The sequence below is a fragment of the Sphingomonas trueperi genome (assembly GCF_040545965.1).
Taxonomy (GTDB): domain Bacteria; phylum Pseudomonadota; class Alphaproteobacteria; order Sphingomonadales; family Sphingomonadaceae; genus Sphingomonas; species Sphingomonas trueperi_C.
Genome location: NZ_JBEPMV010000005.1, coordinates 57,047 through 110,014 on the forward strand (window position 1 = coordinate 57,047; position 52,968 = coordinate 110,014).

At 67.5% G+C, this 52,968-nt stretch carries 61 protein-coding genes (2 of these 61 only partly in view); 34 read left to right on the plus strand and 27 right to left on the minus strand.

What is annotated here, in order from left to right; all coding sequences use genetic code 11:
• On the minus strand, positions 1-806 hold the 5' end (the start) of the coding sequence (locus ABIC35_RS15195; protein WP_183049299.1) for a M13 family metallopeptidase. It extends 1,225 nt beyond the left edge of the window; the window shows 806 of its 2,031 coding nt (coding positions 1-806); its start codon is at positions 804-806; its stop codon lies off the left edge, out of view.
• A 137-nt stretch (positions 807-943) separates the two neighbouring features.
• Positions 944-2,881 carry an acetate--CoA ligase gene (gene acs, locus ABIC35_RS15200; protein ID WP_121079102.1) on the minus strand — a complete coding sequence of 646 codons (1,938 nt, stop codon included), beginning with the start codon at positions 2,879-2,881 and terminating at the stop codon, positions 944-946.
• 135 nt (positions 2,882-3,016) lie between these two features.
• On the opposite strand from acs, the gene ABIC35_RS15205 reads away from it, so the two are divergent.
• From ABIC35_RS15205 to ABIC35_RS15220, 4 genes are read left to right on the plus strand one after another with little or no spacing between them, the layout of a single operon-like run.
• Positions 3,017-4,498 carry an efflux transporter outer membrane subunit gene (locus tag ABIC35_RS15205; RefSeq protein ID WP_121073658.1) on the plus strand — a complete coding sequence of 494 codons (1,482 nt, stop codon included), beginning with the start codon at positions 3,017-3,019 and terminating at the stop codon, positions 4,496-4,498.
• Positions 4,488-5,813 carry an efflux RND transporter periplasmic adaptor subunit gene (locus tag ABIC35_RS15210; RefSeq protein ID WP_121073655.1) on the plus strand — a complete coding sequence of 442 codons (1,326 nt, stop codon included), beginning with the start codon at positions 4,488-4,490 and terminating at the stop codon, positions 5,811-5,813. Before ABIC35_RS15205 ends, ABIC35_RS15210 begins: the two co-directional genes overlap by 11 nt.
• Position 5,814: 1 nt before the next feature.
• Complete coding sequence (locus ABIC35_RS15215; protein ID WP_121073652.1) at positions 5,815-6,519, plus strand: ABC transporter ATP-binding protein; 705 nt, start codon at positions 5,815-5,817, stop codon at positions 6,517-6,519.
• A gap of 4 nt (positions 6,520-6,523) precedes the next feature.
• On the plus strand, positions 6,524-7,720 hold the full coding sequence (locus ABIC35_RS15220; protein WP_121073649.1) for an ABC transporter permease: 1,197 nt from the start codon (positions 6,524-6,526) through the stop codon (positions 7,718-7,720).
• Here the strand turns inward: ABIC35_RS15220 and ABIC35_RS15225 are convergent.
• Together ABIC35_RS15225 and ABIC35_RS15230 are read right to left on the minus strand one after the other, a co-directional pair.
• Complete coding sequence (locus ABIC35_RS15225; RefSeq protein WP_121073646.1) at positions 7,689-8,303, minus strand: nucleotidyltransferase family protein; 615 nt, start codon at positions 8,301-8,303, stop codon at positions 7,689-7,691. The two genes, ABIC35_RS15220 and ABIC35_RS15225, sit on opposite strands and share 32 nt — an antisense overlap.
• The gene (locus ABIC35_RS15230; RefSeq protein WP_121073643.1) at positions 8,290-9,201 is read right to left on the minus strand and encodes an XdhC family protein; all 912 of its coding nucleotides are present in this window, start codon (positions 9,199-9,201) and stop codon (positions 8,290-8,292) included. The genes ABIC35_RS15225 and ABIC35_RS15230 overlap by 14 nt, the downstream gene beginning before the upstream one ends.
• A gap of 78 nt (positions 9,202-9,279) precedes the next feature.
• On the opposite strand from ABIC35_RS15230, the gene ABIC35_RS15235 reads away from it, so the two are divergent.
• Both ABIC35_RS15235 and ABIC35_RS15240 read left to right on the plus strand, forming a co-directional pair.
• Positions 9,280-10,326 carry a glycerophosphodiester phosphodiesterase gene (locus ABIC35_RS15235; protein ID WP_183049470.1) on the plus strand — a complete coding sequence of 349 codons (1,047 nt, stop codon included), beginning with the start codon at positions 9,280-9,282 and terminating at the stop codon, positions 10,324-10,326.
• Between the two features lie 10 nt (positions 10,327-10,336).
• Positions 10,337-10,561 (plus strand): hypothetical protein, encoded by a 225-nt coding sequence (locus ABIC35_RS15240; RefSeq protein WP_121073637.1) that lies wholly within the window; start codon positions 10,337-10,339, stop codon positions 10,559-10,561.
• 30 nt (positions 10,562-10,591) lie between these two features.
• Here ABIC35_RS15240 and ABIC35_RS15245 read toward each other — a convergent pair whose 3' ends face one another.
• From ABIC35_RS15245 to ABIC35_RS15260, 4 genes are all read right to left on the minus strand, one after another.
• Positions 10,592-11,539, minus strand: coding sequence for an alpha/beta fold hydrolase (locus tag ABIC35_RS15245; protein ID WP_354278505.1), 948 nt, complete (start codon positions 11,537-11,539; stop codon positions 10,592-10,594).
• Positions 11,536-11,745, minus strand: a complete 210-nt coding sequence (locus tag ABIC35_RS15250) for a helix-turn-helix transcriptional regulator (RefSeq protein ID WP_121073634.1) — start codon at positions 11,743-11,745, stop codon at positions 11,536-11,538. The genes ABIC35_RS15245 and ABIC35_RS15250 overlap by 4 nt, the downstream gene beginning before the upstream one ends.
• Complete coding sequence (locus ABIC35_RS15255; protein ID WP_121073631.1) at positions 11,742-12,158, minus strand: hypothetical protein; 417 nt, start codon at positions 12,156-12,158, stop codon at positions 11,742-11,744. Before ABIC35_RS15255 ends, ABIC35_RS15250 begins: the two co-directional genes overlap by 4 nt.
• Positions 12,159-12,236: 78 nt before the next feature.
• Positions 12,237-13,631, minus strand: a complete 1,395-nt coding sequence (locus tag ABIC35_RS15260; RefSeq protein WP_121073626.1) for a glutamate ligase domain-containing protein — start codon at positions 13,629-13,631, stop codon at positions 12,237-12,239.
• A 39-nt stretch (positions 13,632-13,670) separates the two neighbouring features.
• Here ABIC35_RS15260 and ABIC35_RS15265 point away from each other — a divergent pair, with 39 nt between their 5' ends.
• From ABIC35_RS15265 to ABIC35_RS15275, 3 genes are read left to right on the plus strand one after another with little or no spacing between them, the layout of a single operon-like run.
• A complete protein-coding gene (locus tag ABIC35_RS15265; protein WP_121073623.1) occupies positions 13,671-14,489 on the plus strand; it encodes an LD-carboxypeptidase in 819 nt (272 codons plus the stop codon).
• On the plus strand, positions 14,486-15,526 hold the full coding sequence (locus ABIC35_RS15270; RefSeq protein ID WP_121073620.1) for a D-cysteine desulfhydrase family protein: 1,041 nt from the start codon (positions 14,486-14,488) through the stop codon (positions 15,524-15,526). The genes ABIC35_RS15265 and ABIC35_RS15270 overlap by 4 nt, the downstream gene beginning before the upstream one ends.
• A 23-nt stretch (positions 15,527-15,549) precedes the next feature.
• The gene (locus tag ABIC35_RS15275; RefSeq protein ID WP_121073617.1) at positions 15,550-16,092 is read left to right on the plus strand and encodes an MAPEG family protein; all 543 of its coding nucleotides are present in this window, start codon (positions 15,550-15,552) and stop codon (positions 16,090-16,092) included.
• A gap of 106 nt (positions 16,093-16,198) precedes the next feature.
• Here ABIC35_RS15275 and ABIC35_RS15280 read toward each other — a convergent pair whose 3' ends face one another.
• Positions 16,199-16,477 (minus strand): hypothetical protein, encoded by a 279-nt coding sequence (locus ABIC35_RS15280; protein ID WP_121079098.1) that lies wholly within the window; start codon positions 16,475-16,477, stop codon positions 16,199-16,201.
• 73 nt (positions 16,478-16,550) lie between these two features.
• Positions 16,551-16,907 (minus strand): VOC family protein, encoded by a 357-nt coding sequence (locus ABIC35_RS15285; protein ID WP_121073614.1) that lies wholly within the window; start codon positions 16,905-16,907, stop codon positions 16,551-16,553.
• Between the two features lie 287 nt (positions 16,908-17,194).
• On the opposite strand from ABIC35_RS15285, the gene thrS reads away from it, so the two are divergent.
• Both thrS and ABIC35_RS15295 read left to right on the plus strand, forming a co-directional pair.
• Positions 17,195-19,186 carry a threonine--tRNA ligase gene (gene thrS / locus ABIC35_RS15290; RefSeq protein ID WP_183049469.1) on the plus strand — a complete coding sequence of 664 codons (1,992 nt, stop codon included), beginning with the start codon at positions 17,195-17,197 and terminating at the stop codon, positions 19,184-19,186.
• A gap of 39 nt (positions 19,187-19,225) precedes the next feature.
• A complete protein-coding gene (locus tag ABIC35_RS15295; RefSeq protein WP_220667328.1) occupies positions 19,226-19,840 on the plus strand; it encodes a Uma2 family endonuclease in 615 nt (204 codons plus the stop codon).
• Positions 19,841-19,874: 34 nt separating this feature from the next.
• On the opposite strand, the gene ABIC35_RS15300 is transcribed toward ABIC35_RS15295, so the two are convergent.
• On the minus strand, positions 19,875-20,570 hold the full coding sequence (locus tag ABIC35_RS15300; protein WP_121073606.1) for a hypothetical protein: 696 nt from the start codon (positions 20,568-20,570) through the stop codon (positions 19,875-19,877).
• A 225-nt stretch (positions 20,571-20,795) separates the two neighbouring features.
• Between ABIC35_RS15300 and infC the strand changes: the two genes are divergently transcribed.
• The gene (infC, locus tag ABIC35_RS15305; RefSeq protein ID WP_029623153.1) at positions 20,796-21,332 is read left to right on the plus strand and encodes a translation initiation factor IF-3; all 537 of its coding nucleotides are present in this window, start codon (positions 20,796-20,798) and stop codon (positions 21,330-21,332) included.
• Positions 21,332-22,222: a glycoside hydrolase family 16 protein gene (locus tag ABIC35_RS15310; RefSeq protein WP_121073604.1), complete on the plus strand. Its 891-nt coding sequence runs from the start codon at positions 21,332-21,334 to the stop codon at positions 22,220-22,222. The genes infC and ABIC35_RS15310 overlap by 1 nt, the downstream gene beginning before the upstream one ends.
• A gap of 21 nt (positions 22,223-22,243) precedes the next feature.
• Here ABIC35_RS15310 and ABIC35_RS15315 read toward each other — a convergent pair whose 3' ends face one another.
• Complete coding sequence (locus ABIC35_RS15315) at positions 22,244-22,561, minus strand: 2Fe-2S iron-sulfur cluster-binding protein (protein ID WP_064311720.1); 318 nt, start codon at positions 22,559-22,561, stop codon at positions 22,244-22,246.
• 63 nt (positions 22,562-22,624) lie between these two features.
• Between ABIC35_RS15315 and ABIC35_RS15320 the strand changes: the two genes are divergently transcribed.
• From ABIC35_RS15320 to ABIC35_RS15330, 3 genes are all read left to right on the plus strand, one after another.
• Positions 22,625-23,248, plus strand: a complete 624-nt coding sequence (locus ABIC35_RS15320; protein WP_121073602.1) for a DNA-3-methyladenine glycosylase family protein — start codon at positions 22,625-22,627, stop codon at positions 23,246-23,248.
• 166 nt (positions 23,249-23,414) lie between these two features.
• Complete coding sequence (locus ABIC35_RS15325) at positions 23,415-24,092, plus strand: hypothetical protein (protein WP_147425820.1); 678 nt, start codon at positions 23,415-23,417, stop codon at positions 24,090-24,092.
• 73 nt (positions 24,093-24,165) lie between these two features.
• Complete coding sequence (locus tag ABIC35_RS15330) at positions 24,166-24,366, plus strand: hypothetical protein (protein WP_147425819.1); 201 nt, start codon at positions 24,166-24,168, stop codon at positions 24,364-24,366.
• Between the two features lie 7 nt (positions 24,367-24,373).
• On the opposite strand, the gene ABIC35_RS15335 is transcribed toward ABIC35_RS15330, so the two are convergent.
• The 3 genes from ABIC35_RS15335 to ABIC35_RS15345 form a co-directional block, all read right to left on the minus strand.
• Positions 24,374-24,673, minus strand: coding sequence for a DUF3297 family protein (locus tag ABIC35_RS15335; RefSeq protein ID WP_121073593.1), 300 nt, complete (start codon positions 24,671-24,673; stop codon positions 24,374-24,376).
• A gap of 15 nt (positions 24,674-24,688) precedes the next feature.
• Positions 24,689-26,332 carry an FAD-dependent oxidoreductase gene (locus ABIC35_RS15340; protein WP_121073590.1) on the minus strand — a complete coding sequence of 548 codons (1,644 nt, stop codon included), beginning with the start codon at positions 26,330-26,332 and terminating at the stop codon, positions 24,689-24,691.
• 68 nt (positions 26,333-26,400) lie between these two features.
• Positions 26,401-26,766 (minus strand): hypothetical protein, encoded by a 366-nt coding sequence (locus ABIC35_RS15345; RefSeq protein ID WP_121073587.1) that lies wholly within the window; start codon positions 26,764-26,766, stop codon positions 26,401-26,403.
• Positions 26,767-26,892: 126 nt separating this feature from the next.
• Between ABIC35_RS15345 and ABIC35_RS15350 the strand changes: the two genes are divergently transcribed.
• Positions 26,893-27,306, plus strand: coding sequence for an EVE domain-containing protein (locus ABIC35_RS15350; RefSeq protein ID WP_121073583.1), 414 nt, complete (start codon positions 26,893-26,895; stop codon positions 27,304-27,306).
• Here ABIC35_RS15350 and ABIC35_RS15355 read toward each other — a convergent pair.
• Positions 27,200-27,817, minus strand: a complete 618-nt coding sequence (locus ABIC35_RS15355) for a hypothetical protein (RefSeq protein WP_183049297.1) — start codon at positions 27,815-27,817, stop codon at positions 27,200-27,202. The genes ABIC35_RS15350 and ABIC35_RS15355 overlap by 107 nt on opposite strands.
• A 116-nt stretch (positions 27,818-27,933) precedes the next feature.
• On the opposite strand from ABIC35_RS15355, the gene ABIC35_RS15360 reads away from it, so the two are divergent.
• The gene (locus ABIC35_RS15360) at positions 27,934-28,584 is read left to right on the plus strand and encodes a glutathione S-transferase family protein (protein ID WP_121073580.1); all 651 of its coding nucleotides are present in this window, start codon (positions 27,934-27,936) and stop codon (positions 28,582-28,584) included.
• 232 nt (positions 28,585-28,816) lie between these two features.
• Here ABIC35_RS15360 and typA read toward each other — a convergent pair whose 3' ends face one another.
• The gene (typA, locus tag ABIC35_RS15365) at positions 28,817-30,658 is read right to left on the minus strand and encodes a translational GTPase TypA (RefSeq protein ID WP_121073577.1); all 1,842 of its coding nucleotides are present in this window, start codon (positions 30,656-30,658) and stop codon (positions 28,817-28,819) included.
• A gap of 188 nt (positions 30,659-30,846) precedes the next feature.
• On the opposite strand from typA, the gene ABIC35_RS15370 reads away from it, so the two are divergent.
• Positions 30,847-32,055, plus strand: coding sequence for a toxic anion resistance protein (locus tag ABIC35_RS15370; protein WP_121073574.1), 1,209 nt, complete (start codon positions 30,847-30,849; stop codon positions 32,053-32,055).
• Positions 32,056-32,061: 6 nt separating this feature from the next.
• Positions 32,062-32,772 (plus strand): hypothetical protein, encoded by a 711-nt coding sequence (locus tag ABIC35_RS15375; RefSeq protein ID WP_121073571.1) that lies wholly within the window; start codon positions 32,062-32,064, stop codon positions 32,770-32,772.
• 4 nt (positions 32,773-32,776) lie between these two features.
• On the opposite strand, the gene ABIC35_RS15380 is transcribed toward ABIC35_RS15375, so the two are convergent.
• Entirely contained in the window at positions 32,777-32,962 is a 186-nt protein-coding gene (locus ABIC35_RS15380; RefSeq protein ID WP_093297141.1) for a hypothetical protein, read from the minus strand.
• A gap of 144 nt (positions 32,963-33,106) precedes the next feature.
• Between ABIC35_RS15380 and ABIC35_RS15385 the strand changes: the two genes are divergently transcribed.
• Complete coding sequence (locus tag ABIC35_RS15385) at positions 33,107-33,505, plus strand: response regulator (protein ID WP_183049296.1); 399 nt, start codon at positions 33,107-33,109, stop codon at positions 33,503-33,505.
• 94 nt (positions 33,506-33,599) lie between these two features.
• A complete protein-coding gene (locus tag ABIC35_RS15390; RefSeq protein ID WP_220667327.1) occupies positions 33,600-35,345 on the plus strand; it encodes a transferrin-binding protein-like solute binding protein in 1,746 nt (581 codons plus the stop codon).
• Between the two features lie 35 nt (positions 35,346-35,380).
• Here ABIC35_RS15390 and ABIC35_RS15395 read toward each other — a convergent pair whose 3' ends face one another.
• The 3 genes from ABIC35_RS15395 to ABIC35_RS15405 form a co-directional block, all read right to left on the minus strand.
• The gene (locus ABIC35_RS15395) at positions 35,381-36,328 is read right to left on the minus strand and encodes a cation diffusion facilitator family transporter (RefSeq protein ID WP_121073565.1); all 948 of its coding nucleotides are present in this window, start codon (positions 36,326-36,328) and stop codon (positions 35,381-35,383) included.
• An 11-nt stretch (positions 36,329-36,339) separates the two neighbouring features.
• Complete coding sequence (locus ABIC35_RS15400; protein ID WP_121073562.1) at positions 36,340-36,702, minus strand: hypothetical protein; 363 nt, start codon at positions 36,700-36,702, stop codon at positions 36,340-36,342.
• A gap of 133 nt (positions 36,703-36,835) precedes the next feature.
• Complete coding sequence (locus ABIC35_RS15405) at positions 36,836-37,603, minus strand: Bax inhibitor-1/YccA family protein (RefSeq protein ID WP_121073560.1); 768 nt, start codon at positions 37,601-37,603, stop codon at positions 36,836-36,838.
• Between the two features lie 161 nt (positions 37,604-37,764).
• Here ABIC35_RS15405 and thpR point away from each other — a divergent pair, with 161 nt between their 5' ends.
• The gene (gene thpR, locus ABIC35_RS15410) at positions 37,765-38,301 is read left to right on the plus strand and encodes an RNA 2',3'-cyclic phosphodiesterase (RefSeq protein WP_121073557.1); all 537 of its coding nucleotides are present in this window, start codon (positions 37,765-37,767) and stop codon (positions 38,299-38,301) included.
• On the opposite strand, the gene ABIC35_RS15415 is transcribed toward thpR, so the two are convergent.
• Positions 38,283-38,840: a TetR/AcrR family transcriptional regulator gene (locus ABIC35_RS15415; protein ID WP_121079094.1), complete on the minus strand. Its 558-nt coding sequence runs from the start codon at positions 38,838-38,840 to the stop codon at positions 38,283-38,285. The two genes, thpR and ABIC35_RS15415, sit on opposite strands and share 19 nt — an antisense overlap.
• Positions 38,841-38,896: 56 nt before the next feature.
• On the opposite strand from ABIC35_RS15415, the gene ABIC35_RS15420 reads away from it, so the two are divergent.
• Entirely contained in the window at positions 38,897-39,367 is a 471-nt protein-coding gene (locus ABIC35_RS15420; protein ID WP_121073552.1) for a monooxygenase family protein, read from the plus strand.
• 15 nt (positions 39,368-39,382) lie between these two features.
• On the opposite strand, the gene ABIC35_RS15425 is transcribed toward ABIC35_RS15420, so the two are convergent.
• From ABIC35_RS15425 to ABIC35_RS15435, 3 genes are all read right to left on the minus strand, one after another.
• Positions 39,383-40,693, minus strand: coding sequence for a methyl-accepting chemotaxis protein (locus ABIC35_RS15425; protein WP_354278506.1), 1,311 nt, complete (start codon positions 40,691-40,693; stop codon positions 39,383-39,385).
• A 232-nt stretch (positions 40,694-40,925) separates the two neighbouring features.
• Entirely contained in the window at positions 40,926-42,041 is a 1,116-nt protein-coding gene (locus ABIC35_RS15430; RefSeq protein WP_121073544.1) for a zinc-binding dehydrogenase, read from the minus strand.
• A gap of 22 nt (positions 42,042-42,063) precedes the next feature.
• Positions 42,064-42,534, minus strand: coding sequence for a low molecular weight protein-tyrosine-phosphatase (locus ABIC35_RS15435; RefSeq protein WP_121079092.1), 471 nt, complete (start codon positions 42,532-42,534; stop codon positions 42,064-42,066).
• A gap of 81 nt (positions 42,535-42,615) precedes the next feature.
• Between ABIC35_RS15435 and ABIC35_RS15440 the strand changes: the two genes are divergently transcribed.
• Positions 42,616-44,184 (plus strand): MFS transporter, encoded by a 1,569-nt coding sequence (locus tag ABIC35_RS15440; RefSeq protein WP_121073541.1) that lies wholly within the window; start codon positions 42,616-42,618, stop codon positions 44,182-44,184.
• Positions 44,185-44,187: 3 nt separating this feature from the next.
• Here the strand turns inward: ABIC35_RS15440 and ABIC35_RS15445 are convergent, their stop codons facing one another.
• A complete protein-coding gene (locus ABIC35_RS15445; RefSeq protein ID WP_121073538.1) occupies positions 44,188-44,724 on the minus strand; it encodes a superoxide dismutase family protein in 537 nt (178 codons plus the stop codon).
• A gap of 253 nt (positions 44,725-44,977) precedes the next feature.
• On the opposite strand from ABIC35_RS15445, the gene ABIC35_RS15450 reads away from it, so the two are divergent.
• The 4 genes from ABIC35_RS15450 (at position 44,978) to ABIC35_RS15465 (ending at position 47,321) form a co-directional block, all read left to right on the plus strand.
• Entirely contained in the window at positions 44,978-45,643 is a 666-nt protein-coding gene (locus ABIC35_RS15450; protein ID WP_121073535.1) for a DUF4893 domain-containing protein, read from the plus strand.
• Between the two features lie 204 nt (positions 45,644-45,847).
• Positions 45,848-46,516, plus strand: a complete 669-nt coding sequence (locus ABIC35_RS15455) for an opacity protein (RefSeq protein WP_121073532.1) — start codon at positions 45,848-45,850, stop codon at positions 46,514-46,516.
• Positions 46,517-46,605: 89 nt separating this feature from the next.
• Complete coding sequence (locus ABIC35_RS15460) at positions 46,606-47,034, plus strand: group II truncated hemoglobin (RefSeq protein WP_121073529.1); 429 nt, start codon at positions 46,606-46,608, stop codon at positions 47,032-47,034.
• A 59-nt stretch (positions 47,035-47,093) separates the two neighbouring features.
• Positions 47,094-47,321, plus strand: coding sequence for a hypothetical protein (locus ABIC35_RS15465; protein ID WP_121073526.1), 228 nt, complete (start codon positions 47,094-47,096; stop codon positions 47,319-47,321).
• 236 nt (positions 47,322-47,557) lie between these two features.
• On the opposite strand, the gene ABIC35_RS15470 is transcribed toward ABIC35_RS15465, so the two are convergent.
• Positions 47,558-47,956 carry a VOC family protein gene (locus ABIC35_RS15470; RefSeq protein ID WP_121073523.1) on the minus strand — a complete coding sequence of 133 codons (399 nt, stop codon included), beginning with the start codon at positions 47,954-47,956 and terminating at the stop codon, positions 47,558-47,560.
• Between the two features lie 86 nt (positions 47,957-48,042).
• Here ABIC35_RS15470 and ABIC35_RS15475 point away from each other — a divergent pair, with 86 nt between their 5' ends.
• The 5 genes from ABIC35_RS15475 to metK all read left to right on the plus strand — a co-directional run.
• Positions 48,043-48,741 (plus strand): helix-turn-helix transcriptional regulator, encoded by a 699-nt coding sequence (locus tag ABIC35_RS15475; protein ID WP_121073520.1) that lies wholly within the window; start codon positions 48,043-48,045, stop codon positions 48,739-48,741.
• A 211-nt stretch (positions 48,742-48,952) separates the two neighbouring features.
• On the plus strand, positions 48,953-49,522 hold the full coding sequence (locus ABIC35_RS15480) for a pseudouridine synthase (protein ID WP_121073517.1): 570 nt from the start codon (positions 48,953-48,955) through the stop codon (positions 49,520-49,522).
• A gap of 223 nt (positions 49,523-49,745) precedes the next feature.
• Positions 49,746-50,576: a 23S rRNA (adenine(2030)-N(6))-methyltransferase RlmJ gene (locus ABIC35_RS15485; RefSeq protein ID WP_121073514.1), complete on the plus strand. Its 831-nt coding sequence runs from the start codon at positions 49,746-49,748 to the stop codon at positions 50,574-50,576.
• A 90-nt stretch (positions 50,577-50,666) separates the two neighbouring features.
• Positions 50,667-52,226 (plus strand): apolipoprotein N-acyltransferase, encoded by a 1,560-nt coding sequence (gene lnt, locus ABIC35_RS15490; RefSeq protein WP_121073511.1) that lies wholly within the window; start codon positions 50,667-50,669, stop codon positions 52,224-52,226.
• Between the two features lie 73 nt (positions 52,227-52,299).
• Positions 52,300-52,968 carry the 5' portion of a methionine adenosyltransferase gene (gene metK, locus ABIC35_RS15495; RefSeq protein ID WP_066724303.1) on the plus strand. It continues 543 nt past the right edge of the window, so 669 of the gene's 1,212 nt are visible here — the first part of the coding sequence; its start codon is at positions 52,300-52,302; its stop codon lies beyond the right edge, outside the window.

Below are 52,968 nucleotides of genomic sequence, written 5' to 3' on the forward strand. Positions count from 1 at the left end.
TTGAGCATCAGTGCCCAGTCGAATTCGGGCGCCTTGGCGGTGAGCCCCGCAATGGTCTGCGGATCGTTGAGCTTGGCGATGTCGCGGCTCTGCTCGGGCGACCACTGGACCTTGGCCATCGCGGTTTCGAGCGCGACGATCGCGTCGGCTTTGGCGCTGGCATCGGGGATGCCAGCCAGTTCCTGGATCTTCTGGACATAGGCGCGATAAGCGGTGCGCGCCGTGTCGAACTTCGGCCCCTGGTTCAGATAATAGTCGCGCGGCATGCCCAGACCGCCCTGGCCCACCGCGGCGGTATATTTGGTCGGATCTGCGAACCCGGGCGTGATCTCCACCTCGACCGGTGTGGCATAGCCGTTGCTGGCGAACAGCACCTGCAGCGCGCCCTTGTCCTGCACGGCCGCGATGCGGCCGAGATAGGGCTTGAGCGGCGCGGTACCGCGCGCCTCGATGCCCGCCTCGTCCATCCAGCTGGCGTAGAAATCGCCGATCTGCTTGCCGCTCGCGCCATAGGCGGCGGGGTTCTTCGCCATATCGTCGAGCAGCGTGCGAACATTGGTTTCGGCGGCGAGCGCCAGATCGACGAACGGGCCGGCCGAGGTGCGGTCGGCGGCGATCTCGGTGCGCGCTGCCCAGCCGCCATTGGCGAAGGTCCAGAAATCGTCGCCGGGCTTCACGCCCGCCTGTTCGGCGGTGAGGTCCACGCCGAAGCTGCCATATTTGGGTTTGCCCGTCTGGGCGAGCGCAGGCGCTGCGACGAGCAGCGCGACGGCACTGGTCAGCAACAAGGAACGACGTAGTTTCATGATGTTAGGCTTCCCCACCACGGTGTGTGTTAGCAAAGTGTAACGGCGGGTGCCGGGCGCCGCAATGGTATTTTGTTACAACCGATACTGCCCGAGGGGACATCCCTCCTCCCGCCGCTGGCGGGAGGAGGGTCGGATCACCCGACCCGGTTCGCCACCAGATCGTCGACCACCGCCGGATCGGCCAGCGTCGAGGTGTCGCCCAGGCTGCTCACATCGCCCTCGGCGATCTTGCGCAGGATGCGGCGCATGATCTTGCCCGAGCGGGTCTTGGGGAGGCCGGGCGCGAACTGGATCGCGTCGGGCGTGGCGATCGGGCCGATCTCGCCGCGCACCCAGTCGCGCAGTTCCTTGCGCAGCGCCTCGCTGGCTTCCTCGCCGGCGTTGAGCGTCACATAGGCATAGATGCCCTGCCCCTTGATGTCGTGCGGCATGCCGACGACGGCCGCTTCGGCCACCTTGTCGTGGAGCACCAGCGCGCTTTCCACCTCGGCGGTGCCCATGCGGTGGCCCGAGACGTTGATCACGTCGTCCACCCGCCCGGTGATCCAGTAATAGCCGTCGCCATCGCGACGGCAGCCGTCGCCGGTGAAATACTTGCCGCGATAGGTGGTGAAATAGGTCTGGAAGAAGCGCTCGTGGTCACCCCAGACGGTGCGCATCTGCCCCGGCCAGCTGCGTGCGATGACGAGATTGCCCTCGGTCGCCCCTTCCAGCAGCGCGCCGTCGCCGTCGACCAGCTGCGGCTCGATCCCGAAGAAGGGCATCGAGGCCGACCCCGGCTTGAGCGCGGTGGCGCCCGGCACCGGGGTGATCATGTGGCCACCGGTCTCGGTCTGCCACCAGGTGTCGACGATCGGGCAGCGCCCCTCGCCCACCACGTCATGATACCAGCGCCATGCCTCCGGATTGATCGGCTCGCCGACCGAGCCGAGCAGCTTCAGGGACTTGCGGCTGGTCGACGTGACATAGCCGTCGCCTTCCTTCATCAGCGCGCGCAGCGCCGTGGGGGCGGTGTAGAGGATCTCGACCTGGTGGCGATCGACCACCTGCCACATCCGGCCGGCATCGGGCCAGGTCGGTACGCCCTCGAACATCAGCGTGACGCCACCGTTCGCCAGCGGGCCATAGACGATATAGCTGTGCCCGGTGACCCAGCCGATATCGGCGGCGCACCAATAGACCTGCCCCGGGCGGTAATCGAACACCACCTCGTGGGTATAGGCGGCCCAGAGCAGATAGCCGCCGCTCGAATGGAGTACGCCCTTGGGCTTGCCGGTCGAGCCGGAGGTGTAGAGGATGAACAGCGGGTCCTCGGCGTCCATCGGCTCGGCCGGGCAGTCGGCGGAGACCTTGGCGGCGGCTTCGTGATACCAGAGGTCGCGGCCGGGCTGCATCACGACCTCGCCGCCGGTCGCCTGCACAACGATTACCTTCTCGAGCACGGGCGCGTGCTTCTGCGCCGCGTCGACATTGGCCTTGAGCGGCACGCGCTTGCCGCCGCGCCGGCCCTCGTCCGCAGTGATGACGATGCGGCTGTCGCAATCGACGATGCGGCCGGCGAGCGCCTCGGGCGAAAAGCCGCCGAACACCACCGAATGGATTGCGCCGATCCGCGCGCAGGCGAGCAGCGCCACGGCCGCCTCGGGGATCATCGGCATGTAGACGGTGACGCGGTCACCCTTCCGCACGCCTTCGGCCTTCAGCACGTTGGCGAAGCGGCAGACCTGTTCGTGCAGTTCGCGGTAGCTGATCCGGCGCGGATTTTCCTTGGGATCGTCTGGCTCCCACAGGATCGCGGTCTGCTCGCCGCGCGTCGCGAGATGGCGGTCGAGGCAGTTGGCGGCGACGTTGAGCTGGCCGTCGGCGAACCAGCGAATGCGGAAATCGGCTTCGTCGAAGGACCAGTCGCCGGCGGTTTGCGGCGGCACGATCCAGTCGAGCCGCTTGGCCTGTTCCAGCCAGAACCCATTCGGATCGGATAGCGACTGGGCGTGGAGACGTTCATACGCTGCGGCATCGACGCGGGCGGTCTTCGCCCAGCTTTCCGGCACCGGATACAGATCTTGGCTCATCATGACCCCTCCTGGTCGGCGGGCATCTAGGAGCGCAAGGGGTGGCTAGGCAAGGCACCCATAGTTGCAACATCGTTACATTGTGCAAACAAATTTTGGTGGAACCGTGTAACCGTATCAGCCATATAAAACGCTATGGCACGACCTGCGCTTGCTCTGTTGCTCTGTGCGGCGCTGCCGCTTGCAGCCTGCTCCACCGGTTCCGCCCACCCGCAACAGGCTGCCGCCCCGATCGATCTGCCCGATCGCTTCTCGGTCAGCCCCGAGCAGCAGGCGCGCGAGGACCTGGTGCGCTGGTGGGACCGATTCGACGATCCGATGCTCGGCCAGTTGATCGGCCAGGCGCAGACCGCCAATATGGACATCGCGCAGGCGGTGATCCGGCTGCGTCAGGCGCGCGAGTCGCTGATCCAGTCACGCTCGGCATTGCTGCCAACGGTGAGCGGCTCCGCCGGCTACTCGCGCAACGAGCCGCTGCGCGGCGGCACCACCACCACCCAGCTGCCCGACGGCACGATCGCGTCCTTCTCGCAGGGCGGCAGCAGCAACTTCTCGCTCGGGCTCGACGCAAGCTACCAGGCCGATCTGTTCGGCGGGGTACGCAGCGGCATCCGCAGCGCGCGCGCGAGCTATGAGGCGGCCGGGTTCAACCGTGCCGCGGTATTGCTCTCGGTCGAATCCGAAACCGCGCGCAACTATGTGCAGGCGCGGCTCTCCCAGGCGCAGCTCGCCAATGCCCGTGAGAGCCTCGCCATCCAGGACGAGAATCTCAGCATCGCGCAGTGGCGGGTGCAGGCGGGCCTGGTCTCCTCGCTCGATGCCGAGCAGGCGCGGGCCCAGCGATCGCAGACCGCCGCCAGCATCCCGCAGCTCGAAAGCAGCTATGCCGCCAACGTCGCCCGACTCGGCGTGCTGACCGGCCAGACGCCCGGTGCGCTGCGCGAGGCGATGGCTGCGCCCAAGCCGATCCCGCGCGGCCCCGCCAGCGTCGCTGCGGGCTTCCCGGCCGACGCGCTACGCCAGCGGCCGGACGTGCGCGCGGCCGAGCGCAACCTGGCCGCCGCCACCGCCCAGATCGGCGTCTCGCGCGCCCAACTCTACCCGAGCCTCGCGCTCGGCGGCAGCGTCAGCTCGGGCAGCGGCTCGGTGCGCTCGCTGCTCGACATCATCACCGGCCGTGCCTTCGCCAATGTCGCGCAGACGATCTTCGATTCCGGTCGGCTGCGCAGCCAGCTCCGCTCGGCGCGGGCCGGGGCGGACGGCGCCTTCATTAGCTACAAGGCCAGCGTGCTCCAGGCGATGGAGGAGATCGAGAATGCGATCGTCGCCCTCCAGGCCGCCCGCGAGCGCGAGGCGGCGTTCCGCACCGCGCTGGAAGCCGCAACCAACCAAGCGCTGCTCGCCCGCTTCCAGTATCGCTCGGGCCTCACCGACTTCACCACGCTCAACCAGTCCGAAAGCGCGCTGCTTTCGGCCAAGAACGGCCTGTCGCAGGCCGAATCCGAACAGGCGACCGCGCTGATCCAGCTCTATGTCGCGCTTGGCGGCGGCTGGGACGAAGCCGCGCCGATCCCGCCCCTCCCTCCAAGAACAGGCAGCGCCACCGATGGCCAGTGAATCGCAGGACCTCGACACCTTTCTGGGCACCAAGCGGCGCCCCTGGTGGCGGCGCAACCTGCGCTGGATTATCATCGCGCTGGTCGTGGTGGTGCTGGGGCTGCTGGTCTCGCGCTGCTTCGCGCCAAAGCCGCCGCCCAACTACATCAGCGTGCCCGCCGAGAAGGGCGCGCTGGCGGTGACCGTCTCCGCCACCGGCCGGCTCGCGCCGATCCGGCAGGTGACGGTGGGCTCCGAAATCTCGGGCCTCGTCCTCAAGGTGCTGGTCGACGTCAACGACCGCGTCACCGAAGGCCAGCCGATCGCGATCATCGATCCCTCGCGCCTCGACGACACGATCACCCAGAGCCGCGCGACGCTGTCCGCCAACCAGGCGGCGGTCGCCCAGACCCAGGCGACGCTCGACGAAGCGACCGCGCAGCTCCGCCGCATGGAGGAGGTCAGCCGGCTTTCGGGCGGAAAGGTGCCCGCCAAGACCGAGCTGGACACTGCCCGCGCCGCCGTCGCCCGCGCCCGCGCCAATCTGCGTTCCGCCCAGGCCAACGTCGTCTCCGCCCAGGCCTCGCTCTCCTCGAACCAGACCCAGCGGTTCAAGTCGATCATCCGCTCGCCGGTGAACGGCGTGGTGCTCGCCCGCCAGGTCGATGCCGGCCAGACCGTCGCCGCGCAGTTCAGCACCCCGAACATGTTCGTCATCGCGCAGGACCTCACCCACATGAAGCTGGAGGTCGCGATCGACGAGGCCGATGTCGGCTCGGTCAAGGTCGGCCTGCCGGCGAGCTTCACCGTCGACGCCTTCCCCGGCCGCACCTTCCCGGCGCAGATCACCCGCGTCGACCTTGGCTCGAACCTCACCGCCTCGACGGCGACGACCAGCGCCACGACGAGCACGACCACGGCCAACCAGGTGGTCTCCTATGCGGCGATCCTCTCGGTCGCCAATCCCGACCTGACGCTGCGCCCCGGCATGACCGCGACCGCGACGATCGGGGTGGAGAAGCTGGACAACGCACTGCTGATCCCCAACGGCGCGCTGCGCTACACCCCGCAGGATTCGGGCGCCAAGAACGGCGGCGGCGGGATCCAGTTCGGCCCGCGCCGCGAGGAACAGCAAAAGGCGATCGGCCGCGGCAGCAAGCAGACCGTCTATGTCGTGGGCAGCGACGGCAAGCCGCAAAAGGTGGAGGTCGTCACCGGCCCCAGCGACGGCAGCCGCACCGCGGTGACCAGCGCCCAGCTCAAGCCTGGCATGAAGGTGATCGTGGGCGTCCAGGCCAATGGCGCCGCCAAGCCCGCCAAGGGCGACCAGAACTGACATGGCCGAGCCGCTGATCCAGCTCCAGGGCATCACCAAGACGTTCGGCGAAGGGCCGACCGCGTTCCAGGCGCTCAAGGGGGTCGATCTCACGATCGATGCCGGCGCGTTCCTGGCGGTGATGGGGGCATCGGGATCGGGCAAGTCGACGACGATGAACATCCTCGGCTGCCTCGATGTGCCCACCGGCGGCAGCTACAAGTTCCGCGGCGTCCATGTCGAGCAGCTGGACCGTGACCAGCGCGCCTATCTGCGCCGCCGCTATCTCGGCTTCGTGTTCCAGGGCTTCAACCTGCTCGCCCGCACCACCGCGCTGGAGAATGTCGAGCTGCCGCTGCTCTATCGCGGCGAGCACCGCAAGGCGCGGCGCGAGGCGGCGATGTCGGCGCTGGAGCAGGTGGGGCTCGATCGCTGGGCGGAACATACGCCTTCCGAGCTTTCGGGTGGCCAGCAGCAGCGCGTCGCCATCGCGCGTGCGATCGTGACCCAGCCCGATGTGCTGCTCGCCGACGAGCCGACCGGCAATTTGGACAGCGAGCGCTCGGTGGAGATCATGAAGCTGCTCCAGGGGCTCAACGTCGATCTCGGCATCACCGTGCTGATGGTGACCCACGAGCCCGAGATGGCGAGCTTCGCCCGCACCATCGTGCACTTCAAGGACGGACTGGTCGAGCGGACCGAAGTCCCCGCCGGCATGGGGGCCTGAGGCGATGCTGTTCACCACCCTCCTCCTCTCGCTGCGCGAAATCCGCCGGCATATCCTGCGCTCGTTCCTGACGACGCTCGGCATCATCATCGGCGTGGCGGCGGTGATCACCATGGTGACGCTGGGCAACGGCGTCTCCGCCTCGGTGCAGGCGTCGATCAGCTCGCTCGGCAACAACACGCTGACCGTGTTCCCCGGCGGCGGCCAGCGCGGCGGCAGTTACCCGCCGCAGTTCGACAACGGCGACGTCCAGGCGATCCGCCAGCAGGTGAGCGGCGTCAGCGCGGTCGCCCCGCAGGCCTCGTCATCGGCGCTGGCGGTGCGCAACGCGCAGAACTGGAACGCCTCGGTCACCGGCACCAGCAACGACTATTTCGACGCGCAGAACCTCGAATTCGCCGGCGGCCGGCGCTTCACCGATGCCGAACTGTCCGCCGGCAAGTCGGTCTGCGTGATCGGCGACACGATCCGCGCCAATCTGTTCGCCAATGACGATCCGGTCGGTGAGCGCTTCCGGCTCGGCACGGTCAGCTGCGAAGTGGTCGGCGTGCTCAAGAAGCGCGACAATGCCGGCTTCACCGATCCCAACTCCACCGTGGTGATGCCGCTCAAGACGGTGCAGCGCCGCTTCGTCGGCAACCAGAACGTGCTGGCGATCCAGATCGCGGTGGCGCCGGGCTACGACACCGCAGGGGTGAAGAAGTCGATCGTCGGCCTGCTGCGCGAGCGCCGCCACCTCACCCCGGACCAGCCCGACAATTTCGACATCTTCGACAGCGCAGAATTCGCCTCGACCATCCAGAACCAGATGTCGCAGATGACGCTGTTCGTCGCCGCCATCGCCGCGGTGAGCCTGCTGGTCGGTGGCATCGGCATCATGAACATCATGCTGGTGTCGGTTACCGAACGCACCCGTGAGATCGGCATCCGCCTCGCGATCGGCGCGCTCGGCAAGGAAGTGCTGCTGCAGTTCCTGGTCGAGGCGGTGGCGCTGTCGTGCCTGGGCGGGCTGATCGGCGTCGGCCTCGCCTTCTTCGCCTCCTGGGGGCTGGCCAAGCTGGCCGACCTGCCCTTCACCTTCGACCTGTCGATCAACCTGATCAGCTTCGCGATCTCGGCGCTGATCGGCATCGTGTTCGGCTTCTTCCCGGCGCGGCGCGCCGCCGCGCTCAATCCGATCGACGCCTTGCGGCACGAATAGCTGCGGCCGCCTCGCGCTCGCGCAGGTCTTCCAGGTCCTGCCGGGTATCGATGTCGACCAGCTCCTCGGGCCGGGTGATGACATGGTGGCCACGCAGGATCAGCGTCCGCGCGCCGGCATCACCCTCCAGGCTGCACAGCTCGGCGAAATGGTCGCGGCCGATCAGCGCCGGCGGCATCGGCTGGACGCCGTCGCTGGAGGCGACCAGCGTCGCGCCGTTGTCCGAGGCCTCGAACAGCCGGTAGCAATGCGCAACGGTGACGCGCGGCATGTCCGCCAGCGCGATCAGCACGGCTTGGGCGCCCGCCTTCTCCGCTGCCTGCACGCCGTAGCGCACCGAGCGCGCCTGGCCCTGCGAGGGATCCGGGTTCTCCACGACCTGGAAGCCGCGGGCGGCGAAATCGAGCGTCGTGTCCGACACCACCGCGATCCGGGCCAGAAAGGGGATATTCTCCAGCGCGGTCACGACGTGGAAGGCGAGCGGATGGCCGAGATATTCCTCGGTCAGCTTGTCGCCGTCGGTGAACCGCTCGGACTTGCCGGCGGCGAGCAGGACGAGGGCGGTCTTTTCAGGAGTCAGCATGGAAGGTCTTCACCATGGCGGCAGCGATGGACAGGGCGATCTCGGACGGACCGATCGCCCCGATCGAAAGCCCCGCCGGTCCTTCGATCCGCGCGAGATCCTGGGCTGAGACGCCCGCGGCGCCAAGTCGTTCCAGCCGCGCCGCCTGGCTGCGCCGCGAGCCGAGCGCCGCGACATAGCCGGTGGGATGCGCGAGCGCCGCGATCAGCGCGGCATCGTCGATCTTGGGATCGTGGCTGAGCGTGACCACCGCCGTCGCCGGATCGGGCTTGAGCGCGGTCACCGCCTCGTCCGGCCAGCGATCGTCGAGCGTCACGCCCGGGAAGCGCTCCTCGGTGAGGAACCGCCCGCGCGGATCGATCACTGTGGTCGCGATGCCCAGCTCGCGCGCAAGGCCCGCCAGCGCCTGGGCGATCTGCACCGCGCCGACGATCAGCAGACGCCGCGGCGGATCATAGCGGTTGACGAACCCCGCCCCTCCGATCGCGCTCTGCCCGGTGGCGAGATCGGTGCCGACCTCGATCGGGAGCCCCTCGGCGCGGGCCGCGCGGATCGCGTCGAACAGTTCGGGCGGAAAGCCGTGTGCTGAAACCGGCTGGACCAGCACCGCGATCTGCCCGCCGCAGGGCAGCCCGACTTCCCACGCCGCCGCATCGGCGACGCCATAGTCCTTCACCACCGCGGGGGCGCCTGCGATCACCTCGGCAGCAGTCTGCAGGATGTCGGTCTCGACGCACCCGCCCGAGACCGAGCCCTCGAACCGCCCGTCCTCGTGCACCAGCAAATGGCTGCCGCGCGGGCGCGGGGCCGAACCCCAGGTGGTCACCACCGTCGCCAACGCCATCTTCGCCCCGCGCCAGGCCTCGGCCGCTGCCAGCACGCCGTCGTTATCCGCCACTTGTCGCGCTCCCGTCACATCCGCTTTCTACGCGCCTAGCCGAAGGAGAGTTTCGTGACGAGATGGATGTTATTGGCCATGGCGCTGCTGGCGCCCGCCCTCGCTTTCGGACAAGGTCATCCCATGCAAAAGCCCATGCCCCGCATCGTCGTGATCGGCCATCGCGGCGCCAGCGGCGAGCGGCCCGAACACACGCTGCTCTCCTACCAGCGCGCGATCGATACCGGCGCCGATTTCATCGAGCCCGATCTCGTTCCCACCAAGGACGGCGAGTTGGTCGCCCGGCACGAGAATGCGATCACCGACACCACCGACGTCGCGGCGCACCCGGAGTTCGCCGACCGCAAGACCACCAAGACGATCGACGGCCAGACGATCACCGGCTGGTTCACCGAGGACTTCACCCTCGCCGAGCTCAAGACGCTGCGCGCCAAGGAGCGGCTGCCCAAGCTGCGTCCGGGCAACACCGCCTATGACGGCCAGGCGACGATCCCGACGCTCGACGAGATCATCGCGCTGGCCAAGAAGGAGTCCGCGCGGCTCCACCGTACGATCGGCATCTACCCTGAGACCAAGCACCCGAGCTACTTTGCCTCGATCGGCCTGCCGCTGGAGGCGCGCTTGGTCGCCAAGCTCAAGGCTGCCGGTTGGGACCGCGCCGCTGCGCCGGTGTTCATCCAGTCGTTCGAGGTGAACAACCTCAAGCAGCTCCATACCATGACCAAGGTGCCGCTGATCCAGCTGATGGCCGGCAGCCAGGGCCCGGCCGACCATGCCTATGCCAGTTACAAGGAAATGGCGACTCCCGAGGGGCTGAAGGCGGTCGCGGCCTACGCCGCCGGCATCGGCCCCGAACTTACCCAGATCCTCGCCACCGACGGCACGCCCTCCACGCTGGTCGCCGATGCCCATGCCGCAGGGCTGAAGCTCCACCCCTGGACCTTCCGCGCCGAGAATTCCTTCCTGATGCCCACCTATCGGGTCGGCACCGATCCCGCCGCGCACGGCCGTCTGGAGGAGGAGATCACTGCCTTCCTGAAGGCGGGGATCGACGGCTTCTTCACCGATTTTCCTTCCATCGGCGTGCCGGCCCGGGATAGCTTCCTGAAAACCAACGGCAAGTAAGGCTTACCCGATGCGCATCCTCCCCGTTCTGCTCGTACTGCCGCTGCTTGCGGGGGGATGCGTGGTGAAGACCGCCGCGAACGTCGTGACCCTGCCGGTCAAGGCCGGCGCCAAGGCGGTCGACTGGACCACCACCAGCCAGGACGAAGCCGATCGCAATCGCGGCCGGAAGATGCGCAAGCACGAAAAGGAATGCCGCAAGCATCCCGAGCGCTGCCAGAACGAGCAGCGCTGAACGCGGGGGCATGCCGCCCCCGCGCCGCGCTCAGCCCAGAAAAGCCATCAGCGCCTGCTCGAACGCAGCCGGCTGGTCGAGCATGATGAAGTGCCCGCTATCGCCCACGCCGCGGATCGTCACGTTCGGCGCACCGGCATATTGCGCGCGATAGAGGCCCAGCACCTGCTGCTCGCCGCCGCGGGCGTCGGTCCAGGGCACCAGTACGGTGATCGGCGCGGTGATCTTCGGCAGCACGGGGCGCAGATCGGTGATCATGTCCTCGTAGAGCGCCTGCCCGCTCACCCGCATGTCAGCCTTGGCCGACCAGCCGGCCACCTGCGCCTGCGAGGCGGGCTTGAGCGCATTCTGTCGTGCGATCATCTGGCCGACCTGGTCGGGAAAGGGCTTGCCGTACAGGCTCGCCATCTGCGCGCGCATCATCTCCGCCTGCGGCTTCAGCGCCTCCGCCGTGGCGGCGGGCGCGAAGAGCGTGCCGATGAACGGCAGCGCATCGACGATCAGCGCCTTCTGCACATCGCCCGGATGCGCCTGCGCCAGCATCAGCGAGACCAGCCCGCCCATCGAATGGCCGACGACCGGCACGGCGCCAAGCTTCTTGTCGGCGATCAGCGTGTGGAGATCGGCCACGACGCCGTCGAGGATGCCGGGCTGGAGATTGCCGCGCGGATCGTCGCCGCCGAAGCCGTTGACCTGCACCAAATAGACGCGGTGGTTCTTGGCAAGCGCCGGCACCACCCCGTCCCAGGTGGCGCGCGGGCTCGACAGGCCGGGGATGAGGATCACCGGGCTACCCCGCCCGACGACCTGCACCGAGATATGCGCCATCTGCACCACCGGATCGGCGGCGGCCCTGATCGGCGCAGCCACGCTTGCATGGGCGCGGTTGAAGAAGCCGTTCGCCGCGAGCAGCGCGATCAGGATCGCGCCCCAGGGCAGCTGCGAATTGCGGCAGGCACAGGCAAGCAGGCGCTTCATAGGGTCTTCTCCTTGGCAGGATTGACGAAGATGTCTTCGATGGCGAGGCCGAACAGGTCGGCGATCTTGAAGGCAAGCGGCAGCGAGGGATCGTAGCGCCCGGTCTCGATGGCGTTCACGCTCTGGCGCGAGACCTCGAGCCGTTCTGCGAGATCCTGCTGGCTCCACGCGCGTTCGGCGCGGAGCACGCGGAGGCGGTTGTTCATGCCGCGTCTCCGGACATCCTGTCGCGCCACGCCAGCAGGCACTGCGCCGCGCCCCAGGTGCCGCACCAGACCGGGAAGGCCCAGAACACGTCGACCTGTCCGATCGCGTGATAGAGCTGCAGGAAGCCCAGCACGACCGAGACCGCCAGCACCACCCCGATGCCGATCAGCATCGCCGTGACGATCCGCAGGCGCAGATACTCGTCGGTCTCCTCATGGATGTACAAGCCGATGACGACCAGGATCCCGAGGACTGGCAGCGCCGGCAGGATCGACCAGGCGATCAGCGCAATGCCCGTCGGGTGCAGGCGATCAACCGCCACGCTCGAGGCGATCACCGCACCGACATAGGCGAGCATCGTCGGCGTGAAGCGCTTCAGATAGCGACGGCCGGCGGGAGAACTACGCTGCATGTCGAGCTTCCTTGCTACTAAGACAAGGACGCTTTACGTCAACCTAGCTTTACATGTCAAGCGTACTTGACGCCGCCTTCAGAGCCGCAGCCGCGTCACCATGTCCTCGGCCAACTGACTGAGCGTATCGTCGCGCGCGCCCATCACCACTATGCGGTCGCCGGGCCGCGCCTGCGCCACCAGATGCGCCGCCGCGGCCTCCCGGCCGGGGATGTGCATCGCCTGCGCGCCGGTCGCCGCGACATCGGTGACGATGTCGGCGCTGGTCACCTCGCGGCTGACCGTGCCGCCCTGATAGACCGGGTCCGGCAGCACCAGCAGGTCCTCCCGCCCCAGCTTCGTGGCAAACATCGCGACCAGCTCGCGTCGCATCACCCTTAGCGGGCCATAGCCATGCGGCTGGAACAGCAGCAGCAGCCGCCCCGGAAATTCATGCAGCGTATCGAGCGTCGCGGCGATCTTGTCCGGGTTGTGCCCGAAATCGTCGATCACCGACACGCCGCCGATCGTGCCGACCAGCTCGAACCGCCGCCGCAAGCCGGTGAAGCCCTCCACCGCCGCGCATGCGTCCACCAGCGACACCCCCGCCGCCGTCGCCGCACCGATCGCGGCCAGCGCATTCGCGACATTGTGGCGCCCAGGCACCTGCAGCCGCACCCGCCGCACCGTTTCGCCCATCACCAGGTCGAAGCCGATCGCGAGGGCCTCGGGCGCGAGGTTCCGCGCCATCAGATCGGCCTCGCCCTCCACCGCGAAAGTCAGCGTCCGCGCGCGATCGAGCCCCACCGCCAGCGCCGCGCTCTCCGCATCGCCGACGTTGACCACCGTCGTCGCCGCCTTGCCCGCGAACGCCCCGAACAGCAGCCGCAATTCCTCCAGCGACTTGTGGTCGAGGCTGACATTGTTGAGCACCGCGATCCGCGGCCAGTAGTTGGCGATCGAGCCGTCGCTCTCGTCCACCTCGCTGACGAAGGCGTCCCCCGCCCCGACCAGCGCGCTGGCGAACGGCGCGTCCGGTCCCGCAAAATTCTTCATCACCGCGCCGTTCATCACCGTCGGATCGCGCCCGCAGGCATGGAGGATCCAGCCGATCATCCCCGTCACGGTCGACTTGCCGCTGGTCCCCGCCACGCCGATCGGCAGCGGCGAGGCGTTGAACAGGCTCGCCAGCAGCTCGGCCCGCGACATCCGCGCGCAGCCCAGCTCGGCCGCGCGGACCATGTCCGGCACGGTCGGCTCGATCGCGGCGGAGGCGACCACCACCTGCTCGGCCGACTGCACGCCGCTGCCGTCCTGCGGGAACAGGCCCACCCCGCGCGAGCGGAGCCAGTCGAACTTGGCCGCCAGCCGCCCGCCATCCAGGCTGCGGTCCGAACCCGAGACCCGGGCGCCTCGGCCGGCGAGGATCATCGCCAGCGGCATCATCCCCGAACCGCCGATCCCTACGAAGAAGGTTGCTTTGCCATGCTGCATGGGCACGCTATCGGCGAAGCGAGGAGACCATACAAGCATATGCGGATCGGAGTCGTCGCGCCGGCGCGGCCAGTCACCCGGGAATCGTCTGCCCGCATGGCGGCGTTCATGGCGCTTACCTACCCGGAGCATGAGGTGGTATTCCACCCGCAATGCTATCTCTCGGCGGGCCATTTCGCCGGCACCGATGCCGAGCGTGCGGCGGCGTTCCTGGAGTTTGCCAACGATCCGACGATCGACGCCATCTGGTTCGCGCGCGGCGGCTATGGATCGAACCGCATCCTCGACGCAGTGATGCCGCACCTCGGCGACGCCGCGCGGCGCAAGACGTACATGGGCTTCTCCGACATGGGCTTCCTGCTCGGCGCGCTCTACGCCCGCGGCATCGGCCATCCGGTCCATGCCTCGATGGCGAGCAGCATCGGCAAGAACGATGCGGGGGTCGATACCGGCTGGGCGCTGGGCTGGCTGATCGAGCGCGATCGCCGCGGGCTCGATCCCGCGCTGGCCGACGGACGCCCCGCCGCAGCCTTCAACCTGGCGATCCTCACGTCGCTGATCGGCAGCAAGTACCTGCCCGACCTCACCGATCATGTGCTGATGATCGAGGAAGTGGACGAGCCACTCTACCGGATCGACCGGATGCTGTTCAACATGGCCCATGCCGAGCAATTGAAGGGCATCGCCGGCATCCGCCTCGGCGCGGTGACCGCGATCGCCGAGAACGACCCGCCCTTCGGCGAGACGGTGGACGAGATGATCGTCCGCTGGTGCAAGGAGATGGGCGTCCCCTATCTCGGCCGCTGCGCGATCGGGCATATCTCGACCAACCACGTCGTCCCGTTCGGCGTCGCATGAGCCCCGATCCGCACGCCCTGCGGACCCGCCACGGCGCGGTATCGCTACTCGCCCACCCCTCGCCGATCGAGCGGCTGACGCGGCTGGAGGCGGCGCTCGGCAACGGCGTGCGGATCTATGTGAAGCGTGACGACGTCGCGGGCATCGGCGGCGGCGGCAACAAGCTGCGCAAGCTCGAATTCCTGCTCGGCGACGCGATCGCGCAAGGGTGTGACACCTTCGTCACCACCGGCGGGCTGCAATCGAACCATGCCCGGCTGAGCGCGGCGGCGTCGGCGCTGATGGGCCTCGCCTGCGAGCTGGTGCTGGCCGATGTCGTGCCCCGCCACGACGCCGACTATCGCGGCAACGGCAACCTCCTGCTCGACGCGATCTTCGGCGCGACCGTCCACCGCGTGCCCGGCGACGCCGATCGGTCGGCCTTCCTGCAAGCCCGCGCCGAGGCGCTGCGGGAGGAGGGGCGCACGCCCTATGTGGTCGGCGCGGGCGGATCGTCGCCGGTCGGCGCGCTGGGCTATGTCGCCTGCGCCTGGGAAATCCTGGGGCAAGAGGCGGCACTCGGCGAGCGCTTCGCCCGCATCGTCGTGCCCAACGGCAGCGCCGGCACCCATGCGGGCCTCGCCGCCGGCATGGCAGCGGCAGGGGAGGACGTGGCGCGCGTCCAGTCCTACGCCGTCCTCGCCACCCCCGAGCGCGCCCATGCCGAGACGCTGGCGCTCGCCCAGACGACACTCGCCGCCAACGCCCTGCCGGGCAGCGTGGCGGCGGCGGACGTGGTGATCGACGGCAGCCAGCGGGGTGAAGGCTATGGCATCCCCACGCCCGCGATGCGCGAGGCGGTGGAACTGCTCGCCCGCACCGAGGGCCTGCTGCTCGACCCGGTCTACAGCGGCAAGGCCTTCGCCGGGCTTCTCGCGGCGATCCGCAAAGGTACGTTCGAGCCGGGCGAGGCGGTGCTGTACGTCATGACCGGCGGCGTGCCGGGGCTGTTTGCGTATCGGGAGGTGTTTGACGCGTTGACGACTGCGGAGATCTGACCCCCGCAGGAGGATGCGCAGGCATGGCCGACGAGCGAGCATTCAAGGTAGAGCAGCGCGGCGTGGCGATCGGCATGGCCAGCGCATTGCTGCTCACGATCGTCGTGCTGGGATTGGTGGCACTCACAACGCACAGCGGCAGCGCGCCGACGTTCCCGCAGCGCCTGCAGGACGCCCTTAGAATCGACCTTCTCGTCATCTTGTGGGTCGCCGCGGGGATCGCAAATGTCGCCAGACTGCGCTTCTTCTCCGAACAGGACATCGGCGGCAGCGGTGGGCAACAGGCGTCCGAGCAGATCCGGATTGGGAACGCGGTCCTCGAGAACAGCTTCGAGCAGGCCGTGCTGGCGATCGTCACCCACCTGATCGTCGCCGCGACCTTTGTAGGGTCGACGCCGCTGATCGCCGCGTTGGCCAGCTTGTTTGCGGTTGGCCGGCTGCTGTTTTGGCGGGGCTACAAGCGCGGCGCCAGCGGGCGCGCCTTCGGCTTCGCGCTGACCTTCTATCCGAGCGTACTCGCGCTCTTGGCTTCGGCGCTAGCCAATGTGACCGCGCTGTTTGCATAGCTGAGCGGCTCATGGTCGCCGCTTGCGTCGCTTCCGCTGCGATTGGACCGACGCTGGGTGGCCCAACCATGTACGGCCGCGCGCGCGATTCGCCCTAGCAGCCGACTCAACCGTCACTTTCAGGCTGCGCGCTCGGCGCGAGATCCGCATCCATCTCCGCCTCTTGTTCGGGGCTGATCGGCTCGTCCAGAAAAAGCTCGACCAACGCTTTGCTTCCGACCTCCGGAAGCAGCTTCCCTAGACGATCGTAGGTGGACACCTCGATCAAACTCCATTCGAGCAGCCCCGCTAGGTAGCCGGGCCAAATAAGTGCAACCGCCTCCGTGTTTCGCCACGACAAATGGCGCACGATCCGGTTTGCAAGCTCTTCCTCTGTCGGCGCCATTCCCAACCTCTCGAACCCGTTCCACAATGCGGGCGCTTATGGGTGACGGATCGCTTTCATGAAAGCGCGGGCCTTACTCCGCCAGCACCCGCCCCACCCGCACCAGCGCGCCGTCCGGATCCGACACCGCGAACTCGTATGTCCCCCAAGGCATCGCATGCGGCGTACCGGGCTGGATGATCGCCTCGCGCACCCGCGCCGCCACCACGTCGACATCCTCGACATAGAGGTACAGCCCGAAGGGATTGTCCGGCGCCTGGGGCGTGTTCGCCTCGTGCCGCAGGTGCAGGTGCCAGCCGCGGTCGTCGGCGAGGATGCGGTAGTGGCCATAGTCGCTGGCCACCTCCAGCCCCAGGCGGCGGTAGAAGGCGGTGCTCGCGTCGAGGTCGCGGCAGGGCAGGATGGCGGCGATGTGGTGGCTGGCGTCCATGGTTGGATGCTATGCGTGCCGGGCGGGGTACACCACCCCAAAGCGTTCGCACTTGGGGCTGTGTCCCCCTCACCCTTCCGCCGCTTCGCGGCTCCCTCCCTCTCCCACAGGGGGAGAGGGAGCAGGGGCGCCAAACTCCCTCTCCCCCTGTGGGAAGGGTGAGGGGGACACGGGTGAAACTCCCGCCGCCCCTGCCCTTTCGCCAAAGCCTTGCCTATATCGCACCCGCGCGGGCATAAGCCGCGCTCCATTCCACACCCATGAAAGGGGTTCTTCCCGTGTCCGAGATGTTCCGCATTACGCTGCCCGACGGTTCCGTCCGCGAGGTAGCCCCGGGGACTACCCCGGCGGACATCGCCGCGGCGATCGGCCCCGGCCTCGCCAAGGCGGCGCTCGCCGCGCGCGTCGATGGCGAGCTACGCGACATCGGCCGTCCGTTCGAGGGCGATGCCCAGCTCGCGCTCGTCACCGCCAAGGACGAGGCCGACGCGCTCGAACTCGCGCGCCACGACTATGCGCACATCCTCGCGGAAGCCGTGCAGCACCTCTTCCCGGGCACGCAGATCACCTTCGGCCCGTCGACCGATGACGGCTTCTACTATGACTTCGCCCCCAAGGACCGCCCCTTCACCGAGGAGGACCTGCCGGCGATCGAAGAGGAGATGCGCCGCATCATCGCCCGCGACGAGCCGCTGATCCGCGAAGTCTGGTCGCGCGCCGACCTGATCGCGCGCTGGACGGCGCAGGGCGAGACCTTCAAGGCCGAATGGGCCAAGGAACTCCCCGAAGGCGAGGAGCTGACCGTCTACCGCGCCGGCAAGGGCGAGGACGCCTGGCTCGACATGTGCCGCGGCCCGCACCTCGCCTCCACCGGCAAGGTCGCGGCGGATGCGTTCAAGCTGACCCGCGTGTCGGGCGCCTATTGGCGTGGCGACCAGAAGAACGCGATGCTCAGCCGCATCTACGGCACCGGGTGGCTCAACAAGAAGCAGCTCCAGGAGCATCTGACGCGCCTGGAAGAGGCCGCCAAGCGCGACCACCGCAAGCTCGGTGCGGAGATGGACCTGTTCCACCTCCAGCAGGAGGCGCATGGCTCGGTGTTCTGGCACCCGAACGGCTATGTCATCTACCGCGTGCTCGAGGATTATATGCGCCGCGCGGTGAACGGCGCGGGCAGCAAGGAAGTGAAGACCCCGCAGGTGATGGATGCGCGCCAGTGGGAGCAGTCCGGCCACTGGGGCAAGTATCGCCAGAACATGTTCGTCATCCCCGACGAGACCCCGAACATCGAGGACGAAGGTCCGATGGTGTCCGAGGACGCGCAGTGGATGGCGCTCAAGCCGATGAACTGCCCCGCGCACATCCTGATCTTCAAGCAGGGCATTAAGTCGTATCGCGACCTGCCGATGCGGCTGGTCGAGAATGGCTGCTGCCACCGCAACGAGCCGCATGGCGCGCTGCACGGGCTGATGCGCGTCCGCCAGTTCACCCAGGATGACGGCCACATCTTCTGCCGCGAGGACCAGATCGTCGACGAAGTGAAGGCGTTTTGCGCGCTGGCCGACCGGGTCTACAAGCATTTCGGCTTCACCTATGCGATCAAGCTCGCGCTGCGCCCCGAGAAGCGCTTCGGCACCGAAGAAATGTGGGACATGGCCGAGAACGAGCTGCGCGACGCGGTGGTCGCCGCCGGCCTCGCCACGCCCGAATATGGCTGGGAAGAGCTGCCCGGCGAAGGCGCCTTCTACGCACCGAAGCTGGAATGGCACCTCACCGACGCGATCGGCCGTACCTGGCAGGTCGGCACCATCCAGTCGGACCGGGTGCTGCCCGAGCGGCTCGATGCGAGTTACGTCGGCGAGGATGGCGAGCGCCACCGCCCGGTGATGCTCCACCGCGCGATCTTCGGCTCGTATGAGCGGTTCATCGGCATCCTGATCGAGCATTTCGCCGGCAAGCTGCCGACCTGGCTCGCCCCGGTGCAGGCGGTGGTCGCGACGATTGTCTCCGATGCCGACGACTATGCCCGCGAAGTGGTGGCCAAGCTCCACGCCGCGGGCATCCGCGTCGAGAGCGACCTGCGCAACGAGAAGATCAACTACAAGGTGCGCGAGCACTCGCTGGCCAAAGTGCCCAACCTGCTGGTGGTCGGCAAGCGCGAGGCGGAGGAGAGCACCGTCGCGCTCCGCGTGCTCGGCAGCCAGGGTCAGACCATGCTGACGCTGGACGAGGCGATCGAACGGCTCAAGGCCGAGGCGCTGGCACCGGACCTGCGGTAAGCTGCCCTCAAGTTCCCCTCCCGCTTGCGGGAGGGGGCATTGGCGCACCTCGCCGTCTTGCCGCACATCTGCTATCCTCGCCCCATGACGCTGTTCCAGAACATGCGCCGGGGCCTTTTCCCCGCCCGACTGACGGTTGATGAGATATATGATCTCACCACCGCCGGAGTGTTGCGCGAGAATGAGCGCATCGAGCTGATCGAGGGAGAGGTGGTACCGATGGCGGCAGCCAAGGCGGACTGGCACGCGCTCATGGAAAGCAAGCTCATTTGGGGCTTCGCGCAGCGCTTGCCGGCAGCCGTCCGCCTGTACCCGGCGCCGTCGCTCACGCTCTCGGCAGACACACTGCTCGAGCCCGATCTCGTCGTGCTTCCGCGCGGATCGATGATCCGCCAAATGCGTGGACCAGACGTCCTGCTGCTAATCGAAGTCGCCGACAGTTCGCTGTCCTACGACCTGCGCGTGAAGGCGCCGCTCTACGCCAGGCACGGCGTGCGCGACTATTGGGTGGTCGACGCGGTGCGCCAGACGATCCGCATTCACCGCGCGGCGGAGAACGGCGTCTACACCGATGTCGAGGAATATGAGGCGCACGACACGGTCGCGCCGCTGCTCTTCCCAGAGCCGACGATCCGCCTCGACACGCTGGACTGAGCGGGCGGCACGCGAGACGCCGCCCGCGCCAGCCTCAGAACCGGTACTTCAGCCCGAACTGCAGGATCGGGTAGACCTGATAGTCGTTCGCCGAATCCTGCAGCTTCTGGCGCTGCTTGGCGAGTTCGTTGCGGTACGTCGTGCCTGCGATCGTCGGATCGGTCGCCAGCGTGCCGTTCGAGGTGAAGTCGCGGATCCGCACCGCACCCTCGAACAGCGCGCCCGCCTCCACCGTGAAAGCCAGCCCCTTGCGCAGCTTGCCGCCATAGCCGAGCGTCAGCTGGGGGGCGAATTCGCGCAGGTCGGCGCGGCCGGTGATCGTGCCGATCTGCTCGGGCGTGAACACCAGGCTGCCGATCCGGGTCGGGCCGTTGGGCGTCGCACGGACATTGCCGTTGGTGCCGTTGTAGCGCGCGCCCGCCGAAATGCGGAAGCCCCCGCCCAACGGGTAAACGTCAAGGATCACGCCCCCCGACGACAGCTTGGCATGGCCGTCATAGTCGATGCCGCCCGAGCTGAAGCTGTGGTCCACGCCCAGGAAACCGCCATTGGCGCGCACGCCGACATGCTGGTTGAACCGGTAGCCGATTTCCGGCCCCACGCCTAGCGAGCCCGCGGTGACGCCTACACTTGCCTTGCCCTGTTCGGCCCCGCCATCGCTCTGCGCCAGCGCCTGGCCGGCAAGCGTGATCGCCGCGAAACCCATCGCGGCACGAAACAGTCGCTGCATTACGCTTTTCCCCTGTTGCCGACACGCGGGAAGGTCCGCCGGCACCGGGACATTATAGAGAAGCGCAGGGGCGGAGGCGGCCTGCAGGGGGCGTTTTCCGCAGGCCCGCTGCACTTGCCGCGCAATATCGCCGCAATATGCCGCCGGGGGGACCTTCTCTCGGCCCCCATTATTGTCTATATAGGGCGCTGATCAACTACAGGAGCCAGTCTTATACGTTCTCCCATGCCCCGGCGCCCGATGGCGCCCGCGATGCCGCTGAACGGGCCGCGGTTTAACGAATTCATCCAGTCGCCCAAGGTTCGCGTGATCGACCAGGACGGCGAAAACCTTGGCGTGATGTACACGCGCGAGGCGATGGCGCAGGCTGCCGAGGTCGGGCTCGACCTCGTCGAAGTGTCGCCCAACGCCGACCCGCCCGTCGCCAAGTTCCTCGATGTGGGCAAGTTCAAGTACGAGGCGCAGAAGAAGGCGAACCTCGCACGCAAGACCCAGAAGACGCAGGAGATCAAAGAGATCAAGATGCGTCCCAACATCGACGATCACGATTACGACGTGAAGATGCGTAACGTGCTGAAGTTCATCGGTGAAGGCGACAAGGTGAAGATCACCCTGCGCTTCCGCGGTCGCGAGCTTTCGCATGGCCAGCTCGGCATGCAACTGCTACAGCGCGTCCAGCAGGACGCGGCGGAAGTGGCCAAGGTGGAGAGCTATCCGCGCATGGAAGGCCGTCAGATGCTGATGGTGCTCTCGCCCAAGTGATGCGCTGGCGGCGGTTCGCGATCGCGGCCGCCGCCGCAGCCTGGTTCCTGCCGGCAGCGGCGGTTGCGCAGACCGCCGCCCTGCCACCCGTCCCTGCCGCGACCAGCGAATCGATCGCCGTCCCAAAGGGCGCGCGACTCGTCTGGGCGGATGAGTTCGACTCGGGCCATTTGCCCGACGCCAGGCGCTGGACCTATGATACCGCCCGCAACCGCGAAGGCTGGTACAACCAGGAACTGCAATACTACGCCGCGAGCCGGCCCGAGAATGCGCGGGTCGAGAACGGCCATCTCGTCATCGAAGCGCGCCGCGAGCGGCTGACCGGCCAGGCCGATTATGGCGGCCAGGACTATAGCTCCGCCCGCCTGCTCACCCGCGGCCTTGCTAGCTGGACCTATGGCTTTATCGAGGTCCGCGCCAAACTGGCCTGCGGCAAGGGGCTGTGGCCCGCGATCTGGCTGCTCGGCACCGATGGCAGCGGCGGCTGGCCGCGGCTCGGCGAGATCGACGTGATGGAACTGGTCGGCTGGGACCCGGAGACGGTCCACGGCACCATCCACACCGGCGCCTATAACCACGCCCAGCACACCCAGAAGGGCGCGACCACGCAGGTGGCGGACGCCTGCACCGCCTTCCACACCTACCAGCTCGACTGGACCCGGGACCGCATCCTGATCGGCGTCGACGGCCATGCCTATATGCGCTTCGACAACGACCATCAGGGCGATCCCGCCACCTGGCCTTTCGACAAGCCGCAATATCTGCTGCTCAACGTCGCGGTGGGCGGCTGGGGCGGCACCCATGGCATCGACCCCGCCGCCTTCCCATCGCGGATGGAGGTGGAGTATGTCCGCGTCTGGCAGACTGCGGACCAGGCAAAGGGGCGGTGACCTGCCCGCCCCTGCCTTCGCTCAATCCTCGGCGGCGATCCGCACGCGCAGGCCGTCCAGCGCATCGGTGAACGGCAGCTGGCACGAAAGGCGCGAGGTTGCGTCGCGATCGCTGGTGCTGTCGAGCAGATCGTCCTCGTCCATGCTCATCTTGGGCAGTTTGTCCGCAAATTCCGGGTCGACATGGACATGGCAGGTGGCGCAGCTGCAGCAGCCGCCGCACAGCGCCAGCAGCTCGTCGAAACCATTGTCGCGAATCACTTCCATCACGCTGAGACCGGCCTCACCGGTTACCGTGCGTTCGGTTCCGTCACGCGTCACGACCGTAAGCTGGGGCATCTGCATCTCCTTGGTTCGCCGCGTCCATGCCGGTGAACCGAGCCTGTTTCAAGGAGCCATTCCATGGGCTTGACCGCCGACCAGCTGAAGGGGTCGATCGACGCATTGGCAGCGCTCGAACCCGCCTTCGCCGCCGCGCTGCAACGCGCGGGGTATCCCGAGCCGCGGATCCGAGCGCGCGGCTATGCCACGCTGCTCCGCACGATCGTAGGCCAGCAGGTGAGCGTCGCCGCCGCCACCGCCGTGTGGAACAAGCTGGACGCGGTGCTGGGCGATGCCGAGGATCCCGCGTTGCTCGCGGCCGCCAGCGACGAGCTGCTGCGCAGCGCCGGCTTGTCGCGCCAGAAGATGGGCTATGCCCGCAGTCTGTCCGAGCAGGTGACCAGCGGCGCGCTCGATCTCGCCGCGCTGCCGGCGGACGACGAGGACGCGATCGCCGCGCTCACCCGCATCAAGGGCATCGGCCGCTGGTCGGCGGAGATCTACCTGCTGTTCGCCGAAGGGCGGCCCGACATCTGGCCGGCAGGCGACCTGGCGGTGCAGATCGAGATCGGCCGCATCCTCGGCCATCCCGAGCGCCCCAGCGAGAAGCTGACGCGCGCATGGTCCGAGGCATGGCGCCCCCACCGCGGCGCGGCGGCGATCTTCGCTTGGCACCATTACGGGATGATCAAGAGCGCCATCTGACCCGGCAAGGCGCCGCTGAAGCAAGGCACCTTTCAAGATACGACGCCCCCCTGCGCGCGCTCATAGCAATTGCAGACTAGCGATTGTTCAGGAACAGAAATCGCTTGGGACGTTCCTCTGCCTATGCGACACTGGTGTCACAATAAAACCATGTGCGGAGGGGATCATGCGGTCTGCAATAGGGCTTGTTGTCGTCGCGCTTGTCTTTGCCTCGCTACCTGGGAACGCCGCACGCGCGCGACCCGCAACAGAGGATCCATCCGCCGCCGAGCGATCCCGACTGCTTGCCGAGTTCACCGACTGCGTCACGGCGCAGAAATCGCGGCAAGCGGCGATCCAGGCGTTTCTGCGCACCATCCCCCGCCAACCTTCGTTCGACGCCGCCGCGATGAAGGCGGCGGACCTCACTTGCCTCAACAGGGCTGCGGCGCGCACGCACAGCCGCATAGAGATGCGGTTGCAGCCTGAAACCTTCCGAGACGCGCTGTATCCCTCGCTCTATCGCCGCGAATTCGGCAAGAGCGGCCCCGTTGCGGGCCTCCAGGCGCTGCCGCCGCTTCGCCTGTCCGACGAGTTCGACGGCGATACCACCGGTCTGCCGGCCGATTTCGTTGCCGCCCGCCTATTTGGTGACTGCGTTGCCCGCGACAATCCCGGCGATGCCCACGCCCTGCTGGTCGCCCAGCCCGCCGGAGCGGAGGAAAGCGCGGCCATGGAAAAGCTGAAGCCGGCCTTCACCGCCTGCATCAAGCAGGGGCAGACGCTGAGCCTGACACGATCCGCCATCCGCGCGAGCGTGGGAGAGGCAATGGTCAAGCTGTCGCGGGCGGCGACTACCCGCTAGGACGCGACGATACCGATCCATTCCGCAACGAGCGGCGCTGTCGAAGCGTTTGGGCGAGCTGCCTGCCTGCTCGATGCAGCCCTCGGCGAAGACCTTCGATCCGCTATTCGCCATCCGCATGGATGTCTTCGCCATCGCCGCGATGAACGGGCCGGATTGGCCCGGCGGCAATATCACCCTCGTCGGCCGGCTCAACGGGCAGCTGACGATCATCGTGCTCGAAATAGCTATTAAACACGCTGGCGGGGCTGCCGGCATCCGGCACCCCCGCTAACCAAGCCTCAGCCCTCGGCGCTGTCCTCGGCCTTGGCCCCGTCTTGCGCCGCATCCGCAGCCGCCTCGCCGCCGCTCTGGAACCAGGCCTCGACCGGGCCGACCAGCTTGATCGTCAGCGGGTTGCCCTTGCGATCGGTCTTCTTGCCGAGCGCGACGCGCACCCAGCCTTCGGAGATGCAGTATTCTTCGACATCGCGGCGCTCGACGCCCTTGAACTTGATGCCGACGCCGCGCTCCAGCAGTTCGCGGGTGAAATAGGGGCTGCTCGGGTTGACCGACAGACGATCGGGAGGGGTATCGCTCATGCCCGGCTCATGCCGTCATTCGGCCGCGGGTTCAAGATAGCGGTGTATGGCGGAGACCACCACCGATCCCTCGCCAACCCCCGAGGCAACACGCTTCACCGACCCGGCGCGCACGTCGCCCACCGCGAACACGCCGGGCGCGGTGGAGCAGAAGAAGGTCTCGCCGCTGCCGGTCTGCACGAAGCCCCGCGCATCGAGATCGACACAGCCTTCCAGCCAGCCGGTGTTGGGCACCGCGCCGATCATCACGAACAGCGCGCCGACCTTGCGATGCTCGGTGGCGCCGGTCTTGCGATCGGTCCATTCCAGCCCGGTCAGCGCACGCTCGCCCTCCAGCGCGGTCACTTCGGTGAAGGGGTGGAGGGTGATCCGCTCCGAGGCCTCGATCCGATCGATCAGGTAGCGCGACATGGTCGCGGCGAGCCCAGGACCGCGCACCAGCACATGGACGTGGGCGGCGTGGCGGGCGAGGAACACCGCCGCCTGCCCCGCCGAATTGCCGCCGCCGACCACCACCACCTCGGAGCCGGCGCACAGCCCGGCCTCCATCGCGGTGGCGGCGTAATAGATGCCGTTGCCTTCCAGCTCGGCATAGCGCGGCAGATCGAGCTTGCGGTAACGCGCGCCGGTCGCGACCACCACCGCGCGGGCCTGCAGCGTCGCGCCGTCGTCGAGATGGAGCCGCAGCGGCCGCTCCTCGCATTCGATCCGCACCACCGAGCGCGAGACGAGCAGCCGCGCGCCGAACTTCTGCGCCTGCACCTGCGCACGCCCCGCCAGCGCCTGGCCGGAGATGCCGGTGGGGAAACCCAGATAATTCTCGATCTTGGAGCTGGTCCCCGCCTGGCCGCCAGGCGCCACCGCCTCGATCACGATCGAGTCGAGCCCCTCGGACGCGGCATAGACCGCCGCCGCGAGGCCCGCAGGCCCCGCACCGACCACCGCCACGTCGTGCACATGCTCCGGATCGAGCGATGTCGCGAGGCCCAGCGCATCGGCCAGCGCGGCGTTGGTCGGGTTACGCAGCACCCGGCCCTCCAGCACGACCACTGGCAGGTCCGCATCGGTGAGCGCCAGGCATTCGAGGAAGCCCGCTGCGTCGGGATCGGTGTCCGTATCGATCCGCCGGTGCGGCATCGCGTTGCGGGTGAGGAAGGTCTCGATCCGCCCCATGTCCGCGCCATGCCCCGGCCCGGCGAGCGCGACGCCCGCATCGCTGTGGCGCAGCAGCCCGACGCGGCGCAGGATGAAGGCGCGCATCACGATCTCGCCGATATCGGGCTCCGCCGCCATCATCCGGCGGAACGCCGCGCGCTCGATCCGCACCACCCGCGTGCCGGGCAGCGCGCGGGCGCTCACCAGGATCTTGCGGTCGTTGAACAGGTCGAGCTCGCCGGTGAACTGGCCGGCCTCGTGGATGTGGAAGACATGGTCCCGGCCCTCGCTGTCCGTATCGACGATCGCGATGCCGCCGGACAGGCACAGGAAGAAATCGACGCTATGATCGCCGCGGCGATACAGCATGGCGCCTTCCTCCACCGCCTCCTCGGTGCCGAAGGCGGCGACCCGCGCGATCATCTCCGCGGTCAGGACCGGGAAGGTCTGGGCGGATCGCGCATAGGGATCGGCGGGGTCAAGCGATTCGGGGGTGCTGGCCATGGACCCACTCTAGCGAGGCCACAGCCGCGCGCGACCCATCTCAAGAGATGATCGCGCGCGCTATCCAGTTAATCGCAGTAGCGGATCAGCACCGGCCGGCCGATATAGGGATCCCATACCCGGCGCACGTCGCACTGCTCATAGTAGCGGTAGCGGGGATAATTGTCCCGGTACCAATAGCCGTCGGTCGGGTAATAGCCGCGCTCGCGATAGAAGCGCCGGTCGTAGTCATAGCGCCGATCGTTCGAGATCGCCGCGCCGATCGCGAGACCCGCGATGCCCGCGACCAGCGCCGCGCCGGCCACGTCGCCGCCGCGATCATGGTAGTAATGCCGACGATAGCGCCAGTCCTGCGCCTGCGCGGGCGCTGCCGCCGCCAGCAGGCTTGCGCCCGTGGCGATGCCCAGCACCAGCTTCTTCGCCAGGTTGTTCATGCACCTTACTCCTCACCTCGAGGCGCCGGCGAGTCGCTCGGCGCCGATGGTCTTCCGATACGCAATCGCGGCTTAATCGGTGCGGAACCGGCTGTTCAGCCGCGGTTTAGCTGGCTAACGGGCGGCATGGCCTATTGGATCCTCCGCTCCGAACCCGATGTCTATGGCTGGGATGACCTGGTGCGCGACGGCAGCACCGAATGGAACGGCGTGCGCAACTATACCGCGCGCAACTTCCTCAAGGACATGGTCCCCGGTGACCAGGCGATCTTCTACCATTCGAACATCCAGAAGGCCGCGGTGGGCATCATGGAGATCACCCGCGCCTGGCAGCCCGACGGCGACGACGGCAAATGGGCGAGCGTCGAAGTGAAAGCGCTGCGCCCGCTGGCCAAGCCGGTGCCGCTGCCCGAGATCAAGGCCGAGCCGCGGCTCAAGGACTTGGAGATGGTGCGCCAGTCGCGCCTGTCGGTGACGCCGGTGCGGCCGGAGGAGTGGGCGGTGCTGCTGGAGATGAGCGGAACGGCACCGGATCGCTGAGGTCGATCGGCACGCGGTTGGACTTGTCGGGCTTCTTCTTGAACGCCCGGCCGACGCCCTTGCCGGCATCGCCGACCAACTTGAAGAAGTTGCGCGACTCCCCCGGCTCCTCGCAGCAGCTGTTCGGATCGATGATCTTGCCGACGCCGCGCACCAGCGCGGTCGCGCCGCCGAAGATGTCGACGCCCACCTGGCATCCGCCGACCCGCGCAGCGCAGGGCGTCTCGATGGCGTTGAGCGCGCCGATGCCGGTGCGCTCCGGATTGCTCGGCATCGGCCGATCGGGCGGCCCGCGCTCGCCCGGCAGCGGCAGCCGCGGCGCCTGCCCGTCCTTGCCGCACACGACGATCTGGTCGCCGCCGGTCTGGGCGGAGGCGCAGGGCGCCGCCAGCACCGACCAGCGCTGCGTGCCGTCCGTCGCCTGCTGCGGCGCGGCGACCGTTGCGGCGGTTGCGGGCGCGGCCGCCTGGGTCTGGGGCGATAGGCCCAATAGCAAGGCGGCGAGCAACATCTGCAAAACTCTCCCGGCAGACAGCCCTTAGACCATGGCCGCGCGCCAAGCGGAAGCGCATTCCGCAGGGGCCGTCGCTGCGATAGGGTGGCAGCGCCGATAGCGGAGCTCGCGCCATGCCGATCAACCTCACCGCCTTCGAAGCCTCACCCGATCGCGGCCGCGGCCTCGCGCGGGACATGCAGGTCCGCTGGGCGCTGGAAGAGCTGGGGCTGGCCTATGGCGTGCGCCTCGTCTCCTTCGCGGCGATGAAGCAGGCCGAGCATCTCGCCCGTCAGCCTTTCGGCCAGATCCCGAGCTATGAGGAAGACGGGCTGACGCTGTTCGAGTCGGGTGCGATCGTGCTGCACCTCGCGGAGCGCCATCCCGGCCTGCTGCCGCCGGACCCGCACGCCCGCGCCCGCGCGATCGCCTGGATGTTCGCGGCGGTGAGCACGGTCGAGCCGCCGATCCTTGAATGGGCGATGGCGCGGATGCTCGAGCGCGACGCGCCCTGGTTCGCGGAGCGCCAGCCGATGCTGGAGGACCGCGTCCGCACGCGGCTGGCGCAGCTTGCTGCGCGACTGGGCGAGGCCGAGTGGCTGGAGGAGACCTTCAGCGCCGCCGACCTGCTGATGGTGGGCGTGCTGCGCCGGCTGGGGCGTGCGACGATGCTGACCGAACAGCCGCGGCTGCTGGCGTATATCGCCCGAGGGGAGGCCCGGCCGGCGTTCCAGCGTGCCTTCGCGGCGCAGCGGGCGGTGTTCGAGGCACAGGCAAGCCGTTAGCCCCATGTGTCTCCTCCCCCGGAGCAAGGCCCCGGGGAGGGGGACCGCCGCCGCAGGCGGTGGTGGAGGGGGAGCGGCCTGGCATGCCCCCTCCACCACGCCGCTGACGCGGCGCGGTCCCCCTCCCCCGCTTCGCGGGAGAGGAAATGCTCTGGTGAGGGCGCGCACACCTCAAACGAAAAAGCCCCCGCCGTTGCCGGCAGGGGCTCATTCTACGTCTTGGAGCCGTCGCTTACGCGGCCGATTTCGACCGGCTCTGACGCTTGCGCTCGTTCGGATCGAGGAAGCGCTTGCGAAGACGGATGTTCTTCGGGGTCACTTCCACCATCTCGTCGTCGTCGATGTACGCGATGGCCTGTTCCAGCGTCATCTTCTTCGGCGGGGTCAGGCGGATCGCGTCGTCCTTGCCGCCCGAAGCGCGGAAGTTGGTCAGCTGCTTCGCCTTCATCGGGTTGACCTCGAGGTCTTCCGTCTTGGCGTTCTCGCCGATGATCATGCCTTCATAGAGGGCCTCACCGTGACCGACGAACAGGATGCCGCGCTCTTCGAGCGGACCCAGCGCATAGCCCTGGGCTTCGCCGGCGCCGTTGGAGATCAGCACGCCGTTCTTGCGGCCTTCGATCTTGCCCTTGTACGGACCGTACTTCTCGAACAGGCGGTTCATGATGCCGGTACCGCGGGTGTCCGACAGGAACTCGCCGTGATAGCCGATCAGGCCGCGCGACGGTGCCGAGAAGGTGATGCGGGTCTTGCCGCCGCCCGACGGACGCATGTCGGTCATCTCGGCCTTGCGCTGGTTCATCTTGTCGACGACCGTGCCCGAGAATTCCTCGTCCACGTCGATCACGACGGTCTCGTACGGCTCTTCACGGCCATTCTCGCCATCGCGGAACAGCACGCGCGGACGGCTGATGCCGAGCTCGAAGCCCTCGCGGCGCATCGTCTCGATCAGCACGCCCAGCTGAAGTTCGCCGCGGCCGGCGACTTCGAAGCTGTCCTTCTCGTCGCTTTCGGTGATCTTGATCGCGACGTTCGATTCCGCTTCGCGGAACAGGCGGTCGCGGATCATGCGGCTGGTCACCTTGCTGCCCTCGCGGCCCGCCATCGGCGAGTCGTTGACGGCGAAGCGCATCGACAGCGTCGGCGGATCGATCGGCTGCGCGTGCAGCGGCTCGCTGACCGAGGTGTCGGCGATGGTGTTCGACACGGTGGCGACGGCGAGGCCGGCGAGGCTGATGATGTCGCCCGCCTTGGCTTCGTCGACCGGCACGCGGTCCAGGCCGCGGAACGACATGATCTTCGAGGCGCGACCGGTCTCGATGATGTTGCCGTCGTTATCCAGCGCGTGGATCGGCTGGTTCAGGCGCACCGTGCCGCTCTCGACGCGGCCGGTGAGGATACGGCCGAGGAAGTTGTCGCGGTCGAGCAGGGTGACGAGGAACTTGAACTCGGCGTCCGCGTCCACCTGGGGCGGGGGCACATGGTCGACGATCTTCTGGAACAGCGGGGTCAGCGTGCCTTCGCGCGCGTCCTGGTCGTCCGAAGCATAGCCGTTGCGGCCCGAGGCGTAGAGCACCGGGAAGTCGAGCTGCTCGTCGGTCGCTTCCAGCGTCACGAACAGGTCGAACACTTCGTCGAGCACTTCCTGCACGCGCGAATCGGCACGGTCGATCTTGTTGACGACCACGATCGGACGCAGGCCCAGCTTCAGCGCCTTGCCGGTCACGAACTTGGTCTGCGGCATCGCGCCTTCCGACGAGTCGACCAGCAGGATTACGCCGTCGACCATGCTCAGGATGCGCTCCACCTCGCCGCCGAAGTCGGCGTGGCCGGGCGTGTCGACGATGTTGATGCGGATGCTGTTCTCTTCGGTGCCGTCGGGCGACCAGTCGACCGAGGTCGGCTTGGCGAGAATCGTGATCCCGCGCTCCTTCTCGAGGTCGTTCGAGTCCATCGCACGCTCTTCGACGCGCTGGTTGTCGCGGAAGGTGCCGGACTGGCGGAAGAGCTGGTCGACGAGGGTGGTCTTGCCATGGTCGACGTGTGCGATGATCGCCACGTTGCGGAGGTTCATGCGATTTCCTGATTGGCGCGGAAGCGCGCGTACGGGCGGCCCCATAGCGGAAATGGTGCGTCGCGGGAAGGCCCCTGCTGCAAACGGCATTCCCGTTGAAACACATAGTGCCATAGCCATATACCACACTTGCGGGATACGTGCTTCGCCTGCATGGTTATCCCTACGGAGTTGGAGAGAGAGTGACGATGGCGACTGTGACGGATACCGCAGAACAGGGTCTGGTGCTCACGCCCCCGGATCCCGTCCCCGTCGTGGCACCCGAAAAGGCTGCCGGGCTGGTGCCGGTCGAAGACACCAAGAAATCCGAGCTCGACAAGCGCGTCGACGGCTTCATCGACGATCTGATCGCGCAGGACGTGAACTCGCCCGAATTCGGCAAGCGCGTCGATGCGATCGCGGCGATGGGGCAGAAGGAAATCCGCGATGCGGCCGGCCAGTCCAACCGCTTCCTCGATCGCCCGGTGCGCGCGATGGGCAGCGAGGGCGGCGTGGGTGCCGACCTGCTGGCGCTGCGCAAGACGGTGGAAGACCTCGATCCCTCGCGCAACGGCAAGCTGATCGGCGGCAAGGACGGCTTCCTGTCGAAGATCTTTGGCGGCGGCGGCGGCCTCACCAACTATTTCCGCAAGTACCAGTCGTCGCAGAGCCACATCAACGCGGTGCTCAAGAGCCTGGCCAACGGCAAGGACGAGCTGCTGCAGGACAATGCCGCGATCGCCACCGAGCGCGCCAATCTGTGGAACGCGATGGGTCGGCTGGAGCAGATGATCTATCTGTCTAAGGCGATGGACGAGAAGCTCGAGGACAAGGCCAACGAGCTGGATCACACCGATCCCGCCAAGGCCAAGGCGATCCGTGAGACCGCGCTTTTCTATGTCCGCCAGCGCACCCAGGACTTGCTCACCCAGATGGCGGTGACGGTGCAGGGCTATCTCGCGCTCGATCTGGTCAAAAAGAACAATGTCGAGCTGATCAAGGGCGTCGACCGCGCCTCGACCACCACCGTCTCGGCACTGCGTACCGCGGTGACCGTGGCGCAGGCGCTCAACAACCAGAAGCTGGTGCTCGACCAGATCACCGCGCTCAACACCACCACCGCCAACCTGATCGAATCGACCGGCCAGCTGCTCAAGAGCCAGACCGCGGCGATCCACGAACAGGCGGCGAGCGCAACGATTCCGGTCGAGACGCTGCAACGCGCCTTCCAGAACATCTACGACACGATGGATGCAATCGACACCTTCAAGCTCAAGGCGCTGGACAGCATGAAGGTGACGGTCAACACGCTGTCGAACGAAGTCGAGAAGTCGAAGGGCTATATCGCCCGCGCCGAGGGTGCCGAGCAGAACCGGCTGGGCGGCCCTACGGACGGCTTCAAGCTGGAGGCGATGTAAGCCGCGATGCCGAGTGACGTGGACCGCCTGCTCGCCCGCGGCGAGGAACTGATCGAGCGCTCGCGCGCCCGCACCGAAGGCGCGCTTGCCACCCGCACCCGCAAGCGGCGCGAGGCGGAGATCCTTTCGCGCCTCGGGCGGATCGCGGCGGCAGATGCGGTGATCATCATCGCTGCGATCACGATCGGCATGTTCGTGCCGCTCGGCATGTTCGGCGCGCTGGCGGTGATGGCACTGCTGATCCTGGCGACCCTGCTGTTCGCGTCCCTCCCCGTCACCAGCGCGCCCCGCGTCGAACAGCTGGTGCAGGTACCGCTCAAGGCGCTGCCGTCCACCACCGAGCGCTGGCTGGAGACGCAGCGGCTGGCGCTGCCCGCCCCTGCCCGCACGCTGGTCGATTCGATCGGGGTGAAGCTGGAGACGCTGGCGCCGCAGCTCGCCCGGCTGGACGAATCCTCGCCTGCCGCCAACGAGGTCCGCAAGCTGATCGGCGAGCAACTGCCCGAACTGGTCAAGGGCTATGGCCTGGTGCCCGAGCCGCTGCGCACCGTGCCGCGCAACGGCATGACGCCGGATCAGCAGCTGGCCCAGGGCCTGCAGGTGATCGACGAGGAAATCGCCGAGATGACCGCCCAGCTCGCCCAGGGCGACCTCGACGCGCTCGCCACCCGCGGCAACTTCCTGCAGATCAAGTACAAGGACGACGAGCTGGGCTGAACGTTCAGAGCAGCGCGAGCAGATATCGGATCAAATCGGCGATCCCGCTGGCGCTGACCGGCAGCAGCAGCAGGATCAGCGCGTAGACGAGGAACATCCGCGTCAGGAATCGCTCGCGCCGGCCCGGCGGCAGGGGCACGGGCCGCGGCGGTTCTGGCCGGGGCCAGACGCGATTCTCGTCAAAGAACATCGTGCGACAAGGTGCCGTATCGCAAAGCACCCCGCAACCACCCCTTGGGCCAGCGGAGCGCCTCGTCGGACCGGCTGCCCATAGGACATTTGCGTAGAGACCCCTCGCTCGCGCCGTGGCAGGCGAAGCGATCAGGCTCGCTCCATGACCATCCCCTCCCCCGCCGAACGCCCCAGCGTGTTGCTCGTCGAAGACGATGACGGCGTGCGCCGGTCGACCCAGCTGCTGCTGCACGGCCAGGGCTATCAGGTGCGCGCACACAGCGTGGTAACTGCTTCGCTCGCCGATCCCGCCGCGCTCACCGCCGACTATCTGGTCGCCGACTACTGCCTGCCCGACGGCGACGGCATCGCGCTGCTCCGCGACCTGCAGGCGCGGGGCTGGAACGGCCGGGCGGTGCTGATGACCAGCTATCCCAGCCCGACGCTGACTGCCGAGGCGGAGGCGACCGGCTATGCCGCGCTACTCGAAAAGCCGCTGCGAGCGCTAGAGTTGCTGGGCGCCCTCGGGCGAAAAGGGAAAGAAGGCGACATAGGCGCCTAAAACGACACGGGTTACGCAGCACAGCCGCAACTTTTCCGGTTTGCTTTTCCTGCCCGCGCGCTACGGATCCGCAAAGACGTGTAAGGGGGAAATCTTGCAGACTACGCATTTCGTGACAGGCGCGTTCGCGTGCCTGATGTTGAGTGCATGCAGCGGCGGTGGCGGGGGTGCCGGCGCAGGCGGGATCGGGAGCGGCGGCAGCGGCGGGCTTCCAGCCGCGCCGGTCAATACGACCCTCACCGATCTGCGCGCCAGCCAGAGCTTCGCCAATGATGCCGCGGTGAACAGCGCCGTCTTCGATCTGAAGACGAGCACGGGCATTCAAGGCACCGCCGGCAGCAGCAACCTAACCGTCCGCTATGACGCGACGGCCAATAGCTACACCGTCAGCACCGCCGATCGCTCGCAGACCTTCGGCACCACCGACGTTACCACCGACGATGCGACGCAGACGATCTACAAGAAGTCCGCAGGCGGCGCGAACGAGTATCTGACGCTCGTCAAGGCCGGGTATTCCGGGCTGGCGGCGACCCGCTATGTCCGACTTGGCTATTGGCAGCGGAACCTGACGGCGGACGGCCGGCAGAATACCGACTATGTCAGCTTCACCTATGGTCTGCCCACGCCAGCGGGCACGCTGCCGCGCACCGGCACCGCCGCCTACAAGATCGACACGTTCGGCATGGTCTCGGCCCCTGGCGGCGAGCCGCGCTCGATCGGCGGCAGCGGCACCTTCAGCGTCGATCTGGAGCAGAACCTCTTCACTGCGCATAGCTATCTGCAGGAGACGCAGCTCGTCCACAGCGGCGGCACGAGCGGGGGCGGTATCGAATTCAACGCCGGCGGCAAGATCGCTGCGGACGGCAGCTTCGCCGGCACGCTCGGCTATGGTGGCTCGCTAGGCCAGGCCGGCGGCGCACTGGCGGGCCGGTTCTACGGCCCCAACGGCGAAGAACTCGGCGCCACCTTCTCGGCGAACAACGCTGCCGGCCTGTCGGTCGCGGGTTCGTTCGTCGGCGCGCGGGATCTGACGGGGCAAGCCGACAATTTCACGCTGACCAACCTGACGCACGAACAGCAATTCTACACGCGGTTCGGCGCCAATATCGGCGGCTCGCTGACCTGGCAGAATTCGGAGACCTTCACCGCCTCCAGCTATTCTTCCGGCTATTCGGGTGGTCAGTTCACCCTTGCCGACAAGGTTGCCAGCACCGACCCGAATTTCACGACCTACAAAAAGTCGTTCACAACCTATTATGACAGCCAGTATCTGCAACCGGTTACGCTGGAGCTGTACAAGCCCGGCACCGCCAACACCGAGCTCGCGCTGACCTATGCCAGCTTCGGCCACTGGATCACCACCGAGGTGATCAGCGGCAGCAACAAGCCGCGCGTGGACCAGTATTTCGTGTATGGCTTCTACACGCCCAACGCGATGTTTGCGGCACGCACCGGCACGGCCGAATATACTGGCGTCGCCTATGGCACCGGCTCCACCTACACCACGGGCGAGAAATATGCGGTGACCGGATCCTCGAAGTTCGTCGTGGATTTCAGCGCAGCGAAACTCGATGCCACGCTGGTGCTGGCAGGCAAGGCGATGAGCAACGGCGCCACCCTCAACTTCGGCAGCTTCGACTTCGCCGGAAAGATTTCGTCCTACGGCGCGACGGGCGAGGCCAGCTTCATCCGCGACCAGACCACGCTGGGCACGATCTCGGCCAATTTCTTCGGGCCGGACGCCAGCGAGATCGCCGCGCCCTTCTATCTCAACCTGCCGGCGAACAGCGTGGCGCCGAATACGTCGATCACCGGTGCCGCCCTCGCCAAGCGGCGCTGATACCGAACGCGGACGGCCCCTGTGCCGTCCGCAGTTCAGCCCGGCACCACCACCCCGGCATCCTCGCGCTTTTCCGGGCGGATGTAGATCGAGCTGAGCTGCGGCAGCGCGGCCTTGAGCTTGGCCTCGATCCGCTCGATCAGAGTCTCCGCCTCGCCCATCGCCAAGCTGTCGTCGAAATCGGCGCTGATCGCCACGAACACCCGCTCGGGCGCGGTGTGGATGGTGCGGACGTGATTGACGCCGGTGATGCGCGGCTCGGCCTCCAGCATCGCGCGGACCTGGGCGATCAGGTCCGGATTGGCGCGCTCGCCGATCAGCAGGCCCTTGGCCTCACGCGCGAGCAGCGTCGCCACCGCCGCGAGGATCAGCCCGATCACGATCGAGGCCGCGCCGTCGATCCGCGGGTCGCCCCATGCATGGCTGGCCCAGACGCCGATCGCGGCGACGATCAGGCCCGCCAATGCCGCCGAATCCTCGAACAGCACGATGAAGCCGGCGGGATCCTTCGATTCCCGGATCGCCTTCCACCAGCCGCAATCGCCCTTGCTCGCGCGAAACTCGCGGATCGCGATCACCCAGCTGGTGCCCTCCATCGCGGTGGCGATGCCGAGCACGATGTAGTTGACCAGCGGATCGCGCAGCGGCTCCGGATCGAGGATGTGGAGATAGCCTTCGTAGACCGACACGCCGGCGCCCAGCCCGAAGATCAGGATCGCAACGACAAAGGCCCAGAAATAGAGCTCACGACCATAGCCGAAGGGGTGTTCCGCATCGGGCGGCCGCTTGGCGCGGCGCTGGCCGTAGAGCAGCAGGATCTGGTTGAGGCTGTCGACCAGGCTGTGCACGCCCTCGGTGAGCATCGAGGACGAAGAGGTGATCGCCGCCGCGACGAACTTCGCGACGGCGATCCCGATATTGGCGCCGAGCGCCGCGTATAGAACCAGATTGGCGCGCCAGCCCGACGCGGGAGACGCAGCCATCCGTTCGTGCCTCAGTCGAGACCGAGCTTGTGCAGGGCCTTGTCGATCACGCCGCGATCCTCCTTAGGCGCGGCTTCCTTGCCGCCGGCGCGCTCGGCTTCGGCCTTGGGATCATATCCCGAGCTTTCCGGGATCTCGTTGTTGTGCACCGGCTGGGTCGAGGCGGGCGGATCGGAGGCGTCCATCGACTCGTCCAGCGCGCGGTCGAGCCGGGCTTCCTTGCTCGCCGGATCGCGGGCGAGCCGCTCCTCGATCGAGGAGTCGGTGCCGGCATCGGCGGAATGCACCGGGCCCTTCGCCGCATCGTCATCGGCGCGGGGGTCGGGGGCGACCGACATCCGGTCCATCGCGGGGTCGAGGGGATTGTTGGTCATGCTGCACTCTCCTGAGCGTTACGCCGATTAAACGGACATGCCGGGAGTCGCGTTCCTTCCCTGCACGGCCACGCAAAACAAAAGGCCCGGCGGATCGCTCCACCGGGCCCATTTGCTTTCCGTTCCGCGAGGATCAGTCGCGCGAGCTGCCGAACAGGCGCAGCAGGAACAGGAACATGTTGATGAAGTCGAGATAGAGGTTCAGCGCCCCCATGATCGCGACCTTGCCCTGCTCGCGGGTGCCCGCGACATAGGCGTAGATGCTCTTGATCTTCTGCGTGTCATAGGCGGTGAGGCCGGCGAAGATCAGCACGCCGACGGCGCTGATCACCAGGCTCATCGTGCCCGACTGCAGGAAGAGGTTGACGATCGACGCGACGAGAATACCCACCAGGCCGATCAGCAGGAAGGTGCCGAAGCCCGACAGATCCTTCTTGGTGGTGTAGCCATAGAGGCTCAGCGCACCGAAGCCGGCGGCGGTGCCGAAGAACACCTGGGCGATCGACATGTCGGTATAGGTGACGAAGATCGTCGAGATCGACGCGCCCAGCAGGCCGGCATAGGCGAAGAACAGCGCCTTAAGCGTGCCTTCGGACATGCGGTTCTGACCGAAGCTCATCGCGAAGACGATCGCCAGCGGCGAGATCATCACCACCCAGCCGAGCAACGTCGGCTGCAGCGACAGGCCGCGGGCGGTTTCCACCACCTGGAACAGCAGCGCCTGCAGCGAGGCGACCTTGCCGAACGCCAGCGCGACGATGCCGGTCAGCAGCACGCCGGACAGCATGTAGTTGTAGACCGACAGCATGTACGACCGGAGCCCCGCGTCATGCGCCGCGGCGCGTGCACTCGCGGTCGCGAAGGGCGACTCGCTCGTGCGGGGATCGGACCAGTTAGCCATTCGAAAAACTCCTTTGACCGGCGCAATGCCGGATGGCTGGAATATCGGCTTCGCCACAGGGGTTTTCAAGCAAAACCGGGCGCAGCAACGTTTCGATACAGACGCCGCGACGACTTTGCGTGCGCTTTGAACAAGCTAGCCGGTCCGCTAGAACATTGGCGATGCATCGTCTGTTCGTCGGCTTCCGCCCGCCCTCCGCGATTCGCGCGCAGTTGCTCAGCCTTGCCGGCGGCGTGCCGGGCGCGCGCTGGCAGAGTGACGAGCAGCTTCACTGCACCCTGCGCTACATCGGCGAAGTGGAGCGGCCGGTGGCGGAAGACGTCGCGCTCGCGCTGGGTACGGTCCGCTTCGCGCCGTTCGAGCTGGCGATCGACGGCGTCGGCGAGTTCGACTCACGTGGGCGGCCTAATGCGCTCTGGGCCGGGCTGCGGCCGCACGAGACGGTGACCCAGCTCCACCAAAAGATCGACCAGGCGCTGGTCCGCGCGGGCCTGCTGCCCGAGCGACGCGCCTATCTGCCCCACATCACCCTGGCCCGGATGAACGCACAGGCCGGCGCCAACGAGCGCTTCCTTGAGGCGCATGCCGGGCTCGCCAGCGCGCCGTTCACGGTGGACAGCTTCCTGCTCTACGAGAGCCATCTCGGCCGCGAAGGCGCGAGCTACGAGGCGATCGAGCGCTATTCGTTGCGCGGCTGAGCGCCCGCGACGCCGTCCGCCATCAGCGCCATCGCGGCACTGACCACCCCGTCCTCGGCCGGCACCTTGCCGTCTAGCGCGAGTGTCGACAGGCCGTGCACCACGCCCCAGGCGGCCAAGGTCGCCGGACCGGGATCGCCGCCCGCAAGGCTGGCGACGCGCCGAGACAGGATTGCAAAGGCCTCGCCATATTGTTTGGGCTCCACCGCACAGCCGGGATTGCCGCCGAACATCAGCCGGAACATCGCCGGATGCGCCTGGGCGAAGCGGAAATAGGCGATGCCCTGCGCCACCAATGCCGCCTTGGCCGGCTCCGCCCGATCGGCGTCTGCCAGCACCGCGGCGAGTTCGGCGAACCCCGCCTCCGCCACCGCGCCGAGCAGCGCCGCCTTGTCGGCGAAGTGCCGATAGGGCGCCATCGCCGATACACCGGTCGCCTTGGCCAGCGCGCGCAGCGTGACGCCGGCCTCGCCTTGTTCATCCAGCAGCGCCGTCGCGGCATCGATCAGCCGAGCGCGCAATCCATCCGCAATTTCCATCTTGTTTACACCGTAAACCATCCGTATCGTGTACATTGTAAACAAGGAGACTCGCCATGCAAGCCAACACGCTCCGCGAGACGGTCGATCTCGCTGCCTATCCGGAACTGATCGTGGTGATCCTGGGCTTCAAGCTGCGCCGCTGGCGCGCGCTCCCGGCGATGATGCGGATCGGCAAGGGGCTCGCCGAGATCAAGAAGAACCCGCCCGACGGGTTGCTCGCCGAAGACGGGATGCTGTTCGGCTGGAACCATGTCGGCTTCCGCCAATATTGGCGCGACCTGCCGAGCCTGGAAGCGTTCACGCGCAGCGCGCCGCACAGCGTCTGGTGGCGCGATTTCCTCAAGGACCCGCAAGGGGCCGGCTTCTGGCACGAGGCCTATAGCGCGCGCGGCATCGAGGCCGTGTATGTCAACCTGCCCGGCCAGCGGCTCGGGCTTGGCATGTTCGCGCCGATCACCAAGCCGGTGGGCACGCTGATGTCGACCCGCCAGCGCCTCCACGCCCATGCGGGCGTGGAGGGCTGAGCCGGGCGGGCGTCGTCAGAACGACGCCCAGTCGCCTTCCGCCATTGCGGGGGCGGGCGCCGGTGCGGCGCGGCCGCCAGCCCCGCTGCGCTTCGACAGGTTGGGCCGTTGCAGCGGCAGGCTCATCCGCGGGTTGTGCGCCTCGCCGACATTGAAGGCCTGCGCCGACCGCTTCAGCGCCTCGACCTCGCGGCTCAGGCTGCGCGCGGCGGCGGAGGTTTCCTCGACCATCGCGGCATTCTGCTGGGTCGCCTGATCCATCACGGTGATCGCGGTGCTGATCTCGCCGATCGACGAGGCCTGGGCCTGGTTGGCGGTCGCCATGCTGCCGAGCAGGTCGTGCACCTCGCGGACATCGGTGGCGATTGCGGCAAAGGCGCCGTCGACGCGCTGGACCATGCCCACCGCGGCGGTGACATCGGCCTGGGTGGTGGTCAGCTGGTCGCGCGCGCGGCCGGCTTCCTCTTCGGCGCGCATCGCCAGGGCCGAGACGAGGTCGGCGACGACCGCGAAGCCACGCCCCGCCTCACCTGCACGGCCCGCTTCCACGGCGGCGTTCATGGCGAGAACCCGCGTCTGGAAGGCGATCTTGTCGAGGCCTTCGATCACGTCGTCGATGCCCTTGGCGCTTTCCGACACCCGGCTCATCGCCGACACCGCCTCGTCGGCAACGTCACGGCCGGCCTGGACCGAGGCGATCGCGCCATCGGCGCGCTCTACCGTCTGGTTGGCGCTGCCGGCGGTGCTGCGCAGGCGCTTGTCCATCTCGCCGATCGAGTGGACGGTTTCCTGCAGGCTGGATGCGGCGCTTTCGGTGCGACGCGACAGGTCTTCGGAGGCGACGGCGATCTCGGCAGAGCCGGTGCTGATCGTCTCCGCCGACGTCGCGACCGAGCGCACCAGCTCGCGCAGCGAGGCCAGCGCTTCGTTGAAATTGGTCTTGAGCACCGCATTGGCGCCAGCAAAGTCGGCGGTCACGTCCGCGGTCAGGTCACCCTTGGCGAGCCGCTCGAGCGACTGGCCAAGCACCTGCACCACGGCGGCCTGCTGCTCGGCGGTCTCGCGTTGCGCGACCGCGGCATCGCGGAAGACGAGCATCGCGCGCGAGATGCGGCCGACGCAATCCTCATAATGGGTGTTGGCAATCGGCGCCTTCAGATCACCGGCCGCCAGTCCCTCCATCCGCACGACGGTCGCGACATAGGGATCGGCGATCACGCGGGCGAACATGCGGGTGAGCACGAAGGCGGTGGCGATGACCACCACGTTGAGCCCCAGCATTACCCAGTGCGGCAGTATCAGGTTCAGCACGGCGAGGACCATCATGATCCCGATCATGGAACCGAAGGTGACCTTCAGCTTCTCCCGAATGGGAGCCTTTACTTCCAACCAATGCAGCATTTTCGTCCCTCACGATCGGGTGCCGGACTTCCTCCGCCGGCCCCGCGTTGAGCCCACCCAGCTGCATTGTAGAGGGCAAGAGGTTGATAAAGTTCATTCTGACATGTGTTGGAAACGATTTGTCTGAAAATTCAGCCGAAACGAGACGGGGGCCCGATCACCCCCGTCCAGGATCGATCAGGAACTTCTCGCCGGTCGCCTTGCGCTCATAGGCGCGCAGTACGTCCGGCTGCAATGCTTCGGCGAGTCCGATGGTGCGGGTGTAGCGGCTGGCGAAGGTGGTGGTGAGCTCACTGAGGATGCGCTGCCGCATCGCGCCGAGCGTCTCCATGCCGGCACGGCGCAGGAACGGCGTCAGCAGCCAGCCCGAGACGCTCCACTGGAAGCCGAAGGCCAGCCGGTTGAGCGTGGTCGGCGCCATGTCGAGCGCGCCGTAGATATAGAGCTGCTTGAACTGTTCGGATCCATAGCGGCTATATTCGGTCATCTTGCGCACCGCTGCGGCTTCCATCGCCTGGAGGATGTCGCTGCCCAGCGTGCCGCCGCCGATCGCGTCGAACGCCACGGTCGCGCCGGTCTCCGCCACCGCATCGGTGAGCCTGGCGCGGAAATCCTCGTCGCGGCTGTTCACCACATGGGTGGCGCCGATGTCGCGCAGGATCGCCGCTTGCTCCTCGGAGCGGACGATATTCACCAGCGGCACGCCGTCCGCGAGGCAGATCTTCTGCAGCATCTGCCCCAGGTTGGAGGCAGCGGCGGTGTGGACGATCGCGCTGTGCCCGTCGCGCCGCATCGTCTCGACAAAGCCGAGCGCGGTCAGCGGATTGACGAAGATCGCCGCGCCATCCGCCGCCGCGGTACCCTCCGGCAGTTCGACGACGTCGCGCGCTTTGAGCACGCGATAATCGGCGAACATCGCGCCGCCCACCGCTGCGACCCGCTTGCCCATCAGCGCTGCGGCATCCGCCCCGGCGGCGACGACCGTGCCCGCGCCTTCATTGCCCACCGGCATCGACTGGCCGAGCCGCGCCTTCATGCTGCCCAGCCGGCCCTTCTGCACCTCGAACACCAGCGCATCGCCGTCCTGCCGAAGCGTATCCACCTGCGCCGGGCCGAGCAGCAGCCCGAGATCGCTGGGGTTGATCGGCGCCGCCTCGATCCGGACGATCACTTCGTCCGCAGCCGGCTCCTCATACGTCACCTGCTCCAGCGACAGGCGCAGCGTGCCATCTTCGCTCAGCGTCGAGCGCAGTTCGCGTCCGGTGAATGCCATGGTCCCTCTCCTTTTGGTTTGTTCAACGCGTCTCTACGAGTTCTTCTACCAGCCGGTCGGCCGCCGTCCGCACCTCGTCCCAGGTGCGATCGAAGCCTTCCGGCCCACCATAATAGGGGTCGTCGACGGCGCGACCTGCCCAGCCGGGCACCGCGTCGAGCAGCAGCCGCAGCCGGGCGCGGCCGCCCTTGGGCGCGATCCGGCGGAGGTCGGCGAGGTTCTGCGGATCGAGCGCGAGGATGTGATCGAACCGCTCGAAATCCTCGCGCGTCACCTGCCGCGCACGTTGACCGGTGATGTCGATGCCGTGCTTGGCGGCGACCGCGATCGAGCGGCGATCGGGCTGCTCGCCGGCATGCCAGCCGCCGGTCCCCGCCGAATCGGCGATCACCGCGATGCCCGCCTCTTCCGCCGCCGCGCGGAATGCCGCCTCGGCCAGCGGCGAGCGGCAGATATTGCCCAAGCAGACGAACAGGAATGCCGGTTCGGCCATCGCGAAAATCATCCTTTCGTAAAACGGGTACGCTCTGCTAGCCTGACTGGCAACGGCACGCACAACGCCGAAGGAGAGGATATGGCCAGCATGCCCCCAACGCCCGACGGGGCGAAGGCGACCCCCTATGCATGGTACGTGCTGTCGCTGCTGCTGCTCGTCTATATCCTCAACTTCATCGATCGCCAGGTCGTCGCGATCCTGGCCGACGACATCAAGCGCGACCTGGGCCTGCGCGACCAGGATATCGGCTTCCTGTACGGCACGGCCTTCGGCGTATTCTACGCGCTGTTCGGCATCCCGCTCGGCCGACTGGCGGACAACTGGCATCGGGTGCGGCTGATGACCCTCGGCCTCGCGCTCTGGTCGAGCATGACCGCGCTCTCGGGCTTCGCGCGCACCGGGCTGGTACTGGGGCTGGCGCGGATGGGCGTCGGCATCGGCGAGGCGACGGCCGGGCCTGCCGCCTATTCACTGATCTCCGACTGGTTTCCCAAGCGCCTCCGCGCCACCGCGCTCGCGCTCTATTCCTCGGGCGTCTATCTGGGCGGCGGCCTGTCGCTGTTCCTCGGCGCGCTGATCGTCCAGCGCTGGAACCAGGCCTATCCGGGCGGCGGCCCGCTGGGGCTGGTCGGCTGGCAGGCGGCGTTCCTCGCGGTCGGGGTGCCGGGGCTGCTCGTCGCGGCCTGGATCGTCACCCTGCGCGAGCCGCCCCGCGGGCTTTCCGAAGGTATGGCGACCCCGCCCCACCCTGCCCCGTTCCGCGCCTTTTTCGAGGAGCTGCTGACGATCCTGCCGCCCTTCACGCTGATCGGCGCCGCGCGGCTGGGGCCTGTTGCACTGGCGCGCAACCTCGCCGTGCTCGCGCTGGTCGCCGGGCTGGTCGCGCTGCTCGTCCATCTCGGCGAGCCGCCCGCACAATGGATCGCGGTGGGGATCGGCGCCTATGCCGTGTTCAGCTGGGCAACCGCGCTCAAGCGGCGCGATCCGCCGACCTATGCGCTGATCGTCGGCACCCCCGCCTTTCTGTGCGTGGTGCTGGCCTATGGCCTCAACACCTTCCTCGCCTATGCGATGGCCGGGTTCGCGCCGAGCTTCATTCGCCGCGCCTTCGACATCCCGCCCGAGCAATTGGGGTCGCTCGGCTTCTGGATCGGCGCGCCGGTCGCGCTGGCGGGGTTCCTCGGCGTGACGATCGCGGGGCGGATCTCCGACGCCCTGCGCGCCCGCAGCCCGGTGGGGCGCATGCATGTGCTGCTCTTCGCCTGCCTCGCACCGATCGCGCCGATCGTCCTGCTGTTCACCGCGCGCGACCTCACCACCGCCTATGTGATGCTGCCGCTCGCGCAGTTCCTGATCTGCGGCGGGCTGGGCGCGGCCGCGGCGACCACGCAGGACCTGGTGCTGCCGCGGATGCGTGGCACTGCAACCGCGGCCTTCTTCATCGGCACGACGCTGATCGGCCTGGCGCTCGGCCCCTATTGTGCCGGCCGCATCGCGACCCTCACCGGCGATCTCGCCACGGGCGTGCTGGCGCTGCTCGCCAGCGTGCCGCTCGCGCTGGCGGCGATCTGGGGCGCCTATCGGCTGCTGCCGGCGGCGGAGGCGAGCAAGCTGGCCCGCGCCCGCGCCGCCGGCGAGGCGGTGTAACGCTCAGACCGTCTGGAACACGCCGCAGGCGATGCGGCCGCCGCTGTTGCCCGCGGGGTCGCTCTTGTAATCGTCCTCGCCGGCATGGACGACCAGCGCCGCGCCGTCCTGGTCCATCAGCTGGTCGAAGCTGCCGCCCGCCAGCGTGAAGCTGAGATGGCCATGGCCCTTCTCGTCGATTTTCATGTTGGGCATGTCGCCGGCATGGGGGCCCATCGGGTTTTCCTTGCCGTGCTTGGTTGCGCCCGGGTTCCAATGGCCGCCGGCGCTGGTGAAGTCCGGCGGCGTGCAGACGCCGGTGGTGTGAACATGCACACCGTGCGGCCCGGGCGAGATCCCGTTCACGTCGACCAGCACGCGAATCGATCCCTCGACCTGCTCGGCCACCGCGGTGCCGACCACCTTGCCGCCGGCATCGTGCAGCTCCGCCTGGGCGCGGAAATGGCCTGCCATATAGCGCGCGTTCTGCGCCTTGGTCGCGCAGCCGCCCAGCAGCAGGCCGATGACCGCTGCACTCGCGCCGATTCCCCAAGCCTTCATGTTCAATCTCCCGGCCATGTCCTTGATGCAGCGTAATGGCCCTTCTTGGCCGCGGTTCCAAGAGCCGGGGCGTCAGTTCGGGCCATCCGTCGGTAGGATACGGCGGATTGCTTCGGTTCACCGCACCAGACCGCACGCCCACCGCAGCTTTTACTTTTCATTAACCTTCGTTTACGACTTTGCTTCGTGGGAGCGTCGCGGCAAAGCGCCTCCTGCTGGTTCACAGGGCCAAAAGATTCACAGGGGACGTATCATGCACCGGCTCGCCTTCGCGATGCTCGCTCTGCCCATGCTCGCCGGCTGTCAGGCGAGCACGACCAAAATGGATCTTCGCCCGATCACGGTCGTCGAGATGCCCCCGCCTCCACCGCTGTGGCGCACCCGCATCGCCCAGGCCGACATGCCGCGCCTCGAAAGCCTGCCGGCCAGCTGGCGCCAGCTGTACGAGAATGTCCGCGCACCGGTACGCAAGCTGCAGGGCGCGGTGCTGGATCCCGATGCCGGCCAGCCGCACCCGGCGCTGCCACCCGGCTCCTATCGCTGCCGCACGCTGCATCTGAAGCCCGGACCCGCCGGCCGCGCGCTCGTGCAGCCGAGCCCTGCCGGCTTCTGCTATATCTCCGCCGCGAACGAGTCGAAAGACGATGCCCCGCTCGGCCTCGCCAAGCAGACCGGCACCGACATCGTCGCCGGCTATGTGTTCCCGGACGGCAAGCGCTACGTGTTCCTCGGCGCGCGTCAGGCCAAGCCGGGCGCGAACGACATCGGCTATGGCAATCCCGGCGCGCGCGACGTGGTCGGCATGGTCGAGCGTTTCGGCACCTTCCGTTGGCGGCTGGCAGTCCCCGGTGCGCTGCCGGGCAGCGTCGATGTGTATGAGCTGACCCCGGTACCAGCGGACGTCCAGCCGAAGGGCTGATATCAACGCTCGCCATCGAAACGTTTGTTCATCGAGGCGACAGGAACCGTTGCCGCAGTGCAACACCTCTGCCGCAAATGCTTCTCGGCGATGCAACCTTGGCAGTAGCCCGGGCATTGTGCGCCCATCTCCGGCCGTACCGCCTGTTGCAGCGGACCAGCGCCGGGAGATGTGTGTTTCACCAGCGTAGAGGTTATCCCCCCCATGCGTAAGATCATCGCCGTCGCGGCAGCTGCTGCCGCGCTCCCCTTCGCCGTCCCTGCGTTCGCCCAGGACACCACCACCGGTGCCGGCACGATGGAGACGACCACCACCGCCGACACCAGCGGCACCATGACCACCACCGCCGCGCAGGAGGATGGCCCGCGCGCGCCGGACGGCTCCAAGGCCTTCGGGATCGAGCCCTATGTCGGCGTGCTCGGCGGCTGGGAACGCTTCGACCGTCAGGAAAATGCCGGCATCCCGATCCAGCCGAACAAGTATCGCCTCGACGGCGCGATGGTGCAGGGCGTGGTCGGCGTGAACGTGCCGCTCGGCCCGGTGTTCGTCGGCGCCGAAGGTAACGTTGCCAAGGGCGTCAGCGGCGACATCGATTGGGAATATGGCGCTGCCGGCCGCTTCGGCCTGCGTGCCGGCGAGAGCGGCCTGATCTACGGCAAGGTCGGCTATCAGTGGGTCAATTTTGACAAGATCGCCAATGCCAACCGTGACTATCACGCGATGACCTACGGCATCGGCGTCGAGGTCGGCCCGAAGGACATCGGCCTTGGCGGCATCACCGGCCAGAGCGGCGTCCGCCTGCGCCTCGAGATGAACACGTTCAGCGACGCGAAGAGCTTCCGCCCGATGGCGGGTATCATCGCGCACTTCTGATCGGGTCCGCCGCCCCTCCCTCGCGGAGGGGCGGCTCCCCGTTGATTCCCGTCAACCCGCGCCCGCCATTTTCGGCTAAAGCGCGTCCCATGCCCGAATCGTCCCTGCCCTTCGACCGCGTCGGCGGCGAAGAGTCCGTCCGCGCCATCGTCGACCGCTTCTACGATCTGGTCGAGCAGGACCCCGCCTATGCGGCGCTCCACGCGATGCACCAGCCGGACCTGACCGCGCTGCGCCATTCGCTCACCCGCTTCCTGGTCGCCTGGCTCGGCGGCCCGCGCGACTGGTTCGACGCGCGCCCTGGCATGTGCATCATGGGCTTCCACCGCCAGCTTGCCGTCACCGCGCAGACCGCGGCGCAATGGGCGCACGCGATGGACCGCGCGATCGGCGCCGATCCGGGCATAGAACCCGAAACCGCCCGCCAGATGAGCGAGGCACTCCACCGCATGTGCCGCGCCATGGCGGTGCAGGCGCGCACTGCCGCCGAGGCCGCCGCCGCCGCACCCGCGGGTTGATCCGCTTCGGAGCAGGTCTCCGCCGCAATCCCAACGCCATTCGATACAAGGGTCGCGTGATGAATGCGCGGATCACCCCCGTCGATACGCCGCTGGAAGTCGCCTGTGAACATTGCGGCCGCCTGGGGGTGACGCGCGAGGCGTGGGCGGAATGGAGCGTGGCCGAGCAGGCATGGGTGCTCAGCCATTTGTTCGACTTCGCCTTTTGCCATCACTGCCATCGGCCGACGCGGCCGGTCGAGCGACCGGCAAGCGACCTTGGTTCGGGGGCGAAAGGAACGGTTTGAAACGGGCGGCGCGGGTTAACCCCCTCTCGTGCTACCCGCAGCGCGCAAGCGCGGGGGACGGGTCTGCCGGGGGTTGTGCCCCGGCAGGCCCGCAACTCCGGGGGGGGGGGTGTGAGGGCCGGCGCTGGGAACAGGTTTTGAGGAAGGCGTGCGGAGAGGGCGCGATCTCGCCTCAGCGGCCCTGCGGCCTCTTTCGCATTCCCTTGCGGCAAAATCGGCGTGGTGCGGGATGCTGCCTATCGTGATCCGAAGCGGGCCTTTGCAGCGTCCGTGAACGGCGAGAAAATGCTGATCGCCGAACCTTCGGGATCACGGACTTGAAACGTGCGATTGCCCCACGGCAGCAGCTTGGGCGCGTGCACCAGCTCGGCCTTCCCGTGTAGCCGGTCGAATACAGCGTCCACGTCCTCGACCATGAACTCGAGGATAGCGGTGCGATTGGCACCCGGCATCGCGCTGTTCTCGGCAAACATGGCTACGGTTTCTGCGCTTCCGATGGCGAGCGTCGCTGCCGGCGTAACGATCTCCGCGAATTGCGGGGCGAGCCATTCGGCTGTCTGACCCGTCACCAGCTCGTAGAATGCAACCATGGCTTGGATGTCGGCGGCGATAAGGCGGACGGAGGCAAATTTCATCGTGACATCCTGATCGGTGGCTTGCGGAAGCCGGCCTCGTATTGCACCGCTGCTGACAGCGTTCTGTCAGCAGGAGTCATCACGCGGTGCGTCGCGCCGATCGCCTCTTTCAAATCATTCAGCTTCTTCGGCGATCGACACGGCCGGTGACCGGCGCCGCCCTGGCCGCCGAATTGGAGGTGTCGACGCGCACCGTGTACCGCGACATCGCTACCCTTATGGCGCAGCGGGTGCCGATCACCGGCGAACCCGGCTTCGGCTATCTGCTGGACGCCGAATACGACATGCCGCCGCTAATGCTGACCCAGGTTGAGTTGGAGGCCATCGTTCTGGGTGCCCAGTGGGTCGCCGGGCGTGATGATCCCCTTCTCTCTCCCGCCGCGAACAATCTACTGGCGAAGATCGTCACGGTCGTTCCTGCGCATCTCCGGCCGTTCGTCCTGGCACCGAGTACCGGCGTACCGCCGCGCCTCGTTCCAGACGAGGATGTCGTGGACGCGGCGATGCTTCGGGCTGCGATTCGCACGCGGTCGAAGCTGCGCCTTGTCTATCGCGATCAACATGGCGCGCAGACCGAGCGCACGGTGTGGCCGATCCTGCTCGGCTACGCCGAGGCAAGTCGCATCCTGATCGCCTGGTGTGAAACGCGGCAGGCATTTCGTCATTTCCGCACCGATCGAATGGTAGCGGCTGAAGCCCTGGATCAGCGCATCCCACACGCGAAGGCGGAGTTGCATCAAAGATGGGAAGAATGGCGCGCCGCGGAGCTTTCCCGAAGCCGGTAGCCATTCTCTTGGACCACCATCCGTTTCGGGAAGGGCCGCTATCGCCACCTACGTCCTGAAGGCTGCCAGGCGCACGATGTGAAGGCCCTATCGAGTCGCAACGCCGCCGCCTACGCATGCTGCAGAAGCGGGAACGTCGAGTCCCGCTTTTTGGGCCCGCCCCGCTGATCCGCCGGAAGACAGGGCAACAGCCGAACGCTAAGAGCGCGCGATGGCCCGACTGCTCCTGTTCAACAAACCCTTCGGCGTCCTCTCGCAATTCACCGACCGCGGGTCGCCGACGGTGCGGTCGACCCTGTCGGACTTCATCCAGGTGAAGGGCGTCTACCCCGCCGGGCGGCTCGATCGGGACAGCGAGGGCCTGCTGCTGCTGTGCGATGATGGCCGGCTGCAGGCACGCGTCGCCGATCCGCGCTTCAAGATGCCCAAAACCTATCTGGTGCAGGTCGAAGGCGATCCGCAGGAGGCGGAACTGGCGCGCTTGCGGCAGGGCGTCCTGCTCAAGGACGGCATGACCCTGCCGGCCGAGGCCGCGCGGATCGACGCGCCGGACCTGTGGCTGCGCGATCCGCCGATCCGCCAGCGCAAGTCGATCCCCGACGCTTGGCTGAAGATCACCATCCGCGAAGGGCGCAACCGGCAGGTGCGTCGCATGACCGCCGCGGTCGGCTTGCCCACGCTGCGGCTGGTCCGCTGGTCGATTGGGGACTGGTCCGTCGCGGGGATCGCGCCGGGGCAGTTCGAGGAGGTATCCGCTTCCGATCGCATGCAACGTCGTTGATCCGCTTTGCCGAGAGCGGGTGAAACGGCTCGCCATCTGGGGTATCGCGAACGTGCTTGCTGCCGGTTGCCGCCGGCCGCGAAAGCTGATTTGAGGCGTTGCGCAGAGGGGTGCCCTTCACCCGGCGCATAGGGCGGAGGCGAGGGCGCTTCCGTCGCGTTGCGATCGGCATCCTCGCCCCGAAACGCGTACATAAGGCCAATCGGCAGGTTTTGGATCTTCAATGAATTATCGCCACTCCTTCCATGCCGGCAACAGCGCCGATGTCGTGAAGCACAGCCTGCTGATCGCCCTTGTCCGCGCCTTGCAGCAGAAACCGGGCGCGCTGACCCTGATCGACACCCATGCCGGCTGCGGGCTCTACGACCTCGGCGGCGAGCAGGCGCAGCGCACCGGCGAGGCCGCGCACGGCGTGCTGCGCGCCTTTGCCGATGCGAACCCCTTGCTCGACGAGTATCGCGCCGCCGTACGGGCGGTGAACGAGGGGGCGGAACCGCACCTCTATCCCGGCTCGCCGCAGTTCCTGGCGCAGCTGCTGCGCCCGCAGGACCTGCTGATCCTCAACGAAAAGCATCCCGAGGACGCACAGGTCCTGCGCAGCGCGATGCGCGGGTCGCCGGCTGCCGTCCATGAGCGCGATGCCTATGAGCTGTGGCTGGCGATGCTGCCGACCCGAACGCCGCGCGGCGTGGTGGTGGTCGATCCGCCCTATGAGCAGACCGACGAGCGCGAGCGCATCACCGCCACCCTCGCCGCGGCCCACCGCAAATGGGCGCATGGCGTGACGGTCATCTGGTATCCGCTGAAGGACCGCACGACGCACCAGCAGTGGAAGAACAGGCTGCGCAGGCTCGACATCCCCAAGTTCCTGTCGGTGGAGCATTGGCTCTACGATGCCGACATGCCCGGCATCTACAACGGCGCAGGCCTGTTCATCGTCAATCCGCCCTATGCCTTCACCCAGGCGCTGCCGCCGTTGCTCGAAGCGCTCCGCGTGGCACTGGCGCCGGAAGGACATAGCGGCGAGCTCATGGCGGACTGGTTGCACGCCTGAGCGAACGCGGCAGGCGCTCGCGGGCGCTGGCGGACCCGGGGGCGCAACGCCTCTCCCCCTGGCCCCAAGCTTCGTGTAGGCCCGCCGGCGATGTTTCGCCGTCCGCTGCTCGCCTCGCTCCTTCTCGGCATCGCTTCCGCCACCGGCTTCGCGCCGCTGGACTGGTGGCCGCTCGCCCTGCTCTGCTTCGCCGGGCTGTTCGCGCTGGTCTACGCCGCGCCGACGCTGCGCTCGGCACTGCTCCGCGGCTGGCTGTTCGGGCTCGGCCATTTCACGCTGGGCGACAACTGGATCCAGCACGCCTTCGACTTCCAGGACAAGATGCCGCCCGCGCTCGGCTATGCCGCGGTGGTGCTGCTGGCGCTGTACCTTGCGATCTATCCGGCGCTGGCGATGGGCGCGGCCTGGGCCTTCGCGCGCAAGGTGACGCCCAAGTCCGGCTGGATCGAGCCGGACCTCGGCTATGTCCTGGCTGGCGCCGCCGCGTGGATCGTCACCGAATGGCTGCGCGGCACGCTGTTCACCGGCTATCCGTGGAACCCGCTGGGCGTGATCTGGGTGCCGGTGCCGGGCGTGCGCAACCTCGCGACGCTGATCGGCACCTATGCGCTCTCGGGCGTGACGATCGCGGTCGCCGGCAGCCTCTATCTCGCCTTCCAGCGCCAGTATCGCCCGCTGATCGTCGCGGCCGTGGCGCTGCTCGCGCTCAACCTCGCCTGGTCGGATCGCTGCGACCGGATCCGCTGCATCAGCACGGCCAGCGGCAAGGAGGTGGTGATCGTCCAGCCCAATATCGGCCAGGATGCGGTCAGCCGCCCCGACTATGCCGAATATCTCCTCAACCGGATGATCGCGCTCAGCGGCAAGCCCGGCGCGCTGCCCCGCCTCGTCGTCTGGCCCGAGGGCATGGTCGATTACTTCGTCGAGGATGGCTATCCGGTGCAATGGTACCGGCAGGACCCGCGCATGGTGCGCGCCCGCATCGGCGCGGTGCTGGGCCCGTGGGACCAGGCGCTGATCGGCGGCAACGCCCTCGAGTTCGGCCGCGACAACCAGCTGCAGGGCGCCGGCAACTCGGTCTGGGCGCTGGGCCCGGACGGCATGCTCGGCGGCCGCTACGACAAGGCGCATCTGGTGCCGTACGGCGAATATCTGCCGATGCGCACGCTGCTCGCCCCGCTCGGCCTCGCCCGGCTGGTGATGGGCGATGTCGACTTCCTGCCGGGCCCCGGCCCGCGCGCAATTCCCGTGCCCGCCTTCGGCAATGCCGGCATCCAGATCTGCTACGAGATCATCTTCTCCGGCCAGGTGGTCGACCGGGCGCACCGCCCCGACTTCCTGTTCAATCCCTCGAACGATGCTTGGTTCGGCCGCTGGGGCCCACCGCAGCATCTGGCCCAGGCCCGGCTGCGCGCGATCGAAGAAGGCTTACCCATCTTGCGCTCCACCCCCACCGGCATCTCGGCGCTGATCGACGGCCATGGCCGGCTGCTCGGCACGATCCCGCCGAACCAGGCCGGCGCGATCCGCCTGCCGCTGCCCCGCCCTCTGCCGCCGACGCTGTTCTCGATGCTCGGCAACTGGATGGTGCTGCTGGTCACGGTGCTTACGGGGTTGTTCGCGATTGCATCTCGGCGCTTCGCCCGCTAGGGAGCACATATAAGGAAAGCTTTATATGGGCATGGCAACGGCCCGGCGATCCTTCCCAACCTGAGGAATTTACATGCGTTCCAATTATCTCTTCACGTCCGAGTCCGTGTCCGAGGGCCATCCCGACAAGGTCGCCGACCAGATTTCCGACTCGATCGTCGACCTGTTCCTGTCGAAGGATCCCGAAGCGCGTATCGCTTGCGAGACGCTGACCACCACCCAGCTCGTGGTTCTTGCCGGCGAAATCCGCTGCAAGGGCGTGTACGAGAACGGTGCCTGGGCCCCGGGCGCGCAGGAAGAGATCGAGAAGACCGTCCGCGAGACGGTGAAGCGCATCGGCTATGAGCAGTCGGGCTTCCACTGGCAGACCTTCCGCTTCGAGAACAACCTGCACGGCCAGTCGGCGCACATCGCGCAGGGCGTGGACGCGAGCGGCAACAAGGACGAAGGCGCCGGCGACCAAGGCATCATGTTCGGTTTCGCCTGCGACGAGACTCCGGACCTGATGCCGGCGACGCTCTACTACAGCCACAAGATCCTCGAGCGCATGGCCGCCGACCGCCATTCGGGCGCAGCGCCGTTCCTCGAGCCCGACGCCAAGAGCCAGGTCACGCTGCGCTTCGAGAACGGCAAGCCGGTTGCAGCCACCGCGATCGTCGTCTCGACCCAGCACGCGCCTGGCTATGACGCGGGCGAGAAGGAAGCCGAGCTCCACGCCTATGTGAAGAAGGTCGTTGCCGAC

Coding starts and splice junctions, on each gene's coding strand:
- lnt (WP_121073511.1), top strand. CDS start 50,667: ATGTTTCGCCGTCCGCTGCTCGCCTCGCTCCTTCTCGGCATCGCTTCC.
- ABIC35_RS15355 (WP_183049297.1), bottom strand. CDS start 27,817: ATGTTGCTCGCCGCCTTGCTATTGGGCCTATCGCCCCAGACCCAGGCG.
- ABIC35_RS15450 (WP_121073535.1), top strand. CDS start 44,978: ATGCACCGGCTCGCCTTCGCGATGCTCGCTCTGCCCATGCTCGCCGGC.
- ABIC35_RS15460 (WP_121073529.1), top strand. CDS start 46,606: ATGCCCGAATCGTCCCTGCCCTTCGACCGCGTCGGCGGCGAAGAGTCC.
- ABIC35_RS15455 (WP_121073532.1), top strand. CDS start 45,848: ATGCGTAAGATCATCGCCGTCGCGGCAGCTGCTGCCGCGCTCCCCTTC.
- ABIC35_RS15310 (WP_121073604.1), top strand. CDS start 21,332: ATGCGCTGGCGGCGGTTCGCGATCGCGGCCGCCGCCGCAGCCTGGTTC.
- ABIC35_RS15470 (WP_121073523.1), bottom strand. CDS start 47,956: ATGAAATTTGCCTCCGTCCGCCTTATCGCCGCCGACATCCAAGCCATG.
- ABIC35_RS15275 (WP_121073617.1), top strand. CDS start 15,550: ATGGCCGACGAGCGAGCATTCAAGGTAGAGCAGCGCGGCGTGGCGATC.
- ABIC35_RS15265 (WP_121073623.1), top strand. CDS start 13,671: ATGCGGATCGGAGTCGTCGCGCCGGCGCGGCCAGTCACCCGGGAATCG.
- ABIC35_RS15330 (WP_147425819.1), top strand. CDS start 24,166: ATGCAGCCCTCGGCGAAGACCTTCGATCCGCTATTCGCCATCCGCATG.
- ABIC35_RS15465 (WP_121073526.1), top strand. CDS start 47,094: ATGAATGCGCGGATCACCCCCGTCGATACGCCGCTGGAAGTCGCCTGT.
- ABIC35_RS15340 (WP_121073590.1), bottom strand. CDS start 26,332: ATGGCCAGCACCCCCGAATCGCTTGACCCCGCCGATCCCTATGCGCGA.
- ABIC35_RS15285 (WP_121073614.1), bottom strand. CDS start 16,907: ATGGACGCCAGCCACCACATCGCCGCCATCCTGCCCTGCCGCGACCTC.
- ABIC35_RS15205 (WP_121073658.1), top strand. CDS start 3,017: ATGGCACGACCTGCGCTTGCTCTGTTGCTCTGTGCGGCGCTGCCGCTT.
- ABIC35_RS15245 (WP_354278505.1), bottom strand. CDS start 11,539: ATGAAGCGCCTGCTTGCCTGTGCCTGCCGCAATTCGCAGCTGCCCTGG.
- ABIC35_RS15415 (WP_121079094.1), bottom strand. CDS start 38,840: ATGGAAATTGCGGATGGATTGCGCGCTCGGCTGATCGATGCCGCGACG.
- ABIC35_RS15225 (WP_121073646.1), bottom strand. CDS start 8,303: ATGCTGACTCCTGAAAAGACCGCCCTCGTCCTGCTCGCCGCCGGCAAG.
- thrS (WP_183049469.1), top strand. CDS start 17,195: ATGTTCCGCATTACGCTGCCCGACGGTTCCGTCCGCGAGGTAGCCCCG.
- ABIC35_RS15480 (WP_121073517.1), top strand. CDS start 48,953: ATGGCCCGACTGCTCCTGTTCAACAAACCCTTCGGCGTCCTCTCGCAA.
- infC (WP_029623153.1), top strand. CDS start 20,796: ATGCCCCGGCGCCCGATGGCGCCCGCGATGCCGCTGAACGGGCCGCGG.
- ABIC35_RS15420 (WP_121073552.1), top strand. CDS start 38,897: ATGCAAGCCAACACGCTCCGCGAGACGGTCGATCTCGCTGCCTATCCG.
- ABIC35_RS15300 (WP_121073606.1), bottom strand. CDS start 20,570: ATGCAGCGACTGTTTCGTGCCGCGATGGGTTTCGCGGCGATCACGCTT.
- ABIC35_RS15400 (WP_121073562.1), bottom strand. CDS start 36,702: ATGACCAACAATCCCCTCGACCCCGCGATGGACCGGATGTCGGTCGCC.
- ABIC35_RS15360 (WP_121073580.1), top strand. CDS start 27,934: ATGCCGATCAACCTCACCGCCTTCGAAGCCTCACCCGATCGCGGCCGC.
- ABIC35_RS15240 (WP_121073637.1), top strand. CDS start 10,337: ATGCGCATCCTCCCCGTTCTGCTCGTACTGCCGCTGCTTGCGGGGGGA.
- ABIC35_RS15375 (WP_121073571.1), top strand. CDS start 32,062: ATGCCGAGTGACGTGGACCGCCTGCTCGCCCGCGGCGAGGAACTGATC.
- ABIC35_RS15235 (WP_183049470.1), top strand. CDS start 9,280: ATGGCGCTGCTGGCGCCCGCCCTCGCTTTCGGACAAGGTCATCCCATG.
- ABIC35_RS15440 (WP_121073541.1), top strand. CDS start 42,616: ATGGCCAGCATGCCCCCAACGCCCGACGGGGCGAAGGCGACCCCCTAT.
- ABIC35_RS15435 (WP_121079092.1), bottom strand. CDS start 42,534: ATGGCCGAACCGGCATTCCTGTTCGTCTGCTTGGGCAATATCTGCCGC.
- ABIC35_RS15425 (WP_354278506.1), bottom strand. CDS start 40,693: ATGATGGTCCTCGCCGTGCTGAACCTGATACTGCCGCACTGGGTAATG.
- ABIC35_RS15395 (WP_121073565.1), bottom strand. CDS start 36,328: ATGGCTGCGTCTCCCGCGTCGGGCTGGCGCGCCAATCTGGTTCTATAC.
- ABIC35_RS15320 (WP_121073602.1), top strand. CDS start 22,625: ATGGGCTTGACCGCCGACCAGCTGAAGGGGTCGATCGACGCATTGGCA.
- ABIC35_RS15220 (WP_121073649.1), top strand. CDS start 6,524: ATGCTGTTCACCACCCTCCTCCTCTCGCTGCGCGAAATCCGCCGGCAT.
- ABIC35_RS15385 (WP_183049296.1), top strand. CDS start 33,107: ATGACCATCCCCTCCCCCGCCGAACGCCCCAGCGTGTTGCTCGTCGAA.
- ABIC35_RS15315 (WP_064311720.1), bottom strand. CDS start 22,561: ATGCCCCAGCTTACGGTCGTGACGCGTGACGGAACCGAACGCACGGTA.
- ABIC35_RS15260 (WP_121073626.1), bottom strand. CDS start 13,631: ATGCAGCATGGCAAAGCAACCTTCTTCGTAGGGATCGGCGGTTCGGGG.
- acs (WP_121079102.1), bottom strand. CDS start 2,881: ATGAGCCAAGATCTGTATCCGGTGCCGGAAAGCTGGGCGAAGACCGCC.
- ABIC35_RS15250 (WP_121073634.1), bottom strand. CDS start 11,745: ATGAACAACCGCCTCCGCGTGCTCCGCGCCGAACGCGCGTGGAGCCAG.
- ABIC35_RS15345 (WP_121073587.1), bottom strand. CDS start 26,766: ATGAACAACCTGGCGAAGAAGCTGGTGCTGGGCATCGCCACGGGCGCA.
- ABIC35_RS15210 (WP_121073655.1), top strand. CDS start 4,488: ATGGCCAGTGAATCGCAGGACCTCGACACCTTTCTGGGCACCAAGCGG.
- ABIC35_RS15255 (WP_121073631.1), bottom strand. CDS start 12,158: ATGCAGCGTAGTTCTCCCGCCGGCCGTCGCTATCTGAAGCGCTTCACG.
- ABIC35_RS15270 (WP_121073620.1), top strand. CDS start 14,486: ATGAGCCCCGATCCGCACGCCCTGCGGACCCGCCACGGCGCGGTATCG.
- ABIC35_RS15485 (WP_121073514.1), top strand. CDS start 49,746: ATGAATTATCGCCACTCCTTCCATGCCGGCAACAGCGCCGATGTCGTG.
- ABIC35_RS15325 (WP_147425820.1), top strand. CDS start 23,415: ATGCGGTCTGCAATAGGGCTTGTTGTCGTCGCGCTTGTCTTTGCCTCG.
- ABIC35_RS15370 (WP_121073574.1), top strand. CDS start 30,847: ATGGCGACTGTGACGGATACCGCAGAACAGGGTCTGGTGCTCACGCCC.
- ABIC35_RS15445 (WP_121073538.1), bottom strand. CDS start 44,724: ATGAAGGCTTGGGGAATCGGCGCGAGTGCAGCGGTCATCGGCCTGCTG.
- thpR (WP_121073557.1), top strand. CDS start 37,765: ATGCATCGTCTGTTCGTCGGCTTCCGCCCGCCCTCCGCGATTCGCGCG.
- ABIC35_RS15350 (WP_121073583.1), top strand. CDS start 26,893: ATGGCCTATTGGATCCTCCGCTCCGAACCCGATGTCTATGGCTGGGAT.
- typA (WP_121073577.1), bottom strand. CDS start 30,658: ATGAACCTCCGCAACGTGGCGATCATCGCACACGTCGACCATGGCAAG.
- ABIC35_RS15380 (WP_093297141.1), bottom strand. CDS start 32,962: ATGTTCTTTGACGAGAATCGCGTCTGGCCCCGGCCAGAACCGCCGCGG.
- ABIC35_RS15430 (WP_121073544.1), bottom strand. CDS start 42,041: ATGGCATTCACCGGACGCGAACTGCGCTCGACGCTGAGCGAAGATGGC.
- ABIC35_RS15215 (WP_121073652.1), top strand. CDS start 5,815: ATGGCCGAGCCGCTGATCCAGCTCCAGGGCATCACCAAGACGTTCGGC.
- ABIC35_RS15280 (WP_121079098.1), bottom strand. CDS start 16,477: ATGGCGCCGACAGAGGAAGAGCTTGCAAACCGGATCGTGCGCCATTTG.
- ABIC35_RS15335 (WP_121073593.1), bottom strand. CDS start 24,673: ATGAGCGATACCCCTCCCGATCGTCTGTCGGTCAACCCGAGCAGCCCC.
- ABIC35_RS15405 (WP_121073560.1), bottom strand. CDS start 37,603: ATGGCTAACTGGTCCGATCCCCGCACGAGCGAGTCGCCCTTCGCGACC.